This is a genomic window from Streptomyces fumanus (assembly GCF_014655295.1).
GTDB classification, from domain to species: Bacteria; Actinomycetota; Actinomycetes; order Streptomycetales; family Streptomycetaceae; genus Streptomyces; species Streptomyces fumanus.
In genome coordinates this window covers 1-57671 of record NZ_BNBI01000010.1, presented here as the reverse complement: position 1 = coordinate 57671, position 57671 = coordinate 1, and the positions used below count along the sequence as shown (strand labels likewise).

51 protein-coding genes, 1 rRNA gene and 1 pseudogene (1 of these 53 running past the window's edge) are annotated in these 57671 nt (G+C 74.0%); 15 read left to right on the top strand and 38 right to left on the bottom strand.

Annotated features, from left to right (window positions below; all coding sequences use genetic code 11):
- Positions 1-82: the end of a DUF72 domain-containing protein gene (locus tag IE316_RS22375; protein ID WP_190206229.1), read on the top strand. Its footprint begins 674 nt before the window's first position; 82 of the gene's 756 nt are visible here — the last part of the coding sequence; its start codon lies off the left edge, out of view; the stop codon is at positions 80-82.
- Positions 83-133: 51 nt separating this feature from the next.
- Here the strand turns inward: IE316_RS22375 and IE316_RS22370 are convergent, their stop codons facing one another.
- Positions 134-502, bottom strand: coding sequence for a GntR family transcriptional regulator (locus IE316_RS22370; protein WP_190206228.1), 369 nt, complete (start codon positions 500-502; stop codon positions 134-136).
- A gap of 267 nt (positions 503-769) precedes the next feature.
- Between IE316_RS22370 and IE316_RS35990 the strand changes: the two genes are divergently transcribed.
- Both IE316_RS35990 and IE316_RS22365 read left to right on the top strand, forming a co-directional pair.
- Entirely contained in the window at positions 770-904 is a 135-nt protein-coding gene (locus IE316_RS35990) for a hypothetical protein (protein ID WP_268257649.1), read from the top strand.
- Between the two features lie 197 nt (positions 905-1101).
- The gene (locus IE316_RS22365; protein WP_190206227.1) at positions 1102-2139 is read left to right on the top strand and encodes a lytic polysaccharide monooxygenase auxiliary activity family 9 protein; all 1038 of its coding nucleotides are present in this window, start codon (positions 1102-1104) and stop codon (positions 2137-2139) included.
- Positions 2140-2204: 65 nt separating this feature from the next.
- On the opposite strand, the gene IE316_RS22360 is transcribed toward IE316_RS22365, so the two are convergent.
- A complete protein-coding gene (locus tag IE316_RS22360; RefSeq protein ID WP_190206226.1) occupies positions 2205-3173 on the bottom strand; it encodes a DNA polymerase Y family protein in 969 nt (322 codons plus the stop codon).
- Positions 3170-6682: a DNA polymerase III subunit alpha gene (locus IE316_RS22355; RefSeq protein ID WP_190206225.1), complete on the bottom strand. Its 3513-nt coding sequence runs from the start codon at positions 6680-6682 to the stop codon at positions 3170-3172. The genes IE316_RS22360 and IE316_RS22355 overlap by 4 nt, the downstream gene beginning before the upstream one ends.
- 151 nt (positions 6683-6833) lie before the next feature.
- On the opposite strand from IE316_RS22355, the gene IE316_RS22350 reads away from it, so the two are divergent.
- Positions 6834-7892 carry an ABC-2 transporter permease gene (locus tag IE316_RS22350; protein WP_190206224.1) on the top strand — a complete coding sequence of 353 codons (1059 nt, stop codon included), beginning with the start codon at positions 6834-6836 and terminating at the stop codon, positions 7890-7892.
- Positions 7893-7911: 19 nt separating this feature from the next.
- Here IE316_RS22350 and IE316_RS22345 read toward each other — a convergent pair whose 3' ends face one another.
- The 4 genes from IE316_RS22345 to IE316_RS22330 all read right to left on the bottom strand — a co-directional run bounded on the left by IE316_RS22345 (position 7912) and on the right by IE316_RS22330 (position 12588).
- Positions 7912-8985, bottom strand: coding sequence for a S1 family peptidase (locus IE316_RS22345; RefSeq protein WP_229910518.1), 1074 nt, complete (start codon positions 8983-8985; stop codon positions 7912-7914).
- Between the two features lie 404 nt (positions 8986-9389).
- Positions 9390-10295: a S1 family peptidase gene (locus IE316_RS22340; RefSeq protein ID WP_190206222.1), complete on the bottom strand. Its 906-nt coding sequence runs from the start codon at positions 10293-10295 to the stop codon at positions 9390-9392.
- A gap of 198 nt (positions 10296-10493) precedes the next feature.
- Complete coding sequence (locus tag IE316_RS22335; protein ID WP_190206221.1) at positions 10494-11288, bottom strand: DUF1684 domain-containing protein; 795 nt, start codon at positions 11286-11288, stop codon at positions 10494-10496.
- Positions 11289-11391: 103 nt separating this feature from the next.
- On the bottom strand, positions 11392-12588 hold the full coding sequence (locus IE316_RS22330) for a DUF5685 family protein (protein WP_190206220.1): 1197 nt from the start codon (positions 12586-12588) through the stop codon (positions 11392-11394).
- 290 nt (positions 12589-12878) lie between these two features.
- Between IE316_RS22330 and IE316_RS22325 the strand changes: the two genes are divergently transcribed.
- Positions 12879-13316 carry a cell division protein SepF gene (locus IE316_RS22325; protein WP_190206219.1) on the top strand — a complete coding sequence of 146 codons (438 nt, stop codon included), beginning with the start codon at positions 12879-12881 and terminating at the stop codon, positions 13314-13316.
- A 53-nt stretch (positions 13317-13369) separates the two neighbouring features.
- Here IE316_RS22325 and IE316_RS22320 read toward each other — a convergent pair whose 3' ends face one another.
- A complete protein-coding gene (locus IE316_RS22320) occupies positions 13370-14545 on the bottom strand; it encodes an acyl-CoA dehydrogenase family protein (RefSeq protein ID WP_190206218.1) in 1176 nt (391 codons plus the stop codon).
- Between the two features lie 223 nt (positions 14546-14768).
- On the opposite strand from IE316_RS22320, the gene IE316_RS22315 reads away from it, so the two are divergent.
- Both IE316_RS22315 and IE316_RS22310 read left to right on the top strand, forming a co-directional pair.
- Complete coding sequence (locus IE316_RS22315; RefSeq protein ID WP_190206217.1) at positions 14769-15908, top strand: hypothetical protein; 1140 nt, start codon at positions 14769-14771, stop codon at positions 15906-15908.
- Between the two features lie 239 nt (positions 15909-16147).
- The gene (locus IE316_RS22310) at positions 16148-17149 is read left to right on the top strand and encodes a phosphatase PAP2 family protein (protein ID WP_190206216.1); all 1002 of its coding nucleotides are present in this window, start codon (positions 16148-16150) and stop codon (positions 17147-17149) included.
- Between the two features lie 69 nt (positions 17150-17218).
- Here the strand turns inward: IE316_RS22310 and IE316_RS22305 are convergent, their stop codons facing one another.
- Positions 17219-17434, bottom strand: a complete 216-nt coding sequence (locus IE316_RS22305) for an I78 family peptidase inhibitor (protein ID WP_190206215.1) — start codon at positions 17432-17434, stop codon at positions 17219-17221.
- A 445-nt stretch (positions 17435-17879) separates the two neighbouring features.
- Between IE316_RS22305 and ctaD the strand changes: the two are divergent.
- A pseudogene (gene ctaD, locus IE316_RS22300) lies at positions 17880-19562 on the top strand (aa3-type cytochrome oxidase subunit I); the annotation flags it as partial.
- Here the strand turns inward: ctaD and IE316_RS22295 are convergent.
- Positions 19450-20490, bottom strand: a complete 1041-nt coding sequence (locus IE316_RS22295) for a helix-turn-helix transcriptional regulator (protein ID WP_190206214.1) — start codon at positions 20488-20490, stop codon at positions 19450-19452. The pseudogene ctaD and the gene IE316_RS22295 sit on opposite strands and share 113 nt — an antisense overlap.
- A 321-nt stretch (positions 20491-20811) precedes the next feature.
- Here IE316_RS22295 and IE316_RS22290 point away from each other — a divergent pair, with 321 nt between their 5' ends.
- Positions 20812-21594, top strand: coding sequence for a DUF8842 C-terminal domain-containing protein (locus tag IE316_RS22290; protein WP_190206213.1), 783 nt, complete (start codon positions 20812-20814; stop codon positions 21592-21594).
- Between the two features lie 67 nt (positions 21595-21661).
- A complete protein-coding gene (locus IE316_RS22285) occupies positions 21662-21922 on the top strand; it encodes a hypothetical protein (protein ID WP_190206212.1) in 261 nt (86 codons plus the stop codon).
- Positions 21923-21993: 71 nt separating this feature from the next.
- Here IE316_RS22285 and der read toward each other — a convergent pair whose 3' ends face one another.
- The 4 genes from der to IE316_RS22265 form a co-directional block, all read right to left on the bottom strand.
- Entirely contained in the window at positions 21994-23472 is a 1479-nt protein-coding gene (gene der / locus IE316_RS22280) for a ribosome biogenesis GTPase Der (RefSeq protein ID WP_190206211.1), read from the bottom strand.
- Between the two features lie 74 nt (positions 23473-23546).
- The gene (locus IE316_RS22275) at positions 23547-24230 is read right to left on the bottom strand and encodes a lysophospholipid acyltransferase family protein (RefSeq protein ID WP_190206210.1); all 684 of its coding nucleotides are present in this window, start codon (positions 24228-24230) and stop codon (positions 23547-23549) included.
- Positions 24188-24883, bottom strand: coding sequence for a (d)CMP kinase (cmk, locus tag IE316_RS22270; RefSeq protein ID WP_190206209.1), 696 nt, complete (start codon positions 24881-24883; stop codon positions 24188-24190). The genes IE316_RS22275 and cmk overlap by 43 nt, the downstream gene beginning before the upstream one ends.
- 134 nt (positions 24884-25017) lie before the next feature.
- A complete protein-coding gene (locus IE316_RS22265; protein ID WP_190206208.1) occupies positions 25018-26103 on the bottom strand; it encodes a prephenate dehydrogenase in 1086 nt (361 codons plus the stop codon).
- Between the two features lie 368 nt (positions 26104-26471).
- Here IE316_RS22265 and IE316_RS22260 point away from each other — a divergent pair, with 368 nt between their 5' ends.
- Positions 26472-26891 (top strand): Rieske (2Fe-2S) protein, encoded by a 420-nt coding sequence (locus tag IE316_RS22260; protein ID WP_190206207.1) that lies wholly within the window; start codon positions 26472-26474, stop codon positions 26889-26891.
- Between the two features lie 37 nt (positions 26892-26928).
- Here the strand turns inward: IE316_RS22260 and IE316_RS22255 are convergent, their stop codons facing one another.
- From IE316_RS22255 to pyrG, 11 genes are all read right to left on the bottom strand, one after another.
- Positions 26929-27951 carry an ADP-ribosylglycohydrolase family protein gene (locus IE316_RS22255; protein WP_190206206.1) on the bottom strand — a complete coding sequence of 341 codons (1023 nt, stop codon included), beginning with the start codon at positions 27949-27951 and terminating at the stop codon, positions 26929-26931.
- A complete protein-coding gene (locus tag IE316_RS22250; protein WP_190206205.1) occupies positions 27948-28667 on the bottom strand; it encodes an NUDIX hydrolase in 720 nt (239 codons plus the stop codon). The genes IE316_RS22255 and IE316_RS22250 overlap by 4 nt, the downstream gene beginning before the upstream one ends.
- A gap of 79 nt (positions 28668-28746) precedes the next feature.
- Positions 28747-29862, bottom strand: coding sequence for a pseudouridine synthase (locus IE316_RS22245; protein ID WP_190206204.1), 1116 nt, complete (start codon positions 29860-29862; stop codon positions 28747-28749).
- A complete protein-coding gene (gene scpB / locus IE316_RS22240; protein WP_190206203.1) occupies positions 29862-30476 on the bottom strand; it encodes an SMC-Scp complex subunit ScpB in 615 nt (204 codons plus the stop codon). Before scpB ends, IE316_RS22245 begins: the two co-directional genes overlap by 1 nt.
- Entirely contained in the window at positions 30473-31672 is a 1200-nt protein-coding gene (locus IE316_RS22235; protein WP_190206202.1) for a segregation/condensation protein A, read from the bottom strand. The genes scpB and IE316_RS22235 overlap by 4 nt, the downstream gene beginning before the upstream one ends.
- A gap of 18 nt (positions 31673-31690) precedes the next feature.
- Positions 31691-32233, bottom strand: coding sequence for a hypothetical protein (locus tag IE316_RS22230; RefSeq protein ID WP_190206201.1), 543 nt, complete (start codon positions 32231-32233; stop codon positions 31691-31693).
- Positions 32218-33345, bottom strand: a complete 1128-nt coding sequence (locus IE316_RS22225; RefSeq protein WP_190206200.1) for a ParA family protein — start codon at positions 33343-33345, stop codon at positions 32218-32220. The genes IE316_RS22230 and IE316_RS22225 overlap by 16 nt, the downstream gene beginning before the upstream one ends.
- A 389-nt stretch (positions 33346-33734) precedes the next feature.
- Positions 33735-34850, bottom strand: coding sequence for an alanine dehydrogenase (gene ald, locus IE316_RS22220; protein WP_190206520.1), 1116 nt, complete (start codon positions 34848-34850; stop codon positions 33735-33737).
- Positions 34851-34992: 142 nt separating this feature from the next.
- Positions 34993-37062, bottom strand: coding sequence for a tetratricopeptide repeat protein (locus IE316_RS22215; protein WP_190206199.1), 2070 nt, complete (start codon positions 37060-37062; stop codon positions 34993-34995).
- 181 nt (positions 37063-37243) lie between these two features.
- Complete coding sequence (locus IE316_RS22210) at positions 37244-37870, bottom strand: NUDIX domain-containing protein (protein ID WP_190206198.1); 627 nt, start codon at positions 37868-37870, stop codon at positions 37244-37246.
- Between the two features lie 98 nt (positions 37871-37968).
- Entirely contained in the window at positions 37969-39618 is a 1650-nt protein-coding gene (gene pyrG, locus IE316_RS22205) for a CTP synthase (RefSeq protein WP_190206197.1), read from the bottom strand.
- A gap of 542 nt (positions 39619-40160) precedes the next feature.
- On the opposite strand from pyrG, the gene IE316_RS22200 reads away from it, so the two are divergent.
- Both IE316_RS22200 and IE316_RS22195 read left to right on the top strand, forming a co-directional pair.
- The gene (locus IE316_RS22200) at positions 40161-41963 is read left to right on the top strand and encodes a glycoside hydrolase family 15 protein (RefSeq protein WP_190206519.1); all 1803 of its coding nucleotides are present in this window, start codon (positions 40161-40163) and stop codon (positions 41961-41963) included.
- Positions 41964-41987: 24 nt separating this feature from the next.
- Positions 41988-43646, top strand: a complete 1659-nt coding sequence (locus IE316_RS22195) for a PucR family transcriptional regulator (RefSeq protein ID WP_190206196.1) — start codon at positions 41988-41990, stop codon at positions 43644-43646.
- Between the two features lie 22 nt (positions 43647-43668).
- Here the strand turns inward: IE316_RS22195 and IE316_RS22190 are convergent, their stop codons facing one another.
- From IE316_RS22190 to IE316_RS22165, 6 genes are all read right to left on the bottom strand, one after another.
- A complete protein-coding gene (locus IE316_RS22190; protein WP_190206195.1) occupies positions 43669-44808 on the bottom strand; it encodes a glycosyltransferase family 4 protein in 1140 nt (379 codons plus the stop codon).
- 186 nt (positions 44809-44994) lie between these two features.
- Positions 44995-45750: a hypothetical protein gene (locus IE316_RS22185; protein WP_190206194.1), complete on the bottom strand. Its 756-nt coding sequence runs from the start codon at positions 45748-45750 to the stop codon at positions 44995-44997.
- A 28-nt stretch (positions 45751-45778) separates the two neighbouring features.
- Positions 45779-47497 carry a DNA repair protein RecN gene (gene recN / locus IE316_RS22180; protein WP_190206518.1) on the bottom strand — a complete coding sequence of 573 codons (1719 nt, stop codon included), beginning with the start codon at positions 47495-47497 and terminating at the stop codon, positions 45779-45781.
- Between the two features lie 171 nt (positions 47498-47668).
- The gene (locus IE316_RS22175) at positions 47669-48574 is read right to left on the bottom strand and encodes an NAD kinase (protein WP_190206193.1); all 906 of its coding nucleotides are present in this window, start codon (positions 48572-48574) and stop codon (positions 47669-47671) included.
- Complete coding sequence (locus IE316_RS22170) at positions 48571-49386, bottom strand: TlyA family RNA methyltransferase (RefSeq protein ID WP_190206192.1); 816 nt, start codon at positions 49384-49386, stop codon at positions 48571-48573. Before IE316_RS22170 ends, IE316_RS22175 begins: the two co-directional genes overlap by 4 nt.
- Positions 49387-49393: 7 nt before the next feature.
- The gene (locus IE316_RS22165; protein ID WP_190206191.1) at positions 49394-49735 is read right to left on the bottom strand and encodes an uL10 family ribosomal protein; all 342 of its coding nucleotides are present in this window, start codon (positions 49733-49735) and stop codon (positions 49394-49396) included.
- A 42-nt stretch (positions 49736-49777) separates the two neighbouring features.
- On the opposite strand from IE316_RS22165, the gene IE316_RS22160 reads away from it, so the two are divergent.
- A complete protein-coding gene (locus tag IE316_RS22160) occupies positions 49778-50125 on the top strand; it encodes an SCP2 sterol-binding domain-containing protein (RefSeq protein ID WP_190206190.1) in 348 nt (115 codons plus the stop codon).
- A gap of 13 nt (positions 50126-50138) precedes the next feature.
- Here IE316_RS22160 and IE316_RS22155 read toward each other — a convergent pair whose 3' ends face one another.
- The 4 genes from IE316_RS22155 to IE316_RS22140 all read right to left on the bottom strand — a co-directional run bounded on the left by IE316_RS22155 (position 50139) and on the right by IE316_RS22140 (position 54321).
- Positions 50139-50999: an ABC transporter ATP-binding protein gene (locus IE316_RS22155; protein WP_190206189.1), complete on the bottom strand. Its 861-nt coding sequence runs from the start codon at positions 50997-50999 to the stop codon at positions 50139-50141.
- A complete protein-coding gene (locus tag IE316_RS22150; RefSeq protein ID WP_190206188.1) occupies positions 50996-52033 on the bottom strand; it encodes a FecCD family ABC transporter permease in 1038 nt (345 codons plus the stop codon). Before IE316_RS22150 ends, IE316_RS22155 begins: the two co-directional genes overlap by 4 nt.
- Positions 52030-53073: a FecCD family ABC transporter permease gene (locus IE316_RS22145; RefSeq protein WP_190206187.1), complete on the bottom strand. Its 1044-nt coding sequence runs from the start codon at positions 53071-53073 to the stop codon at positions 52030-52032. The genes IE316_RS22150 and IE316_RS22145 overlap by 4 nt, the downstream gene beginning before the upstream one ends.
- Positions 53074-53289: 216 nt before the next feature.
- On the bottom strand, positions 53290-54321 hold the full coding sequence (locus IE316_RS22140) for an HAD hydrolase-like protein (protein ID WP_190206186.1): 1032 nt from the start codon (positions 54319-54321) through the stop codon (positions 53290-53292).
- A 71-nt stretch (positions 54322-54392) separates the two neighbouring features.
- On the opposite strand from IE316_RS22140, the gene IE316_RS22135 reads away from it, so the two are divergent.
- Positions 54393-55685 carry a DUF1015 domain-containing protein gene (locus IE316_RS22135; protein ID WP_190206185.1) on the top strand — a complete coding sequence of 431 codons (1293 nt, stop codon included), beginning with the start codon at positions 54393-54395 and terminating at the stop codon, positions 55683-55685.
- Between the two features lie 64 nt (positions 55686-55749).
- On the opposite strand, the gene IE316_RS35230 is transcribed toward IE316_RS22135, so the two are convergent.
- From IE316_RS35230 to rrf, 3 genes are all read right to left on the bottom strand, one after another.
- The gene (locus tag IE316_RS35230; protein ID WP_229910533.1) at positions 55750-56514 is read right to left on the bottom strand and encodes a tetratricopeptide repeat protein; all 765 of its coding nucleotides are present in this window, start codon (positions 56512-56514) and stop codon (positions 55750-55752) included.
- A complete protein-coding gene (locus tag IE316_RS35225; RefSeq protein ID WP_229910532.1) occupies positions 56406-57380 on the bottom strand; it encodes a hypothetical protein in 975 nt (324 codons plus the stop codon). The genes IE316_RS35230 and IE316_RS35225 overlap by 109 nt, the downstream gene beginning before the upstream one ends.
- 197 nt (positions 57381-57577) lie before the next feature.
- Positions 57578-57671, bottom strand: a 5S ribosomal RNA gene (gene rrf, locus IE316_RS22125); the annotation flags it as partial.

Genomic DNA, 57671 nt, shown 5'->3' with positions numbered 1-57671 from the left:
CGCCGCGGCGGTCCACGACGCCATCGCCTTCGCCGGCCTGGCCCGGACCGCGGGTCTGACGGTCACCCGCACGCCCTCGTAGGGGCGCGGGGAACCGCGCGACCAGCCCCCCCCACACACCCGCACCCGGCCCTCACCCCCCATAAGCCGCGCGCAGCGCGTCCCGTACGGCGGCCAGCGCCGCCTCCTCCGACACCCCCAGCCGCCGGGCCCGCACCGCGAACCCCTCCGCGTCGGACGCCACCTCCCGCTCGGCCGCCGAGCCCGCCGCGGCGACGAACGTGCCGTTGCGCCCCCGCGTCTCGATCACCCCGTCCGCCTCCAGCGCCCGGTACGCCTTGGCGACCGTGTTCGCGGCCAGCCCCAGCGACTCGGCCAGGCCCCGCACGGTCGGCAGCCGGTACCCGACCGGCAGCGCTCCGGACCGCGCCTGCTCGGAGATCTGGGCGCGCACCTGCTCGTAGGGCGGTGCGCCGTCATGGATACGGATCTTCAGGGTCACGGACCGATTCTCCCGTACCCGCGGCGGATTACCGGGAGGCGATCACGGGCAACGACACCTGCAACGGCCGACGATCGTTCGCGACGGAGGCCCGTGAGCGCCCGATTGTGACCACGCGGTGACGTACCGCCATGAAGAGTGACAGGCACCACTGACAGCCGCATCGTGACCGCCGCCACTGACAGGGCTGTGACGATGAGGAACTCTCGCGAAAAGGGTCTACCTCCGTGAGAACACGGAACCCGGTGGGCTCGTAAGGAGGCAGCCATGCGCCGTGTGACCGTGCAGAAGCCCCTGAAGTCGACGGACTCCCGCCGGGTCCGCGAGGAGTCCGACGAGCGCCCGGCCGGCCGGCCCGAGGTCCGCAAGGACATCGCCCGCACCTGGTGGCCGGACGGCTGACCCGCCCCGCCCCGCCCCGCGCGGTTACCTGAGCGCAGCCTGAGCACTCCCTTAACGCGGCCATAAGGATCTCCGTCGCCCGCCCCGAGCGGGCGTTTTCCCGGTCTCCTCGGTCTAGCTTGCTGATCACCCCCACGGGTTCCGGCCTCCGCCGCCCCCGCGGCAAGCGACCGTTCGACCGTTTCCGAGGAGTTCCCATGCCCGCACCCCGCAGGGCCGCCGCCGTCGCCGTGCTCGGCGCCGTCCCCCTCGCCCTGAGTGCCGCGCCGGCCTTCGCGCACGGCTCGCTGGGCGACCCGGTCAGCCGGGTCGCCCAGTGCTACGCCGAGGGGCCGGAGAGCCCGGACTCGGCGGCGTGCCGGGCGGCGGTCGCGGCGGGCGGCACCCAGGCGCTCTACGACTGGAACGGCATCCGCATCGGCGACGCGGCCGGCCGGCACCAGGAGCGCATCCCGGACGGCGAGCTGTGCAGCGCCGGCGACCCGGAGTTCAAGGGCCTGGACCTGGCCCGCGCCGACTGGCCGGCGACGCCGGTGGACAGCGGCGCGTACGTGTTCAAGTACCGGGTGACCGCCCCGCACAAGGGCACCTTCAAGGTGTACATCACCAAGCCCGGCTACGACCCGGCCCGGCCGCCGGCCTGGAGCGACCTCGACCTGTCCGCGCCGGTGGCGACGGTCACCGACCCGGTCGCCTCGGGCGGCTTCTACACCTTCCCGGGCACCCTGCCCGAGCGCACCGGCAGGCACCTGCTGTACACGGTCTGGCAGCGCTCGGACAGCCCGGAGGCGTTCTACTCCTGCTCGGACATCGCCTTCGCCGGCACGGGCACCGCCGCCGGGAGCGGCACCGGCACGGCGACCGGCGCACCCGACGCGACCGACGCACCCGGCGGGACCCCCGCGAGCGCCGCCCCGGCGGCCTCCGCCCCCTCCGACGCACAGATCGCGGCCGGTGCCGGCCAGTCGACGGTCGAGCACCACGGCCACGGCGACCAGGACGCCACCACGACGACCGACCCGACCACCGACCCGACGACCGCCCCGGGGACCCCGGCCGACGAGACGGCCGCCGCGCCCGACCGGCCGAGGGCCGCGGGTGCCGGGGCGGCCCTCGCCGAGACCGGCGGGGACGGCGGCACCCCGTACCTCGCCGTCGGCGGCGCCGCCGCCCTGGCCCTCGGCGCCGCCGCCCTCTTCGCCTCGGTCCGCCGCCGCGCCACCCGCGCCCGCTGACCGGTGAGCCGGGTCCGTCCGCCGGCTCAGGGCGGACAGACCCGGCTCACCCGCTGGGACAGGCCCTAGGCCGCCAGCGACCCCGGCATCACCGCCCGGGGGCCGAACCGTGCGCGGGCCCGGTCCGCGACCTGTTCGATGCGGCGGACCTTTTCGTCCACGGGGTCGAAGGTGAGCTGGTGGGTGGCCTGTTCGGCGGGGGTGAGGTCCTCGGCGCGCAGGGCGAGGGCGCGGACCCGGGCGCGCTGGAGGCCGAGCGCCTCGTACATCGCGTGGGCCGCGTCCGTCAGGGCGGCCGAGTGCGCGGTCGGCTCCCGCAGGGTGCGGGTGCGGACGGTCGCCGACCGGTCGGCGTAGCGCACGGTGAGGGTGAGGACGCGGCAGACCTTGTCCAGGGCGCGGAGCCGGGAGCCGAGTTCCTCGGTGGCCGAGAGCAGGGCGCGGCGGTGCCGCTCGGGGTCCAGCTCGTCGCGGGTGAAGGGGCGTTCGGTGGCCAGAGATCGGGAGATTCCGTTGGGGACGACCCGGCCGCGGTCGACGCCGTTGGCCTTCTCGTGCAGTTCGCGGCCGGTCCGCGCGCCGACCAGGCGCTGGAGGGTGGACAGGGGCGCGGCGGCGACCCGGCCGAGGGTGTCGAGGCCGTACTCGCACAGGGTGCGGGCGGTCGCGGTGCCGACGCCGGGCAGCGCGGCGACGGGCTTGCCCGCGAGGAAGCCGGCCACGTCCCCCTCGGGCACCGCGCGGGTCGCGCCGGGCCGGGCCTCCCGCAGCGCCATGCGGGCCAGCATCGGGCCCGGCCCGGCGCCGATCGCGCAGTCGACGCCGTGCAGGGCGAGGGCGCGGACCCGGATCACCGACGCCAGTTCCACCGCGTCGCGCCCGAAGTACCGTTCGGCGCCCCGCAGATCGGCCAGCGCGCCGTCCGGCGGCAGCGCCTCGACGACCGGCGTGAACTCCTCCAGCAGGCCGAGCAGCCCCGGCAGGGCCGCCTCGTACAGGGGCGGCAACTGGAAACGTACGCAGAGAATGGTCATCCCGCACTCCCCGGACTCTGGTGCCACAACTTCCTTCCCACCGCGGGCCCTTCGCCCGCGGGGCGCAGATCGGCCCAGGGGTGCATCTCGTACCCCGTGGGCATACGGAGGGTCCGCCGGCGCTCCATCTCGTCCGGCGCCGCGGAGCCGGCCGGCGCGGGCCGCCCGTCGGAGCCGGCCAGCCGGCGCCGGGCGGGGCCGTCCTCGGTGCCGTCGCCCCTGGTGCTGCCCCCGGCCAGGAGGGTCGCGACTCCGTCGAGGCCCTCCCGGCGCCGCACCTCCACCAGCTCGGCCAGGTTCCAGACCGCGGCGCCCACCACGCTGAGGCTGCGCGGGCCGCGGCGCTGCACCACCCCGCGCACCAGCAGCAGCCAGGAGTGGAAGACGGTGTGGGCGCAGGCGTCGTGGGAGTCGTCGAAGAAGGCGAGGTCGACCAGGCCGGTGCCGTCGTCCAGGGTGGTGAAGACGACCCGCCGGCCGGACCGGACCGGGGGCGTCTGCGTGGCCGCCTTCGCCCCCGCGACCAGCACCGTCTCCCCGTGCCGGGCGTCGCGCAGCCGTCGCGCGGACAGCACGCCCAGCTCGTCGAGGAAGGCGCGGTGGTCGTCCATCAGGTTGCGCGAGGCGTCCATGGACAGCACGCCCAGTTCGGCGCTGAGCCGCTCCTCCGAGGTCAGGTCGGGCAGCCCGGCCTTCGCCGTCCGCCGGCCGCCGGACAGGGGGAGCTGGTCGCCGCGTCCGCCGCGGGCGCCCCGGTGCAGTTCGGTCAGGTGCAGTTGCAGGTCGCGGCGGTTGGCGCCGAACGCGTCGAGCGCGCCGACCTGGGCGAGGCGGCCGGCCAGCGGGCGGCTGGGCCGGGCCCGCTCCCAGAAGTCGAGCAGGGAGGCGTACGGCTGTCCGGCGGCGATCCGGTCCGCCTCGGCCTCGCTGATGCCGTGCACGTCGGAGAGGGCCAGCCGCAGTCCCCACACCCCTGATTCAGACACCAGTTCGATCCGGTGGGCGACCCCCGACTTGTTCACGTCCAGCGGCAGGATCGGCACCCCGCGCCGCCGCGCGTCCGCCAGCAGCAGCCGCTTGGGGTACATACCGGGGTCGTGGGTGAGCAGCCCGGCGTAGAAGGCGGCCGGGTGGTGGGCCTTCAGCCACGCCGACTGGTACGTCGGCACCGCGAAGGCGACCGCGTGCGCCTTGCAGAAGCCGTACGACCCGAACGCCTCGACGATCTCCCAGGTCCGCCCGATCGTCTCGGCGTCGTACCCGTTCGCCGCGGCGTGCTGCGCGAACCACACCTTGATCCGCCCCTGCGACTCCGGGTCGGACAGCCCGCGCCGCACCCGGTCCGCCTCGCCGCGCCCGCAGCCGGTCATGATGGCCACGATGTCGATGACCTGCTCGTGGAAGACGACGACCCCGCAGGTGCTCGCCAGCGGCTGGGCCAGGTCCGGGTGCGGGTAGCGCACCGGCGCCCGCCCGTGCCGCGCCTCGATGAAGGGGCGCACCATGTCGGCGGCGACCGGGCCGGGGCGGAAGAGGGAGATGTCCACCACGAGGTCGTGGAAGGTCGAGGGCTGGAGCCGGCCGACCAGGTCCCGCTGGCCCGGCGACTCGATCTGGAAGCAGCCCAGCGTCTCCGTGGACCGGATCAGCGCGTACGTCGCCGGGTCGCCGTCCGGTACGGCGTCCAGGTCCACCTCGGTGCCCGTCGCCCGCTTCACCTCGGCGACCGCGTGCGCCATCGCCGACTGCATCCGCACGCCCAGCACGTCCAGCTTGAGCAGCCCGAGGTCCTCCACGTCGTCCTTGTCGAACTGGGCCATGGGGAACCCCTCGCCGCTGGTCGGCATGACCGGCGTACGGGAGAGCAGGGAGGCGTCGGAGAGCAGCACGCCGCAGGGGTGCATGGCGATGCCGCGCGGGAGGGCGTCGAGGGCCTCGACCAGCTCCCAGAGCCTGCCGTACTTCTCCTGCTCGCCCGCCAGCTTCCGCAGTTCGGGCAGTTCCGCCAGGGCCGCGCGGGCGTCGCGGGCCCGGATGTGCGGGAAGGACTTGGCGACCCGGTCGATCTCGGCCGGGTCCATGGACAGCGCGGCGCCCACGTCCCGGATGGCGTGCCGGACCCGGTACGTCTCCGGCATCGCGACGGTCGCCACCCGCTCGGCGCCGAACCGGCCGATGATCGCGCGGTAGACCTCCAGGCGGCGGGCGGACTCCACGTCGATGTCGATGTCGGGCAGGACCACCCGCTCCTTGGAGAGGAACCGTTCCATCAGCAGCCCGTGCTCGACCGGGTCGGCGTGCGCGATGCCCAGGAGGTGGTTGACGAGCGAACCGGCGCCGGAGCCGCGCGCGGCGACCCGGATGCCCATGTCCCGTACGTCGTCCACCACCTGGGCGACGGTGAGGAAGTAGGAGGCGAAGCCGTGGTGGGCGATGATGTCCAGCTCGTGGTGCATCCGCTCCCAGTAGCCGCGCCGCCGGTCGTACCCCTTGCGGATCATCCCCGCCGCCGCCCGGGAGGCCAGCGCCCGCTGGGCGGTGCGGTGCCCGGCGCCGACAAGGTGCGGTTCGGGGAAGTGGACGGTGCCCATGCCGAGGTCGTCCTCGGGGTCGACCAGGCACGCGGCGGCCGTCGCCCGGGTCTGCTCCAGGAGGCGGTGGGCGGTGTCGCGCCGGAAGCCGGCCGCCTCGACGATCCGCTCGGCGGCCCCGGTCATGGCGGCGGTGTCCTTCAGCCACGCCTCGCCGGAGTCCCGTTCCCCGGTGACGCCGAGCGGGACCAGGCGGCGGGCGGCGTCCAGCACGTCGGCGACCGGGCCCTGGCCGGGGTCGGCGTACCGGACGGCGTTGGTCAGCACCGGCCGGACGCCCTGCTCGGCGGCGAAGCCCACGGTACGGGCGGCCAGCCGCAGGGAGCCGGGGCCGGTGCCGGTCCGGCCGTGCCAGACGGCCTCCAGCCGCAGGGCGTCGCCGTACACCTCCCGCCAGGGCGCGAGGAGCCGCGCCGCGCGGTCGGGGCGGCCGGCGGCGAGGGCGCGGCCGACCTCGGAGTCGGGGCCGAGCAGCACGGTCAGGCCGTCGGCGTGGTTGTCGGGCCAGGCCAGCAGGGGGGTGCCGGGGTTGCGGTGGGCGGCGGAGACCAGCCGGCACAGGTCGGCCCAGCCCCGGGCGCCGTCCCGGGCGAGGAAGGTGACGCGCTGGGCCGACTCGTCGATGAAGGCGCCGCCGCGCACGGGGGTGCGGCGCCGGTCCCGGCGTACGGAGGTGTCGGTGCGGCCGGGGCCGGTCTCGGGGGCGGCCACCGCCAGGTCCGCGCCGAACAGCGGGCGGACGCCCTCCTTCGCGCACGCCTTGGCGAAGCGGACCGTGCCCGCGAGGGTGTCGCGGTCGGTGAGGGCGAGGGCGTCCAGGCCCCGCTCGGCGGCGCGCTCGGCCAGCCTCTCCGGGTGCGAGGCGCCGTGGCGCAGGGAGAACCCGGAGACGGTGTGCAGATGCGGGAATCCCGGCACACGCACCTCCCGCACTGATGAGCTTCCACGTCCTATCGAACGCCTGTTCCAACTAGCTCTTCCACCATACCCCCATCTTCGAATACCTGTACGACATCCGTTCGGCCCCGCCCCACCTGCGCGAACACCCCCCGACCAGGACCGTGGGGACATGTCACACACCACCGGCGCCGCGTCCCGGAAGGGCTCCTTCCTGGACGAGGTGAGGGACGCCGTCACCCCGCGGGCCACGCTGCTCGTGCTCGGCGTGCTCGCGCTCCAGTTGCTGTTCATCGCCTCCTACGTCGGCGCGCTGCACGACCCGAAGCCGAGGGACGTGCCCTTCGGGGTGGTCGCCCCCGGGGCCGCCGCCGGGCGCACGGTGGCCCAACTGGAAGGGCTGCCCGGTACGCCGCTGGACCCGCGCGCGGTACGGGACGAGGCGGGCGCCCGGAAGAAGATCATGGACCGGGAGATCGACGGCGCCCTGGTCGTGGACCCGCGCGGCACCCGGGACACCCTGCTGGTCGCCTCCGGCGGCGGCACCGCCCTCGCCACCACCCTGAAGGGCCTCGTCACCGAGGCGGAGCGGGCCGAGCGGCGGACCGTGCGGACCGTCGACGTGGCCCCGGCCTCGCCCCGCGACTTCGACGGGCTGTCCTCGTTCTACCTGGTCGTCGGCTGGTGCGTCGGCGGCTATCTGTGCGCCTCGATCCTCGCCATCAGCACCGGCGCCCGGCCCGCCAACCCGCGCCGGGCCGCGATCCGGCTGATCGTGATGGCGCTGGTCGCGATCGTCGGCGGGCTCGGCGGCGCGGTGATCGTCGGGCCGGTCCTGGGCGCGCTGCCCGGCGGCGTGGCCGACCTGTGGGGGCTGGGCGCGCTGGTCACCTTCGCGGTGGGCGCCGCCACCCTCGCCCTCCAGGGCGTCTTCGGGATCGTCGGCATCGGGCTGGCGATCCTGCTGGTGGTGATCGCGGGCAACCCGAGCGCGGGCGGCGCCTTCCCGCTGCCGATGCTGCCGCCGTTCTGGAAGGCGATCGGCCCGGCGCTGCCGCCGGGCGCGGGCACCTGGGCGGCCCGCTCGGTCGCGTACTTCCGGAGCAACGACCTGACCCTGTCCCTGCTGGTGCTGTGGGCGTGGGCGGTGGCGGGGACGGCGCTCACGATGCTGGCGTCGGCCCTGCGCCGGCGACGCGACGAGGCGGAACTGCCGACCCAGGCGGGCTGACCCGGGAGACCGGCGGGTCTCAGCCGATCCGCGTCCCGGTCGCCGCCAGGGCCTCGGTCACCGGCTGGAAGAAGGTCTCCCCGCCCGAGACGCAGTCGCCGCTGCCGCCGGAGGTGAGGCCGATCGCGCTGCTGCCGGAGAACAGCGGGCCGCCGCTGTCGCCGGGCTCGGCGCAGACGTCGGTCCGGATCAGGCCGTCGACGACATCGCCGTTGCCGTAGTTCACGGTGGCGTCGAGGCCGGTGACGGTGCCGGAGTGCACCTGGGTGGTGGAGCCGCTGCGGGTCACCGCCAGGCCGACGGTGGCCTCGGCGGCGCCGGTGATCGGCTGCGCGGTGCCGTCGTAGAGGTCGACCTCGCTGGGGTGGGCCACGTCGGCGGTGTACTCGACCAGGCCGTAGTCGTCGCCGGGGAAGCTGGAGGCCGCGGTGCGGCCGACGACGGTGCCGGAGGAGTCCGACCAGGTGGAGGCGGACTCGGTGCAGTGGCCGGCGGTGAGGAAGTACGGTGCGCCGCCCCGGGTCACGTTGAAGCCGAGCGAGCAGCGGCCGCCGTTGCCGGTGATGGCGTCGCCGCCCGCGAGGAAGGGCTCGTACTTTCCTTCCGTACGGCGGAGTTCGGCCCGGTCGCCGAGCCCACCAACCACCTTCGCCAGCGCGGCCCGCTCGGCCCCGGAGACGGTGCGGTCGGCGGTGACCACGACCTTGCCGGCGATGGGGTCGGTCACCCAGGAGGTGCCCGGGACGGTGGCGTCCCGCTTCAGGACGGCGCGCGCGTCGCCGAGGTCGGCGAGGGAGTGCGCGACGACCCTCGCCCTCGCGCCCGCCTCCTCGACGGTCCGCGCGGCGTCGTCGTCGAGCACGTTGACGACCAGGTTCCGGGCCTCGGCGTCGTAGTACGTGCCGGCCGCGTCGCCGCCGAGCTCCGTCAGCAGGGCCGAGGCGAGCTTTCCGGCCGCCGCGGCGGACAGGGGTTCGGGCGCGGGGGCCGCGCCGGCGTTCGCGGTCTGGAACGTGACGGCCACGGCGACCAGGGCGGCGATACCCGCTCCGGCCACGGCGGTACGCCGCCCGGAAGTGCGTCGGTGCTTCAACTCGGGTCCTCCTGTGGGGGGGGGCCGGCCCGGCGGGCGTGGGGGTCTCGGGGGCCGGAAGGACGGCTGACCTGGAATCCACTGTTCCGAAACGCCCAGGTCGCACACAAGGTCGCCCCGGACACGTGCGCACGACAACTCCAGCGCGGGCACACGCCCTTCACCGTTCGCCCCCGCCACCGGCCGGTCCGCTTCCGCAAACATCACGGACGGGTGATCCCCCGGCCGGCGGGACGGTCCGGTCCTGTCCGGATCCGCTCCCCGCCGGGGGTTCCGGGGAGGGGCCGCCCCACCCGGACGGCGCGGCCCGGCGGCCCCGGCCGCGGACAAGGGAGAGCCCCCGCACGACTGGCGTGCGGGGGCTCCCCGGAACCACTAGTTCCGATCCGTCCGGTGACGTCCGCTCAGTAGACGTTGACGCCGTAGGCGCTCAGCGCCTCGGTGACCGGCTGGAAGAAGGTCGTACCGCCGGAGGTGCAGTTGCCGCTGCCGCCGGAGGTCAGACCGTACGCGATGCCGCTGTTGCTGTAGAGCGGGCCGCCGGAGTCGCCGGGCTCGGCGCAGACCGTGGTCTGGATCAGGCCCGAGACGATGTCGCCGCCGCCGTAGTTGACGGTGGTGTTCAGGGCGGTGACCCGGCCGCTGTGCGTACCGGTGGTCGAGCCGTCCCGGATGACGGTGGTGCCCACCGCCGGGGTGGCCGCGCTGGTGATGTCCACGCCGTTGGCGGTGCCGGGCCGGCTGACGGACCCGGTGTACCGCACGATGCCGTAGTCGTTGCCCGGGAAGCTGGAACCGGCGGTCGTACCGATGACCGTGGTACGCGCGGAGTTGGAGTACCAGTTGCCGGCGCCGTCGGTGCAGTGGCCGGCGGTCAGGAAGTACTGGGTGCCGCTGCTGTTCTGCACGTTGAAGCCGAGCGAGCAGCGCCAACTGTCCGCGTAGATGGCGTCGCCACCCTGGATCAGCTTGCTGAACGTGCCCGGAGTGCGCTTGATCGTCAGCGCGCCGGCGTTCTCGCCGGCCTGCTTCTTGATCTTGGCTATCTCGGCCTGGGACACCGTGCTGTCGACGGTGAGCAGGACCTTGCCGGTCTTGCTGTCGACGGCCCAGGCGGTGCCCGGGACGTCGGCCTTCAGCACCGAGTTGCTCACGCTCTTGAGCTCGGCGGAGCTGAAGGTGCTGGGCGTCTCCGACGCGTTCGCGCTCGGTACCGCGATCGCTGCGGCGGCCACGAGACCGGTCGATACGGCGAGCAACCGGGTTCGTCTCGTGATACCGCTGCGGGGGGTGGTGCGCTTGATCCTCACTTTTCGTTCCTCCACGGGGGAAGTCGGGGGCCTACTCGTGGGGTCGTGGGCCCGTGAGGCGCAGCCAGAGGCCCGGACGTCCGGATTCCGGAACACAGCGTGCCCCTGACAAGCGCTGAGGGGGAGTATTCGGCCGAACGGCCGGTCGGCGCAAGGGTGCCTTTCGGCCGTCGGCCGCCGCGCGGGCGTCCGCCCGGCTCACGCCGGCGCGCGCTCCCCCGCCTCGACGGCGATGTCCAGGGTGTTGCCCGGGGGCGGGAACGGGCAGATGAAGTGGTCGGCGAACGCGCACGGCGGCAGCAGCGCGCGGTTGAGGTCGACCGTCGTACGGCCCTGCCCGTCCGGCGCCGGCGGCCGCAGGAACCGGAAGCGGTAACTGCTCACCCCGCTGGTGGCGTCGGCGAACACCGCCCACAGCGAGCCGTCCTCCTCGACCGCCACCTGGAGCGTCAGCTCCCGCCCGGCCAGCGTGAAGGCCAGTTCCCCGGAGAGCCCGAGCCCGCGCTCGCGCCCGTCGGCGTTCGGCACCCGCACCCTACGGTCCCCGTCGCCGTACGGCGTGAACCGCCCGGGCACCGACCAGCGCGGATCGTACGGGGTGGCCTCGATGCCCCGGAACGCCCGCCGCGCCTCGGCGTCCGGGTCGAAGTCCCGTACCCCCCAGGCGCCCTCGCGGACCATAACCACCAGCTTCCGCTCACCGTGCGCCACCCGGGCCGCGCCGGCCGGGCCGTGGTCGGCGGTGAGCAGCGTCCGGCCGGTGAAGGGCCGCCCGTCCAGGGTCAACCCGTCGCCCTCCCCGGCGGTCAGCACCACCGTGTCCCGGCCGGACGTCCAGTTCCCGGGGATGCCGGGGAGCCGGCCGTCCGGGTGGTCCTCCAGCCAGTACGTGCCGGTCAGCGCGAGCGGTCCGTAGGGCGCCGTCACCGCCGCCACCCGCTGCTCGTGCCACCGCTGCCATGCGTCTGAAACATCCGGTACGTCCGTCGTCATGCCCCCAGCCTCCCACGCACCCGGCACACCGCACCGACCACTACCCGCCCCCACCTGCACCTGCCCCCCGGCCCCCGCCCGACGCACCCCCCTCAGCACCTCCTCAGCACCCGCAATCGCACCCGCAGTCGCACCCGTCGCAGCAGCCCTCCTCGCCGCAGCACTGGCAGCACTGGCAGCAGTCGCCGCACCCGCCGCAGTCGCAGTTGCCGCACGGGCTCTGCTTGCGCTCGCCGGTCCAGGGGTCGGAGTAGGTGCCGCAGCACAACTGGCAGGTGCAGGCCAGCCCCAGCCACACCGCGCACCCGGCGAGCAGCCCCCGCCGGTTCCCGCGCGGCGGCTCCGGCGGCGGGGCGGCCGGGCCCCCGGGGGTGCCGGGCGGGGCGTAGGGCCCGGCGGCGCGGGGAGCGGAGGCGGTCGGGGCGGCGGGCGGGTGCGCGCAGGACGCGGTGCCGAAGGCGCGGTCGACGGAGGCGCGCAGTTCGTGCACGAGCAGCCGGTGGACCAGCCGTCCGTCGGTGAACTCGGCGTCGCGCAGCGCCAGTCGGATCCCGTGCACGGCGTCGTCGGCGAGCCGCCGGGCCTCGGCCAGCGATGTCCCGGTGGCGGTGAGCGGGTTCCAGGCGCCCGACGCGGCGTCCGCGTCCCGGTCCGTCACGGCGTCCAGGAGGTGGGCGAGCCGGCCGAAGAGGCGCCCGGCCTCGGCGAGCGGTGCGGCGTTGCCCGGCCGGCCGGCGAGGTGGGCGGTGTGCGCGAAGGCGGCGGCGGTGGCCGTCTCGGTCGGCTCGGTGACCGTGAGGACCGGCGTCCCCGGCCCGGCCAGGGCCTCGATCCCGGCCTGCCGGTCCACCGCGTCGAGCAGCACGGCGGTGTCGAAGCCGACGGCGGTGCCGGTGCGCGCCCCGGCCGCGTCCCAGCGCGCGGCGACCCGGCGGGCGGCGCGCGCCACCGGCCGGCGGGCCAGCAGTCCGTCACCGTCGGTGACGTGGTCGCGCACCTTGGCCGAGGCCAGCACCAGGGAGACGGCCGCCGCCAGCCGCGCCCCCTCGCCCCGCGCGACGGACGCGGTGCGCATCCCGCGCAGCGGGCAGGGCCCCGCCGTCCGGCGCGTCCCCGCGTCCCGTGCGGCCTGAGCCTCCGTCAACACCGATATCAGCAGGCCGTCGTAATTGGTGACGATGCGGGCGAACTGACCATGGTCCCCGCGCAGCGCGAGGCACAATCCACACAAATGCGCCATCCACTGGCTGGTGAGGTCCTCCCCCAGCCGGTGCCGGCACGGCCTGACGATTCCGAACACGACGCTTCCCCCGTGGTGACGACGACGCTGAGCTGCGGCATCGTACCGATCGCGGACTTCACCCGGACGCCCTGTCCGTCACCCGTCCGCCGAGAAGAGTCATATTTCACTCACAGTCAGCACCCGTTTGGGAAACGACCCTTGGGACACATGGACTCTCGACGGATCCGCTGTGCACCAGTACCGTCACAAACCCCCCGCGCGGCGTCTATCCACTTGGCGCGACGTCCGCATCATGGATGACCATAGGGATGCGGAAAGCAAGGAAGACCGCTTGAGAGGAGGCGTCCATGGGATCGGTACGCAAGGCGAGTGCGTGGCTCGGCCTCGTCGACGACAACGATGACGAGCGCTATTACGACGACGACTACTCCGAGGGCTCCGAGTCCCAGGACGCCTGGGTGACGGACCCGCGGGTGAAGGTGGCCGCGGACACCGCCGAGGAGCGGGGCCGCCGCATCGGCACCGTGACGCCGGACAGCTTCCGGGACGCGCGGGCCATCGGCGAGCTGTTCCGGGAGGGGGTCCCGGTCATCATCAACCTCACGGCCATGGACGCCGGGGACGCCAAGCGGGTGGTCGACTTCGCGGCCGGGCTGATCTTCGGGCTGCGCGGGTCGATCGAGCGGGTCTCCAACCGGGTCTTCCTGCTGAGCCCGGCCGACACCCAGGTGATCAGCGGCGAGCCCGCCGCCCACCGCTCGGACGGCTTCTTCAACCAGAGCTGAGGCGGGGCCGCGCAGCACGGCCCCGCCCGCACGTCTTCCGCTTTCCCGCCGGCCTACCGGAACGCGTCCAGTCCGGTGAGCGCCTTGCCCAGCACGAGCTGGTGCATCTCGACGGTGCCCTCGTAGGTGAGCACCGACTCCAGGTTCGTCGCGTGCCGCATCACGGGGTACTCCAGGGAGATCCCGTTGGCCCCGAGGACCGTCCGCGCGGTCCGGCAGATCTCGATCGCCTCCCGTACGTTGTTGAGCTTCCCGAAGCTGACCTGCTCGGGCCGGAGGCTCCCCGCGTCCATGCGCCGCCCGAGGTGGTGGGCGAGCAGGATGCCCTTGTGCAGTTCGACCGCCATGTCGGCGAGCTTGGCCTGGGTGAGCTGGAACCCGCCGATCGGCCGCCCGAACTGCTCCCGCGTCCGCGCGTACTCCACCGCCGCCTCGAAGCAGCTCCGGGCCGCGCCCATGGCGCCCCAGACGATCCCGTACCGGGCGTGCGACAGGCAACTGAGCGGTCCGCGCAGCCCGGTGACCTCCGGCAGCACCGCGTCGGCGGGCAGCCGTACGTCGTCCAGGACGAGTTCGCTGGTGACGGAGGCGCGCAGGGACCACTTGTGCTTGATCTCCGGCGCGGAGAAGCCGGGAGCGTCGGTCGGGACCACGAAGCCCCGGATGCCGTCGTCGGTCCGCGCCCACACCACCGCGACACCGGCCACCGACCCGTTGGTGATCCACATCTTGCGGCCGCTGAGCACCCAGTCCGATCCGTCGCGCTTGGCGTAGGTGCGCAGGGAGGCGGGGTCGGAGCCGTGGTCGGGCTCGGTCAGGCCGAAGCAGCCGATGACCTCGCCGGCCGCCATGCGCGGCAGCCAGGTCCGCTTCTGCTCCTCGCTGCCGAAGCGGTGGATGGCGTACATGGCGAGGGAGCCCTGGACGGAGACCAGGGAGCGGATGCCGGAGTCGGCGGCCTCCAGCTCCAGGCAGGCCAGTCCGTACTGGACCGCGCTGGCGCCGGCGCAGCCGTAGCCGGTGAGCGACATGCCGAGGGCGCCGATCGCGCCGAGTTCGCGGGCGAGGTCGCGCAGGACGGGCAGCTCGCCCTGCTCGTACCAGTCGGCGATGTGCGGCAGGACCCGGTCGGCGGCCCAGGTGCGCACGGTGTCACGGACGGCGAGGTCCTCGGGGGACAGCAGGTCGTCGAGGCCGAGGGGGTCGGCCGGATTGAAGGACGCGGACATGGGACACCCTCCGGGACAGTGAAACTAGCACTGCTAGTTACGGCTCGGCCCCGACGTTACGACGCACGGTGCCGCGCGTCCAGCCACTCTCCCCCGCCCGCCGGCCGCCGCCCCCCACGGGCGACGTTCACCTCTTGTCGAGACAGTAAACGCGCGGTGCGCGGGCGGGAGGACGAACCCCCGCGCGACGGAGCGCCCCGGCGCCCGGTCGATAATCGAGCCCGTGACCGATCTTGTGACGCGCTCCGCGCCGGCCCTCCGCCGGGCCGCCCCCGCCCTGCTGGGCTACGCGGCCGTCCGCGCCCTGGGCCTGCTCGTCCTGGCCCTGTGGAGCGCCGCCCGCGACAAGAGCGCGTACACGCTGCTCACCGCCCGCTGGGACTCCCTCTGGTACACCCGGGTGGCCACCGGGGGCTACGGCCACGAGGTGAAGCTGCCGAACGGCGACGTCCACTCCGACCTGGCGTTCTTCCCGCTGCTGCCCTGGCTGGAGCGGCTCGGCGCGGCGGTGACGCCGCTGCCGGCCGCCGACGCGGGCTTCGCCGTGAGCCTGCTCGCCTCGCTCGCCGCGGCCTGGGGGATCTTCGCGGTCGGGGAGCGGGTGGCCGGGTGGCGCGCCGGGGTCTGCCTGGTGCTGCTGTGGGCCGTGCTGCCGGTCGGGATCGTGCAGTCGATGGCGTACAGCGAGTCGCTGTTCACGGCGCTGGCGGCCTGGTCGCTGTACGCGGTGCTGACCGGCCGCTGGGTGACGGCCGGGAGCCTCGCCCTGCTGGCCGGGCTGACCCGTCCGGTGGGGCTGGCCGTCGCGGCGGCGGTGTGGGCGGGCGCCGTCGCGGCCCTCGCCCGCGGCCCGGTCCCCGGCGGGCGGGCGCGACCGGTCCTCGGCATGGCGCTCGCGCCCCTGGGCGCCGCCGGGTACGTGCTGTGGGTCGGCCACCGCACCGGCACCGGCCCGCTCGGCTACCTCGACGTCCAGGCCGGCTGGCGCAACGGGTTCGACGGCGGCCTGGCCTTCGCCCGCTTCGCCGCCGAACGGTTCACGTCGTTCCCGGCCGCCCTCGCGGGCCTCGGCCTGACCGCCGGGGTGGCCCTGGTGGTGTGGCTGTACGCGGCCGGCGTACGGCAACGGCTGCCGCTGCCGCTGCTGGTGTACGGGGGGATCGTCACCGCGCTCGCCCTGGGCGCGTCGGGCTACTTCGGCTCCAAGCCGCGGCTGCTGCTGCCCGCCTTCCCGCTGCTGCTGCCGCTCGCCGCGGCCCTCGCCCGGCCGCGCACCGCACGGTCCGCGCTGGTCGTGACGGGTGTGGCGGTGGGGTCGGCGGTGTACGGGGCGTTCTGGCTGAACGGCTCCGGTCCGCCCTGACCGCCCCGGACACGCTCGGTGAGCGGCGGGAGAATTCGGCGCCAGCATTCGGTGAACGAATTCATAAGCACGATAAAACCGCCACCCGGAATGATCAAAAGAAATGCAGGCCACGGAAGGCATGATGCCCGGAATCCCGGGAATTAGGGTTCGTTCTGAGAGGAATCCCACATCACATCGTCATCACAAAGCCGTTGATTCGGCGGGGATCGCTCCTCACTCGCTGTAACGTCGATTGGGTGCGTACCGAACGGAACCTCACCCGTCTGGACCGGGTGTTCGCGAGACTGGACCGTGAGCCCGAACGGCCGGTCCACCTCGATGTGCCGAAGATGAGCCGGCACCGGATTGCCTTGTTCTCCGGGTCCCTCGCCTTCTATGTGGCGATCGTGTGGGCGGTGGTGATCACCTCCTGGCTGGTCCGGCTCGACTGGCAGGTCATGTTCTTCCGGCCGTACCAGCAGTGGCCGGAGATCCACGCCTTCGTCGACTACTACGTGGTGCTGGGCCAGCGCGGCCCCACCGCCGTGATGGTCGCCGCGTGGCTGGGCTGGCGCTCCTGGCGGCAGCACACGCTGCGTCCGCTGCTGGCGCTCGGCGCCTCCCTGCTGCTGCTGAACATCACCGTGGGCGCCGCCAAGTACGGGATGGGGCGCCTGGGACCGCACTACGCGACCACCGTCGGCTCGAACGAGATGTGGGCCGGCGGCGATATATTTCCGAGCGGTCACACCGCCAACGCCGTGGTGACCTGGGGCATCCTGGCCTATCTGGCCTCCACGCCCCGGGCCCGCCGCTGGCTGTCCGCCGTCTCCGCGGTGACCTCGCTCGGGGTCGGGATGTCCACCGTGTACCTCGGTACGCACTGGCTGAGCGACGTGGTCCTCGGCTGGGTCGCGGGGCTGCTGATCCTGCTGGCGCTGCCGTGGTGCGAGCCGCTGATCGCCCGCTGCGAGGCGTGGCTGCTCGGGCTGCGCGACCGCTGGTCCGCCCGGTCCGGGCGCCCGGCGCCCGCGGCGGCCACGCCCGTGGTGCTCGCCCCGGCCGTCGCCGACCCCGACGCCCCGGCGCGCGAGCCGGTCGCGGCGGCCCGCTCCCGGGGGGTCCACCTGGCGCCGGGCCCGCACACCAGCCGCTCCGAGCGCACCCCGGTCACCCCGGTCGGCAGCCGCCGCCCGCCGCACCCCGAGCGGCATCCGCGGGGCACGGCCTCGACCGCCCGGCCCACCTCGGGGAGCTGACCGGCGGCCGGCCGGCGCGGGGGGCCGGTACGCACGCCCCTTCCCCCCGTGCCGTCGCCGCCGTCGCCGTCAGCCCTTCCAGGCCCGGGTCACCCGGCCGTCCCGTACCTCGAAGTTGAGCCGCCCCGCGCGGTACTCCATGGTGATGATCGCGCCGGGCGGCAGGGACCGCACCGTCGACCAGCCGCGCTCCCGCGCGCGCCGCTCGGCCGCGCCGGAGTCGAGGCCCACGTAGGCGTCCGGGCTGTCCTGGGGTTCGGCCGGGGGTGTCGGATTCGGTGCCATGGCGCCACGCTAAGCCCTGCCCGGCGGCCAGGGAAGCCCGGCCCGGCGGACCGGGGCGCCGGGTCCGGGGCCCTCGGGCCGGGGTGCGCATCCGGTGACGGTCACACTTCTGTCACAAGATCACGACACATGTTTCGGCGGAACTCCGTCACCCGGACGAGCGGTTCGGCGGTTCCGTCCGGAGCAATGGCGGGACATTATCGCGGGCCCTCCCGGCCCTTCGAAAGACCGGGCGAAAAGGGCCGCGTGAAAAGCGGCTCCCGAACCTTCATTCCCGTTCCGTTCGCCCCTTCGCACGGCGCGGCCGAAAAGCGCCGGAAAGCCCGCGGATTCACAGCGGCGGCACACCGGGCGCACATCGTCTCCGTACGCCCTCTGTCGGGCGGGCCGGGTCGCGAGCATCATGGCGGGCCCGGGAGACGTTCGGCGAAGGGGCGGGCGAGCGATGGGAACGCAGACCGTACGGCCGGTGACCGGTCCGGCGCGGACGCGGCGGCCGGGGCGGCTGGTGATCGACTGGCTGACCACCACGGACCACAAGAAGATCGGCCATCTCTACCTGATCACGTCGTTCGTGTTCTTCCTGATCGCCGGGGTCATGGCGCTGCTGATGCGCGCCGAACTGGCCCGGCCGGGACTGCAACTCGTCGACAACCAGCAGTTCAACCAGTTGTTCACGATGCACGGCACGATCATGCTGCTGCTCTTCGCGACGCCGAGCTTCGCGGGCTTCGCCAATGAGCTGATGCCGCTCCAGATCGGCGCCCCGGACGTGGCCTTCCCCCGGCTGAACATGCTGTCGTACTGGCTGTTCCTGTTCGGCGGGCTGATCGTGCTGGCGTCGCTGCTGGTGCCCTCGGGGCCGGCCGCGTTCGGCTGGTTCGCCTACGCGCCGCTCAACAGCCAGACGCACTCCCCCGGCATCGGCGCCGACCTGTGGATCATGGGGCTGGCGCTGTCCGGGTTCGGGACGATCCTCGGCGCGGTCAACTTCCTCACCACGATCGTGGGGATGCGCGCGCCCGGCATGACCATGTTCCGGATGCCGATCTTCGTGTGGAACACGCTGTTCACCTCGATCCTGATCCTGGTCGCCTTCCCGGTGCTGGCGGCGGCCCTGCTGGTGCTGGAGGCGGACCGGCGGTTCGGCTCGCAGGTGTTCGCCTCGGCCAACGGCGGGGCGCTGCTGTGGCAGCACCTGTTCTGGTTCTTCGGGCACCCGGAGGTCTACATCATCGCGCTGCCGTTCTTCGGCATCGTCAGCGAGATCATCCCGGTCTTCAGCCGCAAGCCGCTGTTCGGCTATCTGACGCTGGTGGCGGCCACCATGGCGATCACCGGTCTGTCGCTGGTGGTGTGGGCGCACCACATGTTCGCCACGGGTGCGGTGCTGCTGCCGTTCTTCTCCTTCCTGAGCTTCCTGATCGCGGTGCCGACCGGGGTGAAGTTCTTCAACTGGACCGGCACCATGCTCAAGGGCTCGCTCTCCTTCGAGACGCCGATGCTGTGGGCGACCGGCTTCCTGGTGTCGTTCCTGTTCGGCGGTCTGACCGGGGTGATCCTGGCGTCGCCGCCGCTGGACTTCCACGTCACCGACAGCTACTTCGTCGTCGCCCACTTCCACTACGTCGTCTTCGGCACCGTGGTCTTCGCGACCTTCGCCGGCTTCTTCTTCTGGTGGCCCAAGTTCACCGGCAAGCTGCTCGACGAGCGGCTCGGCAAGATCCAGTTCTGGACGCTGTTCACCGGCTTCCACACCACCTTCCTGGTGCAGCACTGGCTGGGCGCGGAGGGGATGCCGCGCCGGTACGCGGACTACCTCGCCGCCGACGGCTTCACCGCGCTGAACACCCTGTCGACCATCGGCGCGTTCCTGCTCGGCTTCTCCACCCTGCCGTTCCTCTACAACGTCTGGAAGACCGCGAAGTACGGCGCGAAGGTCGGCGTCGACGACCCCTGGGGCTTCGGCCGCTCCCTGGAGTGGGCGACCTCCTGCCCGCCGCCCCGGCACAACTTCACCGCGCTGCCCCGGATCCGCTCGGAGTCCCCGGCGTTCGACCTGCACCATCCCCGGTACGCGGCCGAGGCCCCGCAGCCCGAGCCACCGCGGCATCAAGCCGATCCCGAGCGGTCCTGACCGCCTCGACCAGCTCCACCGGCTCCAGCACCTCGAAGCCGAAGCCCAGCATCATCACGTGCACCACCAGGGCGTCCAGGCTCGCGGCGCCGGTGCGCAGCAGGCAGCTTCCCGGGCCCTCCGCCGTCAGCACCCCGTCCGACGGCGACACCCGCGCCGCCGCCTCGGCCGGCGGCACCAGCAGCCGGACCACGGCACGGGCGGCGTACGCGTGGGTGGACACGCCCCGGGAGACATAGGCGGCGAGGTCCTCGGCGGGCGGCTCGCGCGGGGTGAAGCGCGGCCCGTGCGGCGGCCTCGGGGTGAGCCGGTCCACGCGGAAGGTCCGCCAGCCGGCCCGCTCCGGGTCGTAGGCGACCAGGTACCAGCGGCGCTCGGTGCACACCAGGCGGTACGGCTCCACCGTGCGGCGGGTGACGGTGCCGTCGTGGCCCACGTACTCCAGGCGCAGCCGCTGGGCGTCCCGGCACAGGTGGGCCAGTTCGGTCAGGACGGCGGGGTCGACGGCGGCGGGGCCCGGGCCGCGCAGCATCGGCACGGTGAACTCGGTGAGCGCGCCGACCCGGCGGCGCAGCTTGTGCGGCAGCACCTGCTCCAGCTTGGCCAGCGCCCGCACCGAGCTCTCGCCGATGCCCTCGATGCCCTGTCCGGCGGCGGTGCGCAGGCCCACGGCGACGGCGACGGCCTCGTCGTCGTCCAGCAGCAGCGGCGGGAGTTCGGCGCCCGCGCCGAGCCGGTAGCCGCCGCCGGTGCCGGAGCTGGCGTCCACCGGGTAGCCCAGTTCGCGCAGCTTGTCCACGTCCCGGCGGACGGTGCGCGGGGTGACGCCGAGGCGCTCGGCGAGGTCGGCGCCGGACCACTCGCGGTGGGCCTGGAGGAGGGAGAGCAGACGCAGCAGACGTGCCGAGGTCTCGAGCATGGGGGCGAGTCTGGCAGCCCTCGCGGTCAGGTGCTGTCCTCGGTGCCCGGTGACGGGCCCGGACCGGTGGTGACCGCCGGTGCGGTACGGGCCGGCCGCGACGGCACCGGCGACGACCACCGAACCCCCGTAAATGCCGCGCGGAGTAGCGGAGTTGACCGTAGGAGACCGGTTCCGGCCGGGCGGTTCGATTCCGTTCGCCGCGGGGCGTGACCCCCGCCGCGGATCGGCCGTTGTCTTCTTCATGAGCCGGGGACCCGCCCCGACCACGGACCGGGAGCCGCCCGGTCCCGCCGTGTACCGCATCCGAGGGAGTCACCCGTGCCGCGCATGCTCGACGTCAGCGACGAGGTACGCGCCGAGATCGGCGACGAAGAAGCCGAGCGCCTGCTCGCCGGAGCGACCGCCCCGGGCAGTTACGACTGCACGTCCTGCCGCACCCCCGGCGACTGCGAGCAGGAGCGCACCAGCACCGTGCTGTTCGTCGGGGAGGAGACCGCCGTCCTCGCCTTCGCCCACGCGAGCTGTCTGCCCTCGCAGGTCGTCAAGGTGACCGAGGAGCAGCTCCGCGGAGCGGTGCGGTCCATCAGCGGGGACACCGTGGACCACGAACCGGAGAAGGCCGTGCCCGAGCAGGCGGTCCTCGGCGTGACCAGCGGACTGGTCCTGATCGCCGGGGAGCTGCACCCCGCGCTGGTCGTGGAGCCGACCGCGCCCGTGGTGCGGCCCGGCGGCAGCGGGCCCGGCGACGAGTTCCTGCCGCTCCTCGTCGAGCAGGGCTTCCTGCCCGTGGCCGACCTGGCCGCCGTCCCGCCCGTGCTGCACGGCTGGTCGGTGCTGCTCGCCGCCGGCCAGTTGCACGCGGTGCTCCAGCCGGGCGGCGAGAGCGGCCGGCCGGTCGCCTGGTGGCAGGCGCACCAGCCGCTCCAGGTCACCGAGGGCTGGCGGACGGCGGCCGGCAAGCACCAGCAGGTGCTGCTGTTCGCCGCGCCGGTCGGTGCGATCGGCCGGCAGCCCCGCGAGGATCTGCTGCGCGACGCCCTGGACAAGGCCGCGGCCGGCGGCCGGCTGGTCGCCGCGGCGCTGCCGCTCGCGGGCACCTGACCGCCTCCGCCGCCGGGCCCGCGCCGCCCGGCCGCATCCCTTCGGCCCCGGGGTCGTTTGCACAGATGTGCACGCATACGACGCCTTTCACCGCCAGGGCGGCCCCTCGGCCACGCCGATCTACGACGCGCTCTACGCCGAGTACCTCCGGTCCTTCCGCTCGCTGCCGGGCGACCGCAGCGGCGAGGAGCAGTTCGGGTTCACCTCGTTCCGCCTCATTCCGCGCAGCCGGGGCGCGTACAGCGCCTACAGCGCCGGGGCGCACACCGCCCGGCTGGGCGTGCACCACGTCCCCGCGCTGCCACCGGCCCCGCGCCGGGGCGCCTGACCCGCGGGCGCCTGACCCGTGGAACACGGCGAGGGCGGCCCCACCGGGACCGCCCTCGCGCCGTCGTCCGCCTACTTCTTCTTGGCGCCGCGCTTCTCGCGCACCCGCACCGAGATGTGGATCGGCGTGCCCTCGAAGCCGAACTCCTCGCGCAGCCGGCGCTCGATGAACCGGCGGTAACCGGCCTCGATGAACCCGGTCGCGAACAGCACGAACCGCGGCGGCTTGGTGCCCGCCTGGGTGCCGAACAGGATGCGCGGCTGCTTGCCGCCCCGGATCGGGTGCGGGTGGGCGGCGACCAGCTCGCCCAGGAACGCGTTGAGCCGGCCGGTCGGGATCCGGGTCTCCCAGCCCGCCAGGGCCGTCTCGATCGCCGGGACCAGCTTCTCCATGTGACGGCCGGTACGCGCCGAGACATTGACCCGGGGCGCCCACGCCACCTGGCCCAGCTCGGTCTCGATCTCCCGCTCCAGGTAGTAGCGGCGCTCCTCGTCCAGGGTGTCCCACTTGTTGAAGGCCAGGACGATCGCCCGGCCGGCCTCCACCGCCATGGTGACGATCCGCTGGTCCTGCACCGAGATCGACTCCGAGGCGTCGATCAGGATGACGGCGACCTCGGCCTTCTCCACCGCCGCGGCGGTGCGCAGCGAGGCGTAGTAGTCGGCGCCCTGCTGGAGGTGGACGCGCTTGCGGATGCCCGCCGTGTCGACGAACTTCCAGGTGACGCCGCCCAGTTCGATCAGCTCGTCGACCGGGTCGCGGGTGGTGCCGGCCAGTTCGTTGACGACGACCCGCTCCTCGCCCGCCACCTTGTTCAGCAGCGAGGACTTGCCGACGTTCGGGCGGCCGATCAGGGCGATGCGGCGCGGTCCGCCGACCCCGCCGCCGAAGGTCTGCTCCGGGGCCTCGGGCAGCGCCTCCAGCACCTGGTCCAGCATGTCGCCGGTGCCCCGGCCGTGCAGCGCGGAGACCGGGTACGGCTCGCCGAGGCCCAGCGACCACAGGGCGGCCGCGTCGGCCTCGCCGCTGGGGCCGTCGACCTTGTTGGCGCAGAGCACGACCGGCTTGCCGGCCTTGCGCAGCAGCCGGACCACGGCCTCGTCGGTGTCGGTGGCGCCGACCTTGGCGTCCACCACGAAGACCACCGCGTCGGCGGCCTCGATGGCGTACTCGGCCTGCGCGGCGACCGAGGCGTCGATGCCGAGGACGTCCTGCTCCCAGCCGCCGGTGTCGACGACCTTGAAGCGGCGGCCCGCCCACTCGGCCTCGTAGGTGACGCGGTCGCGGGTGACGCCCGGCTTGTCCTCGACGACCGCCTCGCGGCGGCCGATGATCCGGTTCACCAGGGTCGACTTGCCGACATTGGGGCGGCCGACGACGGCGAGGACGGGCAGCGGGCCGTGCCCGGCCGCCTCGATCGCGCCCTCGACCTCCTCGATGTCGAAGCCCTCTTCCGCGGCCAGCTCCATGAACTGCGCGTACTCGGCGTCGCCAAGCGCCCCGTGGTCGTGCTCCGCGCCCGAGCCCTCGGGGTGGATGTCGTCGTTCATGAAGTCCGTACCTCGTTCATCGTGGTGATCGGTGGAGCACCCCTGTACCGGGTGATCCACTACTCAAGTGTTACCTAGCGCCCGGTGAGGCGCCTGGCGTGCTCCAGGTGCGCGCTGAGCTGCTTCTGGATGCGCTCGGTCGCCTCGTCCAGCGCCTTGCGGGTGCGCCGCCCGCTGCCGTCGCCCGCCTCGAAGGGATCGCCGAAGACGACGTCCACCCGGGAGCGCAGCGGGGGCAGCGCCTTTATCAACCGTCCGGGCCGCTCCGCGCTTCCCAGGACGGCGATCGGCACGATCGGGGCGCCGCTGCGGACCGCGAAGTAGGCCAGGCCCGCGCGGAGCGAGGCGAAGTCGCCCTCGCCCCGGGTGCCCTCGGGGAATATGCCGAGGACCCCGCCGGCGGACAGCACGTCCAGCGCCCGGCCGATCGCGGTGCGGTCGGTGGTGGTGCGGTCGACCTCGACCTGGCCGATGGCGGTCAGGAACGGGTCGAGCGGGCCGACGAACGCCTCCTTCTTGATCAGGAAGTGCGTCGGCCGGGGCGCCACGCCCATGACCATGGGCCCGTCGATGTTGTGCGAGTGGTTGACGGCGAAGATCACCGGGCCGGTCGCGGGCACCTTCCAGGCGCCGAGCACGCGCGGCCGCCACAGGCCGTACATCAGGCCGACGCCGATGCGCCGCCCGATCTCGGCGCCCCGCTCGGACGGTGCTGTCACTTGGCCGCCCGCTTCTCCTCGACGAGGGTGACGACGCACTCGACGACCTGCGGCAGGGTGAGGTCGGTGGTGTCCACCTCGACGGCGTCGTCGGCCTTGGCCAGCGGGGAGGTCTTGCGGCTGGAGTCGGCCGCGTCCCGCTTGATCAGGGCCTCCCGGGTGGCCCGCACGTCGGCGCCGGGCAGCTCGCCGCTGCGGCGGGCGGCGCGGGCCTCGGCGGAGGCGGTGAGGAAGATCTTCAGGTCGGCGTCCGGCAGGACCGTGGTGCCGATGTCCCGGCCCTCGACGACGATGCCGAGCGGCGCCGAGGCGGCGATGGACCGCTGCAGCTCGGTGATCCGGGCCCGCACCTCGGGGACCGCGCTGACCGCGCTGACCTTGGCGGTGACCTCCGGGGTGCGGATCGGGCCGGAGACGTCCACGCCGTCGACGGTGATGGTCGGCTCGTGCGGGTCGGTGCCGGAGAGGATCTCGGGCTTGCCGGCCGCGGCGGCGACCGCGTGCGGGTCGTCGGTGTCGATGCCGTTGGTGACCATCCACCAGGTGATCGCCCGGTACTGGGCGCCGGTGTCCAGGTAGCTCAGGCCGAGCTGCGCGGCGACGGCCTTCGACGTGCTCGACTTGCCCGTGCCGGAGGGGCCGTCGATGGCGACAATCACTGCCGGGGCGGTCGGGGCGGCGCCGTTTTCCACGGGGGGACACCTTCCTGGTGCGGTGTGGTGAGTGCGGTGCGGGGCACGAGCGCGCCCCGCACCAGGTTACTGGCTCCCCGCGCCCCTTCGGACCGGTGTGCGGTCCGGCCGCCGGGACCGTACGGGCCCGGCCGTCACTGCCGGATCGCCCAGCCCCGTTCCCGCAGGGCCGCCGTGAGGCCGGCGGCGGCCTGCGGCTCCACCGTGAGCTGCACCAGCCCGGCCTGCTGCCCGGTGGCGTGCTCGATGCGTACGTCCTCGATGTTGACGCCCGCCAGCCCCGCGTCGGCGAAGATCCGCGCCAACTGGCCGGGCTGGTCGTCGATGAGCACGGCGACGGTCTCGTAGGCCCGGGGCGCGGTGCCGTGCTTGCCCGGCACCCGGACCTGCCCGGCGTTGCCCCGCCGCAGGACGGCCTCGATGCCCTCGGTCCCCCGCCGGCGCTTCTCCCCGTCGGCGGACTCCAGGGCGCGCAGCGCCCGTACCGTCTCCTCCAGGTCGGCGGCGACCTCGGTGAGCAGGTCGGCGACCGGGCCGGGGTTGGCGGAGAGGATGTCGATCCACATCCGGGGGTCGGAGGCGGCGATCCGGGTCACGTCGCGGATGCCCTGCCCGCACAGCCGTACGGCGCTCTCCTCGGCGTGCTCCAGGCGGGCGGCGACCAGGCTGGAGACCAGGTGGGGCATGTGGGAGACGAGGGCGACGGCCCGGTCGTGGGCGTCGGCGTCCATCACCACGGGCACCGCGGCGCAGTGCGAGACCAGCTCCAGGGCGAGGTTCAGCACCTCGGTGTCGGTGTCCCCGGTCGGCGTCAGCACCCAGGGCCGGCCCTCGAACAGGTCGGCGGTGGCGGCCAGCGGACCGGACTTCTCCCGGCCGGACATCGGGTGGGTGCCGAGGTACGACGTGAGGTCCAGGCCCCGCGCCTGGAGCTGGCGCCGGGGGCCGCCCTTGACGCTGGCCACGTCGAGGTAGCCGCGGGCGGCGCCGCGCCGCATGGCGTCCGCGAGCACGTCGGCGACCAGGGCGGGCGGGGCGGCGACGATCGCCAGGTCGACGGGACCGTCCGGGGCGTCCTCGGTGCCGGCGCCGAGGGCGGCGGCGGTCCGGGCCTGCTCGGGGTCGTGGTCGGCGAGGTGGACGGTGACACCGCGCCGGGTCAGGGCGAGGGCGGCGGAGGTGCCGATCAGTCCGGTGCCGATGACGAGTGCGGTTCTCACTGGGCGATGTCCTTGCGCGGGTCGGCGGCACCGAGGGAGACGGGGTCGGGGCCGGCGCGCGGCCCGTCGGACCCGGTGCGGGCGAGGCGCCGGACGACGCGGGGCGCGGCACCCCGGCGCCGGGTTCCCGGTACCGCCGCGGCCGCGCTCCTCGCCGACCCGTCCTTCGGCTGGATGACCCGTCCAGCCTAGTCAGCTCCGGGACGGCCGGTGCGCGGCGCCCGGTCCCTGAGACGGCCGTGCGCCCGTGCGCGGGGGGCGCGTTTCGCCCCGCTCCTCCGGGTTGCTTCCGCTTCGCCCGCTTCGATGCCAAGATGCTCAACCGGCCGGACCCTCCCCCCTTTCCCGATTCCTCCCGGAGTGACGACATGACCCACAGTGCGACGCGCCGCACGGTTCTGCTGGCGACGGGCGCGACGGCGCTCACCGCGGGCTGCGGCGGCGGTGACGGAGACGGCGACGACGGCGACCGGAAGTCGGCGTCCCCCACCGCCACCGGCGGCGGCGAACTGGCGCGGACCGACGAGATCCCGGTGGGCGGCGGCAAGGTCTTCAAGGACCGCAAGGTCGTGGTGACCCAGCCCGAGAAGGGAGACTTCAAGGCGTTCTCCGCGATCTGCACCCATCAGGGCTGCACGGTGGCGGAGGTGGCCGGCGGCACCATCAACTGCGCCTGCCACGGCAGCAGGTTCGCCCTCGCGGACGGCGCGGTGCGGAAGGGCCCCGCCACCGAGCCGCTGCCCGTGGAACGGATCACGGTGGAGGACGGCTCCGTCCGGCTGACCTGACGGGCCCTGACCGGCCGGGTCCCCCGCACCCGGCCGGTCAGGCGTCCCAGAGCGCCCCGAAGACCAGCAGCTCGCCGCGGTGCTCGATCCGGTCGGCCCAGGCGTCCGGCCAGGCGTCGGCGCCCAGGTACGCGCCCGCGAAGGCGCCGGCGAGGCAGGCGATCGAGTCGGAGTCGCCGGAGGTGCAGGCGGCCCGGCGCAGCGCGGTCAGCGGCTCCTCGGGGAAGAGCAGGAAGCACAGCAGCCCGGTCGCCAGGGCCTCCTCGGCGATCCAGCCCGCGCCGGTGGCCAGGCACGGGTCGGTCTCCGGCGAGACGGTGCGCACGGCGTCCGCGAGCCGGTCGAGGATCGCCAGGCACTCGTCCCAGCCGCGGGCGATGAAGCGCTCCGGGTCCGGGTCCTGGGCGCGGGTCCACAGGTCGCCGAGCCAGCGCTCGTGGTAGCGGGTGCGGTTGTCCCGGGCGTACCCGCGCAGCGACCCGATCAGCTCGCCGGGCCCGGTGCCGGTGGCGAGCAGCCGTACCGCGTGCGCGGTGAGGTCGGAGGCGGCGAGCGCGGTGGGGTGCCCGTGGGTGAACGCGGACTGCGCCTGCGCGGCGCCCGCCCGCTGTTCGTCGCTCAGCCCGGGGGCGAGGCCGACCGGCGCGACCCGCATGTTGGCGCCGCAGCCCTTGGAGTGGAGCTGGCTGGCGTCCCGCCAGGGGCGGTGTTCGTCCTCGAGCAGGCCGCATGCCGTCAGGCAGGTGTTGCCCGGCGCCCGGTTGTTCTCCGGGGAGCGGTACCAGGCGACGAACTCCTCGCGCAGCGGCCGCTCCAGCCCCTCGGGCCCCAGCACGCCCCGGTCCATGGCCGTCCGCAGCGCCCGGGCCAGCGCCAGGGTCATCTGGGTGTCGTCGGTGATCAGCGCGGGCTCGGGCAGCTCCAGGGCGCGCCACGGCCCGTACCGGGCGAGGATCGCGGGCACGTCGCTGAACTCGGTGGGGTAGCCGAGGGCGTCGCCCAGGGCGAGGCCGGTGAGCGCGCCGGTGGCGGCGCGCTTGGCGACGGTGGTCGTGGTCATGCGGGGTGTCCTTCCCGGGGCGTGCGGAGCAGGGGCGGGCGCAGGGCGGCGGCGGGGCCGGCCCGGTAGAGGGCGGCGGGTTTGCCCCGGCCGCCGGTCAGCCGGGCGGCGCCGGGGACGGGTTCGACGAAGCCGGGGGTGGCCAGGACCTTGCGCCGGAAGTTGGGCCGGTCGAGGGTGGTGCCCCAGACGGCCTCGTAGACCCGCTGGAGCTCCCCGAGGGTGAACTCGGCCGGGCAGAAGGCGGTGGCCAGGCAGGTGTGCTCCAGCTCGGCGCCCACCCGGTCCCGGGCGTCGGCCAGGATCCGGTCGTGGTCGAAGGCGAGGCCGCGGGCCTCGTCGCAGGGCACCCAGCGGGCCTGGGCGGCGTCGCTGCCGCCGCGCGGCTCGGGCGGGCCGGGCAGCAGCGCGGCGAAGGCGACGGAGACCACCCGCATCCGGGGGTCACGGCCGGGTTCGCTGTAGGTGCGCAGTTGCTCCAGGTACGGCCCGGTGACGTCGGTGAGGCCGGTCTCCTCGGCCAGCTCGCGCCGGGCCGCCGTCTCCGCCGACTCCTCGGGCCGTACGAAGCCGCCGGGCAGCGCCCAGCGTCCGGCGTACGGCTCCTGGCCGCGCTCCACGAGCAGGACGTGCAGGGCGTCCGCGCGCAGGGTGAACACCGCGAGGTCGACGGTGACGGCGAAGGGCTCGTAGGCGTGCTTGTCGTAACCGCGCACGACCGGCCACCCCCTTAATAGTCAGTGCGACTATAAAGAGGGCGGCCGGCCGGGACAACCCCTGAATCCGCGCGGGCTCCTAGAGGTCGACCTCCTTCATCAGCATGCCGACCTCGGTGTTCGACAGGCGGCGCAGCCAGCCGGACTTCTGGTCGCCCAGGGTGATCGGCCCGAACGCCACCCGCACCAGCTTGTCGACCGGGAAGCCGGCCTCGGCCAGCATCCGGCGGACGATGTGCTTGCGGCCCTCGTGCAGGGTGACCTCGACCAGGTAGTTCTTGCCGGTCTGCTCCACGACCCGGAAGTGGTCCGCGCGCGCGTAGCCGTCCTCCAACTGGATGCCGTCCTTGAGCCGCTTGCCCAGGTCGCGCGGGATCGGGCCGACGATGTGCGCGAGGTAGGTCTTGCGCACGCCGTACCGGGGGTGGGTCAGCCGGTGCGCCAGCTCACCGTGGTTGGTGAGCAGGATGACGCCCTCGGTCTCGGTGTCCAGGCGCCCCACGTGGAACAGCCGGGTCTCCCGGTTGGTGACGTAGTCGCCGAGGCACTGCCGCCCCTCCGGGTCCTCCATGGTGGAGACCACACCGGCGGGCTTGTTCAGCGAGAAGAACTGGTACGACTGGGTCGCCACGGTCAGGCCGTCGACCTTGACCTCGTCCTTCTCCGGGTCGACCCGCTTGCCCTGCTCCAGCACGATCTCGCCGTTGACCTCGACGCGCGCCTGCTCGATCAGCTCCTCGCAGGCCCGCCGGGAGCCGTAGCCCGCGCGGGCGAGGACCTTCTGCAGGCGCTCGCCCTCCTGCTCGGCGCCCGGGAAGGTCTTGGGCAGCTTGATGTCCTTCTTGCCCGCGTAACGGTCGCGGTTGCGCTCCTCGATCTGCGTCTCGTACTCACGCGGGCGCGCCGGGGCCGTGCGTCCCCGCTGCTGGGGCTTCTTCGGGCCGCCCTTGCTGCCGCCGCGGGCCGCGGGGCCGCGGCCCGACTTCGGGCCCTCGTGAGTGGCGCCGGGGCCGACGTCGTAGCGCCGCTCCTCCGGGCGCGGCCGCTTGGGCCGGCCGCCCTGCTTGTCGTCGCGGTTGCCGCCCGCGCCGCGGGGGGTGCCGCGGCCCGAGCTGCTCCCGCCGCGGCCGCCGCTGGTGCCACCACGGCTCCCGCCGTTGTTTCCGCTGCTGTTCCTGCCGCTGCTGCTTCGCATCAAAGTTCCGTCTTGTCGTCTGCGTCCTCGGAATCCGGAGCGTCCGGATCGAACGACGGGACCCCTTCCAGTGTCTCGGCCTCGATCGCCTCCGCCTCCGGGAGGAAGGGCGCCAGCTCCGGAAGCTCGTCCAGGCCCCGCAGGCCCATCCGCTCCAGGAAGTAGTTCGTCGTCACATACAGGATCGCACCTGTTTCGGGTTCCGTGCCCGCTTCCTCGACCAGACCCCGCTGGAGCAGGGTGCGCATCACGCCGTCGCAGTTCACTCCGCGCACCGCGGAGACCCGGCTGCGGCTGACCGGCTGGCGGTAGGCGACCACCGCGAGGGTCTCCAGCGCGGCCTGGGTGAGCCGGGCGTGCTGGCCGTCCAGGACGAAGCCCTCGACGGCGGCGGCGTACTCGGGGCGGCTGTAGAACCGCCAGCCACCCGCGACCAGCCGCAGCTCGAAGCCGCGGCCCTGGGCGGTGTACTCGTCGGCCAGTTCGCGCAGGGCGTCCGCGATCCGCCGCCGGGGCCGGCCCAGGATCTTCGCCAGCCGTTCCTCGGTGGCGGGCTCGTCCACGACCATGAGCACGGCCTCCAGGGCGGGCTTGAGGTCGAGATCGGCGCTCATGGCGTGCGCTCCTCCTTCGGCCGCTCGGCCGGCCGGTCGAACTCGTCGGTCACCGCGGGGCCGGTCTCCCCGTCCCCGCCGGTCCAGCGCACCAGCAGCTCGCCGAGGGCCGTCTCCTGCTCCAGGGCGACGGCCTTCTCCCGGTACAGCTCCAGCAGCGCCAGGAAGCGGGCGACGACGGTCAGGGTGTCGTCGGTGTCCCGCACCAGCTCCCGGAAGCTGGCCTCGCCCAGCTCCCGCAGCCGGGCGACCACGATCCCGGCCTGCTCCCGCACGCTGACCAGCGGCGCGTGGATGTGGTCGACGTACACCTGCGGCCTGGGCCTGGGCTGCATCGCCTTCACGGCGAGCCGGGCGAAGCCCTCCGCCCCGATGCTGATCACGACCTCGGGCAGCAGCTCGGCGTGGTGCGGCTCCAGGCCGACGGTACGGGGGTAGCGGCGGGCCTCGGCGGCGAGCCGCTCGTCGAGGATCTCGGCGATCCGCTTGTACGCCCGGTACTGCAGGAGCCGCGCGAACAGCAGGTCGCGGGCCTCCAGCAGCGCCAGGTCGGCCTCGTCCTCCACCTCGGCGGCGGGCAGCAGCCGGGCCGCCTTCAGGTCGAGCAGGGTGGCGGCGACCACCAGGAACTCGGTCGTCTGGTCGAGGTCCCAGTCCGGGCCCATCGCCCTGATGTGCGCCATGAACTCGTCGGTCACCTTGGACAGCGCCACCTCGGTGACGTCCATCTTGTGCCGCGCGATCAACTGGAGCAGCAGGTCGAAGGGCCCCTCGAAGTTCGCCAGCCGCACGGTGAAGACACCGTCACCGGCCTCGTCCCGCTCGGCACCGCCGGCCTCCGGCTCCGGTTCCGGTGCGGGCGCGGGCCCGGTCTCCGGCTCCCGTACGGGCTCGGGCCCGGCCTCCGGCTCCCGTACGGGCTCGGGACCGGTCTCCGGCTCCCGTACGGCCTCGGGACCGGTCTCCGGCTCCCGTACGGGCTCGGGACCGGCCTCCGGCTCCCGTACGGGCTCGGGACCGGTCTCCGGCTCCCGTACGGGCGAGGGCTCGGGACCGGTGTCCGGCCCCGGCTCCCGTACGGGCGAAGGCTCGGGACCGGTGTCCGGCTCCCGCTCCGGTGGGGCCAGCGGCCCCCTGCCCAGCGCGCGGCGGCGGCTGCCGGAGGGGCCGGGGCGGGGGGCGTCGTTCGAGGTCATGGCCTCCGCAGGCTATCGCTACCGTCCGCGCAGCCGGCGTACGAGGATGCTGGCGTCCCCCCGGGTCTCCAGGTCGGCGAGGACCACGGCGACCGCCTCGCGGACGATCCGGCCGCGGTCGACGGCCAGTCCGTGCTCGCCCCGGAGCACCAGCCGGGCGTGCTCCAGGTCCATCAGCTCCTCGGCGGAGACGTACACGGTGATCTTCTCGTCGTGCCGCTCGCGTCCGCTGGGGCGGCGGGCGGCGGCCCGGCCGCGCTTGCGGGGCGCCCCGGCGGCAGAACCTTCCTGCGCCTCCCCGCGCCGCCCGGCACCCCGGCTGCGCGGTTCGCCGTCCGCTCCCGGCTCGGCCTCCGCGGCCATGTGCTCCGTGCCCTCGCCGCCCTGCGCGGGCACCGACTGCGGGGCGTCCTCGGCGGCGGCCGGGTCGCTCTCCCCCGCCGGCGCCGGCACCCGGGCCTCGCCGTTGGCCTGGCGCCGCGGGGTGGACGCCTGGAGCGCCGTGCCCCCTGTGGTTCGGAAGAGTTCGTCGGCCCCCGGCAGACTCACTCGGCGTGACACCGGGCGAGCACCTCCCTGGCGAGCTGGCGGTAGGCGGCGGCACCGACGGAGTTGGAGGCGTACGTGGTGATCGGCTCGCCGGCGACCGTGGTCTCCGGGAAGCGGACCGTGCGGCCGATGACCGTGTGGTACACGTGGTCGTCGAACGCCTCGACGACCCGCGCCAGCACCTCACGGCTGTGCACCGTGCGCGAGTCGTACATGGTGGCGAGGATGCCGTCCAGCTCCAGGTCGGGGTTGAGCCGCTCCTGCACCTTCTCGATCGTCTCGGTCAGCAGCGCCACACCGCGCAGCGCGAAGAACTCGCACTCCAGCGGCACGATCACCTTGTGCGCGGCGGTCAGCGCGTTGACCGTGAGCAGGCCCAGCGAGGGCTGGCAGTCGATCACGATGTAGTCGTAGTCGTCCATCAGCGGCTTCAGCGCCCGCTGGAGGGTCGACTCGCGGGCGACCTCGCTGACCAACTGCACCTCGGCCGCCGACAGGTCGATGTTGCTGGGCAGCAGGTCCATGTTGGGGACCGCCGTCTTCAGCAGCACCTCGTCGGCCGCCATGCCCCGCTCCATGAGCAGGTTGTAGACGGTGAGGTCCAGCTCCATCGGGTTGACGCCGAGGCCGACCGAGAGGGCGCCCTGCGGGTCGAAGTCGACGAGCAGCACCCGGCGGCCGTACTCGGCGAGCGCGGCGCCCAGGTTGATGGTCGACGTGGTCTTGCCGACGCCGCCCTTCTGGTTGCACATCGCGATGATCTTCGCGGGGCCGTGGTCGGTCAGCGGGCCCGGGATCGGGAAGTACGGCAGCGGCCGTCCGGTCGGGCCGATGCGCTCGCGGCGCTGGCGGGCCGCGTCGGGCGCGAGCGTGGCCGCGTACTCCGGGTCGGGCTCGTACTCGGCGTCGGGGTCGTAGAAGTGCCCCTCGGGCAGTTCCTCGTAGTCGGCGAAGTGGTTGCGGGACGCGCCACTTCCGTCACCGGCCATGGCGTTCACGTGTTGGCCATCCATGCTCATGTGTGCTGTCGGAGTTGCCTGCGGACTCTGGTGGGCTGCGAAGGTGCGTACAGCGACGGAGCCGACAGCCTCGAACCGCCCGGGGCCTGCGGCCTGTGCGGGCATTCCTGGTTGACCACCCCCGGGAGTAAATGTCGACTCATTCACAAGTCGTCTTACCTCCTTGGTGACCAGGAAACTTCTAGACAGGTCAGCGTGGCACCATGCCGACGGTTGGCGACTCTATGGCGTGTCGGCCGTCCGCAGCAACACAATCCGCCGGACCCGGCCCGATGTGTCGGCAATGAAACATCCCTCTGTCAAGGGCGTACGGCCGTCGCACAGCAGGTTTCACCGGTGCGCGAATCGGTTGAAGCGTTACGTTCGAGGCGAGTTGACCGAGAATCGCAAAGTGACCATACACACACTTGGCCGGGCCTTGTCGACAAGGCCCGGCCAAGGGGGCGGCATTGACGGCACGCGTTGACGTGTCGCCTTCGCCGGACGGCGAGTTGTCAGCCGAGCAGCGAGGCCAGCTCGGTGTGGTCCAGGCCGTGCGCCTCGGCGACCTCCTTGTAAACGACCTTGCCGTCATGGGTGTTGAGACCCTTGGCGAGCGCGGGGTCGCGGCGCAGCGCCTCGGCCCAGCCGCGGTTGGCCAGCTCCACGATGTAGGGCAGCGTGGCGTTGGTGAGCGCGTAGGTGGAGGTGTTGGGGACCGCGCCGGGCATGTTGGCGACGCAGTAGAAGACCGAGTCGTGCACCTTGAAGGTCGGCTCGGCGTGGGTGGTCGGGTGGGAGTCCTCGAAGCAGCCGCCCTGGTCGATCGCGATGTCGACAAGGACACTTCCCGGCTTCATCCGGGAGACCAGCTCGTTGGTGACCAGCTTCGGGGCCTTGGCGCCCGGGATGAGGACGGCGCCGATCACCAGGTCGGCCTCCAGGCACGCCTTCTCCAGCTCGAAGGCGTTGGAGACCACGGTCTGGATCTTCGTACCGAAGATCTTGTCGGCTTCCTTGAGCTTGTTGATGTCCTTGTCGAGCAGGGTGACGTGGAAGCCCATGCCGATGGCGATCTGCGCGGCGTTCCAGCCGGAGACGCCGCCGCCGATGACCACGGCCCGGCCGGCCAGCACGCCGGGGACACCGCCGGGCAGCACACCGCGACCGCCGTTGGCGGCCAGCAGGTGGTAGGCGCCGACCTGCGGGGCGAGCCGGCCGGCCACCTCGGACATCGGGGCGAGCAGCGGCAGCGCGCGGCCCGGCAGCTCGACGGTCTCGTAGGCGATCGCGGTGGTGCCGGACTCGATCAGCGCGTCCGTGCACTCCTTGGACGCGGCCAGGTGCAGGTAGGTGAAGAGGGTCTGGTCCTTGCGCAGGCGGTGGTACTCCTCCGCGACCGGCTCCTTGACCTTCAGCAGCAGGTCGGCGGCGGCCCAGACCTCGTCGGCGGTGTCGAGTATCGACGCGCCGGCCGAGACGTACTCGTCGTCCGTGATCGAGGAGCCGACGCCGGCGCCGCGCTCGATGACGACCTGGTGACCGTGGCGCACCAGCTCGTGGACGCCGGCGGGGGTGATGGCCACCCGGAACTCGTTGTTCTTGACCTCGCGGGGAATGCCGACCTTCACGTCGATCACGGTCCTTGGCTCAGGGATGTGGCTATGACAAGACATACCCGGGCACGCAGAGGCATACCGGGGTAGACCGCAGGAGAAAGTGCGGCAGAGCCAGTCTAATGAAGGTGTTCCCGCTGTCTAGCCTTTCAAAGCATCAACCTTCAGCGGATGCACTACGGATTTCGCAGGCGTTAGCTCCGTGTTCCGGGTCGGAGTCCTGCGCCGGCCGGTCCCCGGCGGCCTCCGGGTCCAGCATCCGCCCGGCGGCTCCGCGGTGCAGCGCGGCCGCCGTGGGGTCGCCGAGGCGCTCCAGGGTGTCGGCCAGCCGCAGGTGCAGGGCCGCCTGGAGGCGGAGGTCCTCCGCCCGGCGGGCCCACTCCACCGCCTCCTGGCAGGTGTGCAGCGACTCCTCGGGCCGCCCGGCGTACTCCTGGACCCGGGCCAGCTCGCTCAGGGCCCGCGCCTGCGCGGCCACGTCGCCGGTCCTGCGGTGCCCGGCCACCGCCGCGCGCCAGTTGCGCAGCGCCTCGCCGTAGCGGCCGGCGTAGGTGTGGGCGGTGGCGATCCGGCCGTACAGCCGGGCGGCGTCGGGCCGCTCGTCCCGGGCCAGCCGCTGGGCCAGGGCGCGGCCGAACCAGTCGGCGGCCCGGTCGTAGTCGCCCAGCTCCAGATGGGCGCCGCCTACGGATTCCATCGCGCGGCCGGTCGCGTACGGGTCGTTCGCCTCGCGTCCGGCGTCCAGCGCGGCCCGGTAGCGCACCAGCGCCTCGGCGGTGCGGCCGGTGCGGGCGTCCAGGTCGGCCAGGTTCAGCAGGGCCGCCGCCTTCTCCCGGGGCAGATCGCGCCGCTCGGCCACGTCCAGGACCAGCCGGTGCACGCCGTACAGGTCGGGGGCGGCGGCCTGGGTGCCTTCGTGGGCGACCAGGGCGCGGACCAACTGGGACATCAGCCGCCGGGCGAGGGTGTCCAGCTCCCCGTCGGCGACCGCGAGGCGGGCCGCGGCCAGCAGGGCGGGGCGGCGCACCCGCAGCCACTCGGCGGCGTCCCGGGGGGTGGCGAAGCGCAGGGCGCGCGGCATCCCGAGGAGCTTCTCGCGGGCCTGGGGGCTGTCGGTCTCGGTGATCGCCCGGCAGGACTGCAGCAGCCGCACGGTCCGCTCCAGCATCCGGGCGCGGGCCAGTTGCAGTTCGGCGGGCCGGTCGTGCTTGTCGGCGAGGGCGCGCAGCAGCGGGTGCAGACAGCCCGGGACCTCGTACTCGGGCAGCGGGGAGCGGGCCGGGCGGAGCAGGCCGAGGGCGACGAAGTCGTCCAGGGTGGTGCGGGCGCCGTTCACCGAGCAGCCGGCGAGCGCGGAGGCGGTGTGCGGGTCGACCAGGCCGGCCGGGGCGAGGGAGAGCAGGCGCAGTATCCGGGCGGCGGGGCTCGGCAGGGCGGCGTGGGCCAGTCGCAGGGCGCGGGCGACCGGGCCGGTCTCCTCGGTCTCGGCGTGCAGGTGCTTGGCGAGGTCGGCGACGGCCGCCTTGGGGCGGGCGGCCAGCCAGCCGCCCGCGAGGGCGAGCGCGGCGGGCTGGCCCTGGCACTCCTCGGCCAGCAACTCGGCGGCGCGCGGGTCGACGGTGATCCGGACCGAGCCGATGCGCCGGGACAGCAGCTCCACGGCGGACTTGGTGTCCAGGCCGCCGAGCGTGCAGGGGCGGACGTCGGCGATGCCGGTGAGCGGGCCGCCGGAGACGACGACGGCCAGGCAGCCGGGGGTGTCCGGCAGCAGGGCGTCGACCTGCTCGGCGTCGGCGGCGTCGTCGAGCAGCAGCAGGACCCGGCGGTCGGCCAGCGCGGTGCGCAGCGCCCCGGTCAGGTCGTCCTCCGCGGCGCCGGGCGGGCTGCTCTCGCCGAGCGCGGCGAGCAGCTCCCGGGCGAGGCGGCCGACCGGCACGCGAGTGCCGTCCGGTTCGCTCAGCCGGGCCCGCAGCACGCCGTCGGGGTAGGCGTCCGCGACCCGGGCGGCCAGTTCCTCGGCGAGGGCGGTGCGGCCGGAGCCGGGCCGGCCGGCGATGAGCAGCACACGGGCGCGGGGGGCCTTGCGGCCGGACAGGGTGTCGAGTCCGGCGCGCTCGATGTCGGCCCGCAGCTCCTTCAGCTCCCGGGTGCGGCCGAGGAACCAGGGCTCCCCGGACGCCTCGCCCGACAGCTTCACGCCGTCCGTGTCCACCGCCTGATCCGTCACGGGCCACACTCCCGATCCCACCGCGCACCGGCGCCCGCCGGAACTCCGGTTCGGGCGTTTCCCGAGCCTAGTTCAGCCTCCGGCGCGTTCCCGGCGGAGCACGACGGCAGGGTCCCCCGATCGGATCAGCAGATCGTCACACCACAGGCGATCGTCACGCCGGACGTGTCCGCGGTGCCGCTCACGCCTCGAACGGCCGGGCCGGCCAAGGTGCCTGCGCCGGGCGCAGCGCGTCCAGGCCGTCGCCACCGCGGGCGGCGACCAGCGAGAGCACGCCCACGACGAGGCAGTTGTTGTGCAGCTCCCCCGCGAGCACCCCGCGCACCAGCTCCGCCACCGGCACCCGGGCCAGCTCCATGTCGGCCTCCTCGTGCTCGACCTCGAACCGCTCGCCCTCGGCCTCGGACAGCTCCCGGGCGAGGAAGATCCGTACCGCCTCGTCGCAGCCGCCGGGGGTGGTGTAGACGTCGGTGAGCACCCGCCAGTCCTCGGCCTTGACGTGCGCCTCCTCGTACAGCTCGCGCTGGGCGGCGTGCAGCGGGTTCTCGCCGGGCACGTCCAGCAGCCCGGCCGGGATCTCCCAGAGCTTGTGGCGCACCGGGTGGCGGTACTGGCGCAGCACCAGCACCCGGTCCTCCTCGTCGAGGGCGAGGACGGCGACGGAACCGGGGTGCACCTGGTAGTCGCGGCCGACCACGGTGCCGTCGGGCATGACCACCTCGTCCGTGCGGACGGAGGTCTTGTTGCCCCGGAAGGGGGTCTCGGTCGCCCGGATCTCCCATTCCTCGGGGGTGTCCTTGATGCTCATGCCCTGTCCTTCCAGACGTGCGCGAGAAGCCGACGTGCGAGAAGCCGGGGTGCGCCCTGCTCTCCCGGGCGCGCCCCGGCCACCGTACAACCGTCGGGTTACTTGGCGGTCTTCCGCTCGACCGCGGCCTTCACCAGGCCCGCGAAGAGCGGGTGCGGGCGGGTGGGCCGCGAGCGCAGCTCGGGGTGGGCCTGCGTGGCGACCAGGTACGGGTGGACCTCGCGCGGGTACTCGACGTACTCCACGAGCTTGCCGTCCGGGGAGGTGCCGGAGAACACGATGCCCGCCTTCTTCTCCAGCTCCGCGCGGTAGGCGTTGTTCACCTCGTAGCGGTGGCGGTGCCGCTCCTCGACGTACTCCTTGCCGTCGTACACCTCGCGGACGATGGAGCCCTCGGCCAGCTTCGCCGGGTACATGCCGAGCCGCATGGTGCCGCCCATGTCGCCCTCGCCGGCCACGATGTCGAGCTGCTCGGCCATGGTGGAGATGACCGGGTGGGCGGTGGCGGGGTCGAACTCGGTGGAGTTGGCGTCGGAGATCCCGGCCAGGTTGCGCGCGGCCTCGATCACGATGCACTGCAGGCCCAGGCAGAGGCCGAGCAGCGGGATCCGGTTCTCGCGGGCGTACTTGATCGCGCCGACCTTGCCGAGCACGCCGCGGTCGCCGAAGCCGCCCGGGATGCAGATGGCGTCGACGTCACCGAGCTGCGCCTGGGCGCCGGCCGGGGTCTTGCAGTCGTCCGAGGTGACCCACTTGATCTTGACGCGGGCCCGGTTGGCGAAGCCGCCGGCCCGCAGCGCCTCGGTCACCGACAGATAGGCGTCGGGCAGGTCGATGTACTTGCCGACCAGCGCCATGGTGATCTCGTGCTCGGGCTTGTGGACCCGGTCCAGCAGGTCGTCCCAGGTCGTCCAGTCCACGTCGCGGAACGGCAGGTCCAGCTTGCGGACCACGTAGGCGTCCAGGCCCTCGGCGTGCACGACCTTCGGGATGTCGTAGATCGAGCGGGCGTCGGGGCAGGCCACCACGGCGGCCTCGTCCACGTCGCACATCAGCGAGATCTTCCGCTTGATCGCGGTGGGGACCTCGCGGTCGCAGCGCAGCACGATCGCGTCCGGCTGGATACCGATGTTGCGCAGCGCCGCCACCGAGTGCTGGGTCGGCTTGGTCTTCAGCTCGCCCGACGGGCCGATGTAGGGCAGCAGCGAGATGTGGACGACGAACACGTTGTCCCGGCCGACCTCGTGCCGCACCTGGCGGACGGTCTCCAGGAACGGCAGCGACTCGATGTCGCCGACCGTGCCGCCGACCTCGGTGATCACCACGTCCACCTCGTCCGTCGCCATGCGGCGGATGCGGTGCTTGATCTCGTTGGTGATGTGCGGGATGACCTGCACGGTGTCGCCGAGGTACTCGCCGCGGCGCTCCTTGGCGATCACCGTGGAGTACACCTGGCCGGTGGTGACGTTGGCCGAGCCGTCCAGGTCGCGGTCGAGGAACCGCTCGTAGTGGCCGATGTCCAGGTCGGTCTCGGCGCCGTCGTTGGTGACGAACACCTCACCGTGCTGGAAGGGGTTCATCGTGCCAGGGTCGACATTGAGGTAGGGGTCGAGCTTCTGCATCACGACGCGCAGGCCCCGGGCCTTGAGCAGCATGCCGAGGCTGGAGGCGGTCAGCCCCTTGCCGAGAGAGGAGGCGACACCCCCCGTGACGAAGATGTGCTTGGTCGTCGAGGATGTGGGCGGCATGGCCAAGAGGGGGCTCCCGTGGTCGCGGTCTGGGGGTGCGCTGCGGCTGCCTGCCGGAGGTCTCCGGACGGGGTGCCGACGCTGCGGTTCGGGGGTGCCTCGTCGGGGTTCGCCTCCGGGGAGGGCACCCACCGGTCCACGGGCTACCAGCGTAACAGCGCCGGAAGGGGTCGGCTCCCGGCCACGCTCCGCACCCGGACGGACACGCGCGGGAGCGCTCCCCCGCCGGTCACCCGGCGCTCACTCGTTCGGCGCAGCCAGGTTGTCCCGAGCGGCACACAGATCATCTACGTGCGTCGTATCCTGCTCGGACGTTCGCTGCCGAGCCCGTCCCGCGACACGGCACCACCCCCGCCGGTCAGCACCGGAACAGGGGCTCGTCAGCTCGTTGAGCAACAATTGTCCTTCGGCGTCACAGAGATTGGCTTCACCCCCGGGCGACTGCGGTGCTTCGTCGCCCGACGACGCAGGACAACCACCCCTTGACCGCACTAGCGACAACCCCCACGCGGGGTGACGTGGCCGTTCGACTGGAGTTGCACGTGGCCGGGCGCATCGAAGACTACGCACTCATCGGAGACATGCAGACCGCCGCGCTGGTCTGCCGGGACGGCACAGTCGACTGGCTGTGCCTGCCCCGCTTCGACTCGCACGCCATCTTCGCCGGTCTGCTGGGCACGGAGGAACACGGGTTCTGGCGGCTCGGACCGGCCCACGCGGCCGGCGCCCAGCCCCCGGCGGCGGCCCGGCGGAGCTACCGGGGCGACTCGCTGATCCTGGAGTCGGAGTGGGACACCCCGCGCGGCACCGTCCGTGTGACCGATTTCATGCCGCCCCGGGACGGCGCCCCGCAGCTCATCCGCATCGTGGAGGGCGTCACCGGCCGGGTGCCGATGCGCTCGGAGCTGCGGATGCGGTTCAGCTACGGCCGGGTGGTGCCCTGGGTGCACAAGCACGAGGGCCGCACGGTGGCCGTCGCCGGCCCCGACTCGGTCTGGTTCGACACCGCCGCCGAGACCTACGGCAAGGCGCTGACCACGTACGCGGACTTCACCGTCGCGCCGGGCGAGCGGGTGGCGTTCACCATCTCCTGGGAGCCCTCGCACAAGCAGCCGCCGCCGCTGCCCGAGCCGGAGCAGTCGCTGGAGGCGACCGAGGACTTCTGGCGCGAGTGGGTCGAGCACTGTACGTACCACGGCCCCTACCGCGAGGCCGTGATCCGCTCCCTGATCACGCTGAAGGCCCTGACGTACGCCCCGACCGGCGGGATCGTCGCCGCCCCCACCACCTCCCTGCCGGAGGAGATCGGCGGCGTCCGCAACTGGGACTACCGCTACACCTGGCTGCGCGACGCCGCGATCACCCTCTCCTCGCTGCTGCGCACCGGCTACCGCGAGGAGGCCCGCGCCTGGCGCGAGTGGCTGCTGCGCGCGGTGGCCGGCGACCCGGAGAACCTCCAGATCATGTACGGCATCGCCGGCGAGCGCGAGCTGGGCGAGGCCGAGCTGGACTGGCTGCCGGGCTACGAGAACTCCGGCCCGGTCCGGGTCGGCAACGGCGCCGCGCACCAGTTGCAACTGGACGTGTACGGCGAGGTCACCGAGGCCCTGCACCTGGCCCACATGACCGGCCTGGCCCGCAACGACTACGCCTCGCTGCTCCAGCTCAAGCTGATCCGCTACCTGGAGGACCACTGGCAGGAGCCGGACGAGGGCATCTGGGAGGTGCGCGGCCCGCGCCGCCACTTCGTGCACTCCAAGGTGATGGCCTGGGTCGCGGTGGACCGCACCATCAAGCTCATCGAGTCCGGCGACGCCGACGGCCCGCTGGAGCGCTGGAAGGAGCTGCGGGACGACATCCACCGGGACGTGTGCGAGAAGGGCTACGACAAGGAACGCAACACCTTCACGCAGTCCTACGGCTCCAAGGAGCTGGACGCGTCCTTGCTGCTCATCCCGCAGATGGGCTTCCTGCCGCCGGACGACAAGCGGGTCATCGGCACCATCGAGGCGATCCAGCGGGAGCTGTCCACGCCGGACGGCTTCATCCTGCGCTACCCCACCGAGGGCGAGGACGAGGGCGTGGACGGCCTCCCCGGCGACGAGGGCGCCTTCCTGGCCTGCTCGTTCTGGATGGCCGACGACCTGGCGATGATCGGCCGGGTCGACGAGGCCCGCAAGCTGTTCGAACGGCTGCTCGCGCTGCGCAACGACCTCGGGCTGCTGGCGGAGGAGTGGGACCCCCGGCTGAAGCGCCAGGTCGGCAACTTCCCGCAGGCGTTCAGCCACGTCCCCCTCATCGACACGGCCCTGCGCCTGACCGCCTCGGGGGCGTACGGCGGCTGAGCGGGGCCGGGTAGCGTCCCGCGCATGAACAGCGGCATCGCAAGCGGGTACGACGGTCAGGGCGCCGGGATCACCGTGCGGCGCGCGCTGGAGCTGCCCGGCCTGCGCGGCGGGCTGCCCGAGGTGGTGTCGGGCGCCGAGAAGCTGGGGCGCCCGGTGCGCTGGGTGCACGCCGGCGAGGTGCCGAACATCGCCTCGCTGCTCAAGGGCGGCGAGCTGCTGCTGACCACCGGCGTCGGCCTCGGCACCCGGCCCGCCGACCAGCGGGCGTTCGTCCGGACGCTCGCCGAGCGCGGCATCGCGGCGCTGGTGGTGGAGCTGGGCCCGCGTTTCACCACCCTGCCGGCCGCGCTGGTCGACACCGCGCGGGCGGCCGGGCTGCCGCTGGTCCAGTTGCACCGCGAGGTGCCGTTCGTGACGGTCACCGAGGAGATCCACACCGAGATCGTCAACGGGCACTACGCGCTGCTCCAGCGCGCCGAGGAGGTGCACCGGCGCTGCACCGAGGCCCTGCTCGGCGGCGGCGGAGTGCCGCAGGTGCTGGACATCCTGGCCGGTTTCGGCGGCAACCCGGTCTTCCTGGAGACCCCCGACGGGCACCTGCTGTACGCCGCCGGGGCCGGGCCGGAGGGCGCCGGTCCGCTCCAGGTCTGGGAGGGGCTGCGCGGCCCGCGCAAGGACACCCCGCCCCCGGCGGGCTCGGTGCTGGTGGACGTGCCCGGCGGCGGGCCGGGCGGCGGAGCGGTGCGGGCCCGCCTGGTGCTGCTGCCGGTGCGGTCGCCGCTGGCGCCGGTGCACCGGATGGCGGCGGAGCGGGCGGCCGGTGTGCTGGCCGTGGTGCTGATGCAGGCGCGGCAGGAGGAGGAGCTGGCGGCGCGGGGGCGCGGGGACTTCCTCACCGACCTCGCCGAGGGCCGGATCACGGCCGGGGACGCCCCGGCGCAGGCCCGCGTCCTGGGGTTCCGGCCGGGCGACGGTCCGCTGCTGCCGGTGGTGATGAGGCTGGGCGACGGGCTGTCCCCGGCGGGCGGCGACTGGGCGGTGCTGGCCCGCGCGGTCGGCGAGGAGCTGGCGGCGGTCGGGGTGCCGGTGCTGCTGGGCGTGCGGCCGGTGGAGGGCCGGGTGCCGCTGCTGCTGGGGCTGCGGTCCCGGTCGGAGCGGCCGGCGGTCGCGGACCGGGTCGCGGCGGCGCTGCGGGCGGGTGTGGAACGCGCCGGGATGCGCCACCCCGGGGCCTGGCCGCCGGTGGTGGTGGTCGGCGTGGCCGGTGACTGGGCGGCGGCGTCGGCGGGCCTGCGGCACGCGGCGGAGACGGCCACCGCCGCCCAGGGCCTGACCGACCGCCCCTGGTACGACGCCCGCCGCCTCGACATCGACCTGCTGCTGTGGCGGCTGCGCGGCCATCCCGACCTGGCGGCCTTCGTGGACCGGGCGATCGGCCCGCTCAGGGACCACGACAGCCGCTCCCGGCCGCCGCTGCTGCCGACCCTGGAGACGTACCTGGCGCACGCGGGCCGCAAGGCGGAGACCGCCCGCGAGCTGCACCTGAACCGGCAGACCCTCTACAACCGGCTGGCCCGCATCGGCGAACTGCTCGGCACCGACCTCGACGACCCCCAGACGGTGCTGTCCCTGAGCCTGGCCCTGCGCGCCCGCCGCCACCTCGGCACCACTACGCCGTGACCGGCCCGGCGGCCCCGCGCCCTCACGCCAGCAGGCTCGGCCGGGTCAACTCGTCGTAGACGCTCAGGACTTGGGCGACCGTCTCGTCCTCGGTCGGCCAGGTGGCCGCCTGGGCCTGGCCCGCGTCCCGCAGCCACTGGCGCCGTGCGGGGTCGTCCAGGAGCCGGACCACGGCCTCGGCGAAGGCCACGGGGTCGCCGGGCGGGACCAGTTCGGCGGCGTCGCCGACGAGTTCGGCCATGCTGCCGGTCCGGCCCGCGACCAGCGGCACGCCCGCGTGCAGGGCCTCCTGCGCGAAGACCGAGCGCGCCTCCGTCCGGCCCGGCAGCAGCGCCAGGTCGGCCGCGGCGAGCAGTTCGGGGATGTCGTCGCGCCGCCCGATCAGCACCACCGGCAGTCCCTCGTCCTCGATCCGCCGCTGCAGCGCCGCCCGCTGCGACCCCTCCCCCGCCACCACGACCATCGGCAGCGGGTCGAGCCGGCGCCACTCCCGGGCCGCGTCGAGCAGCAGGTCGTAGCCCCGGTGGCGTTCGAGGGAGCCGACCGCGATCAGCAACGGCCGCCCGGTGGCGCCGAGTTCGGCCCGCGTCTTGAGGCGCGCCTCGGGGTCCTCCGGGTCGGCGGACCGCGCGGGTGCGGGGGACGCCACCGCGGCGAGCCGGGCGTCGCGGGCGCCGGTCCGCCGGGCCAGGGCGACCAGCTCGGAGGTGGTGCCGAGGACCACGGTGGCGGCCCGCATCACCCGCCGCTCCAGCACCCGCAGCAGATGGGCGCGCGGCCCGTCGGCGGACGCCCGGTCGTGCCAGGTGACGACCAGCGGGGTACGGGCCCGGCGCCCGCCGAGGGCGAGCACGGTACGGAAGGAGGCGTGCAGGCCGTGCGCGTGCACCAGGTCGGCGTGGGCGCAGGCCGCCCGCAGCCCGGCGACGGAGACCGGGTCGCTGCTCCGCGGCACGTGCAGGTGCTCGGCGCCGGCGCCCGTGAAGTCGTAGACGCGCTCGGCCTCGACGGGGGCGCACACCGTGACCTTCACGCCCCGGGCGACCAGTCCCGCGGTCAGCGTGCGCACATGCGCGCTGCTGCACGCGTTGCCTCCGCCCAGTACCTGCACGGTACGCAGCGGGGACTGGCCGTGCGGGGCATGGCTGCTCACGGGGCTCACGGGGCCGGGGCTCCTGGTTCTGCGTCGGCGGTCACGGACGAAAGTACAGAAGGGTGGAGCGGGGGAGGTGCGCCGCGCGGTCGCCCACGCGTACCCCGCCAAGGATGCCAGGACGTACGGGTGTTCCGGGAACGGCCGGGGCCCGCGCGGGCCCGGGCGCCGAGGCAACCCGACACACCCGGTCACTCAGATGAGTGACCGTGCCCAGGCGCTGACCCGTTCCCAGTACACCGCCGCGGCCACCACGGCGACGCCATGGGCGACCAGCCCGGCCCGCTGGTTGCCCGCGGCCATGGCCGCGCCCAGGGTGGCGCCGAGGGCGTGCGCGCCGGTGTCGCCCAGCATCGCGCGCGCCCCGAGGTCGTCGGGCAGCACGGCGGCGGCGACCCCGGCCGCGACGGCCGACAGCTCCGCCCCGGGCCCCCGCCGCAGCAGCCCCGGCACGCCCAGCGCCAGCCCGGCCAGGGCGGCCCGGCCGGGACGTACGTCCACCAGGTTGACGAGGTGCGCGGCCCCGGCGACGACGACGCCGGCCAGGACCTGGTCCAGCGGCCGTTCCTTCATCCGGGCGCCCGCGAGGAGCCCGGCCGCCGAGATCCCGAACAGCTTCACCGCCCCGCTGGTCACCTCGCCGTGCCGGAGCGCCGACAGATGCGCCCGGAAGCCGCGCCGCTCGTCCCCGGCCAGGTCGTCGTAGGCCCCGCAGGCGCCCGCCGCCAGCACCGCCAGCCCGGCGGCGGGCCGCACCAGCCCGGCCGCCACCGCCGCCGCCAGGGCCGACGCGGGCCCGGCGTACAGCTCGACGGCCCGCCCGGCGTGGTTCCGCCGCGTCCAGCGGGCCCGGCCGCCCGGCGCCGCGGTCCGCAGCGCGGCGGTCCCGGCCCGGGTGAGGGCCGCGGCGAGGGCGAGGGAGCGGGTCCGGCCGAAGACGTCGTCGATCATGCGGTCAGCCTACGGAAACCCGCCCCTCCTACAGTTCGCCCCGGGCCGTGGCCAGCAGTTCCTCGGCGTGCGCCCGCGCGGTCTGCGAGTCCTCCTGCCCGGCGAGCATCCGGGACAGCTCACGGACCCGGTCCTCGCCCTCCAGGACCTTCACGCCGGACCGGGTCACCGACCCGTCGTCGGTCTTCTCCACCAGCAACTGCCGGTCGGCGAAGGCGGCCACCTGCGGCAGGTGCGTGACCACGACGACCTGCGCGGTCTTCGCCAGCTTCGCCAGCCGCCGCCCGATCTCGACCGCCGCCTTGCCGCCGACCCCGGCGTCGACCTCGTCGAAGAGGTACGTCGGCACCGGGTCGGTGCCCGCGAAGACGACCTCGACGGCCAGCATCACGCGCGACAGCTCACCGCCGGACGCGCCCTTGGCGATGGGCCGGGCCGGGGCGCCGGGGTGCGGGGCGAGCAGCAGCTCGACCTCGTCGGCGCCGGACGGACCGTAGGCGACCGTCCGCCCGCCGACCTCCACGCCCTCGGGGTCCTCGGTCTGCCGGATGGCGAACGACACGCGCGCGTGGGGCATCGCCAGCGACGCCAGCTCGGCGGTCACGGCGGCGGCGAACCGCTCCGCCGCCTCCGTCCGGGCGTCCGTCAACGCCTGCGCCAGCCCGCCCAGTTCGGCCCGGAGCGCGTCCCGCTCGGCGGTCAGCTCGGCGATCCGCTCGTCGTCGCCGTCGAGTTCGGTCAGCCGCGCCGCGCTCCGCTCGGCCCAGGCCAGCACCTCGGTGACGTTCTCGCCGTACTTGCGGGTGAGCCCGTTGATCGCGGCCCGCCGCTCCTCCACGGCGGCCAGCCGCAGCGGATCGGCGTCCAGGTCGTCGGCGTACCCGGCCAGCTCGCCGGCCACGTCCCGCAGCAGGATGCCGACCTCGGCGATGCGGTCGGCCAGCGGCGCCAGCGCCGGGTCGTGCGAGCGCACCGCGTCCAGGGCTCGCTGGGCGCCCGCGACGAGCGTCGCCGCGTCCAGGCCCTCGGGGTCCTCCGGGTTGCCCGCGAGCGCGGCGTGCGCGGCCGTCGCGGCGGACGCCAGCGCCTCGGCGTGCCCGAGCCGCTCCGCCTCCTCGGCCAGCTCCACGTCCTCGCCGGCCCTGGGCTCCACGGCCGCGATCTCGTCCAGGCCGAAGCGCAGCAGGTCGGCCTCCTGGGCGCGCTCACGCGCCCGCGTGGTGATCTCCGCCAGCTCCGCCGAGACCGCGCGCAGCCTGCGGTACGCCTCGGTGTACTTGGCGAGCGGCACGGCGACCGCGTCCCCGGCGTACCGGTCCAGCGCCTGCCGCTGCCGGGCCTGTTTGAGCAGTCCCTGCTGGTCGGTCTGCCCGTGCACGGCCACCAGCTCGTCGGCGAGTTCGGCGAGCACCCCGACGGGCACCGACCGCCCGCCCAGGTGCGCCCGCGAGCGCCCCTCGGCGGACACGGTGCGGCTGATCAGCAGCGCCCCGTCGTCCAGCTCGGCCCCGGCCTCCTCGGCCCGCACGGCGACCCTGGCGCCGGGCGGGACGGTGACCCGGCCCTCCACCACCGCGTTCTTCGCCCCGATCCGAACCAGCGCCGCGTCCGCCCGCCCGCCCAGCAGCAGGCCCAGGCTGGTGACCACCATGGTCTTGCCCGCGCCCGTCTCGCCGGTGACGGCGGTGAACCCGGGCGACAGCTCGACGACGGCGTCGTCGATCACGCCGAGCGACCGTATCCGCATCTCCTCCAACACGCACACGACCTTACGAGGTCCGGGCAGCAAAGCGCACACAGGCCATGGATGTCACCCACAGGAGTGGAAGCGCCCCGACCGGGGCGCGGGGAACGGCGCGGCAAGCCGCACACCACCCGCACCCGCTCAGGTCCGCCGCGCCCGCACGGCGGACCCGCGTCAATGAGGAGCCCCCCGCCAGCCGGAGACCGGCAGCGCGAACTTGGCGACCAGCCGATCGGTGAACGAGGCGTGGTGCAGCCGGGCCAGCCGCACCGGCACCGCCCCCCGGCGCACCTCCACCCGCGCCCCGGCGGGCAGCTCCACCGTCCGCCGCCCGTCGCACCAGAGCACCCCCGGCGGAATGTGCGGCAGCACCTCCACCGCCAGCACCGAGTCCGGCGAGGTCACCAGCGGCTTGGCGAACAGCGCGTGCGCGCTGATCGGCACCATCAGCAGCGCCTCCACCTCCGGCCACACCACCGGTCCCCCGGCGGAGAACGCGTACGCCGTCGACCCGGTCGGCGTCGCCAGCACCACTCCGTCGCACCCGAACCCGGTCACCGGCCGCCCGTCGACCTCGAGCACGACCTCCAGGAGCTTCTCCGCGCCGGCCTTCTGCACGGCCGCCTCGTTCAGCGCCCAGTCGGTGTGCACGATGTCGCCGTTGCGGTGCACGACGACGTCGACGGTCATCCGCTCCTCGACCTCGTAGGCCCGGTCGACCACCCGGTCGACGACCTTGTCCAGGTCGTCCCGCTCGGCCTCGGCGAGGAAGCCGACCCGCCCGAGGTTGACGCCGAGCATCGGCACCCCGGAGGCCCGCGCGAACTCGGCGCCGCGCAGCAGCGTGCCGTCCCCGCCGAGCACGATGAGCAGCTCGCACCCGTCGAGGCACTGCGGGGTGGCCTCCTTGACCAGCCCGACCTCGCCGGGCAGCGGCAGGTCCCGCGCCTCGGCCTCCAGCACCCGTACCCCGATGCCGGAGTCCAGCAGCCCCCGTACCACCAGCTCGGCACTGCGCACGGCCGCGGGCCGTCCGGTGTGGGCCAGCAGGAAGACCGTACGAGCCGGGTTCTGTGTCACTGGGGCCCCTCCGCCACTGCGCGATCGACGTCGGCCGGGTCCAGCGCGTCGGCTCCGGCCCGCAGCCACAGAAAGTACTCGACGTTGCCGGAGGGTCCCGGCAGCGGACTCGCCGTGACGCCCCGTACCCCGAGGCCCAGGTCCCACGCCGTGCGGGCCACGCCCCGCACCGCCTCGGCCCGCAGCTCCGGGCTGCGGACGACGCCTCCGCTGCCCAGCCGTTCCCTGCCCACCTCGAACTGCGGCTTGACCATCATCACCAGGTCGGCGTCCGGTGTCACGCACCGGACCAGGGCGGGCAGGACCAGTCCGAGCGGGATGAACGACAGATCCCCGACGACCAGGTCCACCGGTGTCCCGTCGATCGCTTCGAGCGTCAATTCGCGGACGTTGGTACGGTCCTTGACGGTGACGCGTTCATCGCTCTGCAGCGACCAGGCGAGCTGCCCGTAGCCCACGTCCACGGCGACCACGTGGGCCGCGCCCGCCCGGAGCAGGACGTCGGTGAAGCCGCCGGTGGAGGCGCCGGCGTCCAGCGCCCGCCGCCCTTGCACCACGAGCCCGCGCGGCACGAAGGCCGCGAGCGCGCCGGCGAGCTTGTGCCCGCCGCGCGAGACGTACTCGGGATCGCTGTCGTCGGCCGCGACGACGATGGCCGCCGCGGTCTCCACCTGGGTGGCGGGTTTGGTCGCGACGGTCCGGCCGACGGTGACCCGGCCGGCGGCGATCAACTGGCTGGCGTGCTCGCGGGAGCGCGCGAGCTTGCGGCGGACCAGTTCCGCGTCGAGACGGCGGCGTGCGACTCCTGCCACGTTCGGTTCAGCTCCTACTGCCATACGTCGAGGGGGGCGCCGGAGGTCCCGGGCGGGCGTCGAGCGCGGTGAGCGCGTCGCGCAGCCCCCGGTGTACATCCTCGTACACCTCGATGTGCCCCTCCGTGGGCAGGTGCCCGGCGTCGCCGAGCCGCTCCAGGAGGGCGTCCACCCGCGCGTCCCCGGTGGGGGTGCGGGGGATGTCCAGCGGGGCGGGCGCGGCGGGACCGTCCTCGGCCGGGGTCCCGGCCGGGACCTCGGCCGGGGTCTCGGCCGACGGGACCTCGGCCGGCGGGGTCTCCGTGCGGATCTCCGGCTCGGTCTCCGTCCGGGGGGCTGCGTCGCTCATGCCCCGACGCTACCCCGAACCCCTGCGGTACGGTCGGTGCCGATGGCGACGATCGAGGAGTGCCGTGCCGCACTCGAGAAGCTCTCGGACAGCATGGGGCACAGCGAGGGGAACGTCCGGGCGGCCGCCGCCCTGGACCGTTCGGTGAGCTGCCACCTCACGGATCTGGACGTCACCTTCGCCGGGCGCATGGCGGACGGCCGGATAGATGTGCGCGAGACGCTGACCGGGCCGCCGCGCGAGAAGGCCGACATCAGGCTCGCGATGACCGGCGACGACCTGATCGCCCTGGTCGACGGCGAGCTGAACTTCGCCAGGGCGTGGGGCTCGGGCCGGGTGAAGCTGGAGGCGGGCCTGCGCGACCTGCTCCGCCTGAGAAAGCTCCTGTAGCCGCCGTCTCTCTTCACGACGCCTTGTCGGCCGCCACGCGCGCGCGTGCCGTGCGCGCGGCCGGCACCACCAGTGGCGTGCCGGTCTCCGGGTCGTCGATGACCTGGCAGCGCAGCCCGAAGACCTCCTCGACCAGCTCGGCGGTGACGATGTCCTTGGGCGCCCCCTCGGCGATCACCCGGCCGTCGCGCAGGGCGATGAGGTGGGTGGCGTACCGGGCGGCGTGATTGAGGTCGTGCAGCACGGCGACGAGGGTGCGGCCCTGCTCCTCGTGGAGGTCGGCGCAGAGGTCCAGGACGTCGATCTGGTGCTGGATGTCGAGGTACGTCGTCGGCTCGTCCAGGAGCAGCAGCGGGGTCTGCTGGGCGAGGGCCATGGCGATCCACACGCGCTGGCGCTGGCCGCCGGAGAGTTCGTCGACGTACCGGTCGGCGAGTTCGGCGACGCCGGTCTGCCGCATCGACTCCCGCACCACCCGCTCGTCCTCCGCCGACCACTGGCGCAGCAGGCCCTGGTGCGGGTAGCGGCCCCGGCCGACGAGGTCGGCGACGGTGATGCCGTCGGGGGCGATGGAGGACTGGGGCAGCAGACCGAGGGTGCGGGCGACCTGCTTGGCGGGCATCGACTGGATGACCTCGCCGTCCAGCAGCACCCGGCCCTGGCTGGGCCTGAGCATCCGGGACAGGGCGCGCAGCAGGGTGGACTTGCCGCAGGCGTTGGGGCCGACGATCACCGTGAAGGAGTGGTCGGGGATCTGCACCGACAGGTGTTCGGCGATGACGCGCTGGTCGTAGGCGAGGGTGACGTCCTCGGCGGACAGGCGGTTCACGATGCTCCTCTGGTTGTCCATCCCGTTGCCGGTGGCGGCGCTCATATCCGGCCCGCCTTGCGCTCGGTGACCAGCAGCCACAGCAGGTAGACGCCGCCGAGCACGCCGGTGACCACGCCCACGGGCAGTTGGTCGGCGCCGAAGGTGCGCTGCGAGATCCAGTCGGCGGTGACCAGCAGGGCGGCGCCCATGCACAGGGACGGCAGCAGGTTGGGGCCGGGCGCGCGGGTCAGCCGGCGGGCCAACTGCGGCGCGGTGAGCGCCACGAAGGCGACCGGCCCGGCGGCGGCGGTGGCGGAGGCGGTGAGCAGCACGGCGGCGACCAGCAGCAGCATCCGTACCCGCTCCACGCGCACCCCCAGGGCGTACGAGATGTCGTCGCCCATCTCCAGCATCCGCAGGCCCCGCCCGTTGGCGAGGCAGAGCGGCACCAGGACCGCGCACAGGATCAGCAGCGGCCAGACCTGCGCCCAGTCGCGGCCGTTGAGGCTGCCGGTCATCCAGACGACGGCCCGGGAGGCGTCCACGATGTCGGCCCGGGTCATCAGATAGCCGTTGACCGCGGTGACGATCGCGGAGACGCCGATGCCGACCAGGACCAGCCGGTAGCCGTGCACCCCGCGCTTCCAGGCGAGGACGTAGATGCCGAGGCCGGTCACCAGGCCGCCGACCAGGGCGCCGAAGGTGACCTGGGCGGTGCTCCCGGAGAACAGCACGATCATGATCAGCGCGCCGGCGGTGGCGCCCTGTCCGAGGCCGAGGACGTCCGGGCTGCCCAACGGGTTGCGGGAGATCGCCTGGAACAGCGCGCCGCCCAGCCCGAGCGAGGCGCCGACCAGCAGTCCGACCAGGACCCGGGGCAGCCGCAGCTCGCGGACGATGAATCCCTGGCCCGGGTCGCCGCCGCCGAACAGCGTCTTCAGCACGTCCCCGGCCGGGATCGGGAAGTCGCCGGTGCCGATCAGCACGACGCTCGCGGCGAGCGCGACGAGCAGCAGCAGGACGACGACGATGAGGGTGCGCACATCGACCCGGACCGAGAGGCCGCCCGGGGTGCGCACGGCACGGTTGCTCTTCACAGTTGGGCCGTCCTCCGCCGTCGTACCAGGTAGATGAAGACCGGGCCGCCGAGGATCGCGGTGACGATGCCGACCTGGAGTTCGGCGGGCCGGGCGGCGATCCGGCCCAGCACATCGGCGCCGAGCAGCAGCACGGGCGACAGGATCGTGGCGTACGGCAGGATCCAGCGCAGGTCGGGGCCGGTGAAGGAGCGCACGACGTGCGGGACCATCAGGCCGACGAACAGGATCGGCCCGCACGCGGCGGTCGCCGCCCCGCACAGCACGGTGGCGGCCAGCATCGACAGCGCCCGGGTCCGGTTGAGGTTGGCGCCCAGGGCCCGGGCGGTGTCGTCGCCCATCTCCATCGCGTTCAGCGGCCGGGCGAGCAGCAGGGCGAGCACCGAACCGGCCAGCAGGAACGGCAGGACCTGGGTGATGGTGTCGTCGTTCGCCGAGGACAGCGAGCCCACCGTCCAGAACCGCATGGTGCCCAGCGCGGCCTCGTCCATGATCATTACGGCTTGGAGGTAGCCGTAGAGGGCGGCGCTGATCGCGGTGCCGGCCAGGGCCAGCCGGACCGGGGTGGCGCCCCGGCTGCCGCCCAGGAACCACACCAGCGCCCCGACCGCCGCCGCGCCGACGAAGGCGAACCAGACGTAGCCGGTGAGCGAGGTGACGCCGAAGTAGGTGATGGCGGTGACGACGGCGGCGGAGGCGCCCGCGTTGATGCCGAGCAGGCCGGGGTCGGCCAGCGGGTTGCGGGTGAGGGCCTGGAGGACGGCTCCGGCCAGGCCGAGCGCGGCACCGGCGAGCAGACCGAGCACGGTCCGCGACAGCCGCTCGCCCACCACCACGTCGCCGTAGGAACCGGAGTCCTCGAACAGCCCGTGCCACACCTGGCTCAGGGACAGGTCCTTGGCGCCGATGGCGAGGCTCGCCAGCGCGACACCGACCAGGATCGCGGCGGACACCAGCAGCCCGGCCACGCGGACCGCCCGGCGGTTCGGGGGCGCGGGGGCGGTCTCCGCGCGCTGTTCGGGAGGACTGTCGACCAACACCCGGTTAGGTTAGCCTACCCTCCCATTGGATCACGATCCCCACAGCTCGGCTCGGGCCTTCCGGCCGGGGCGGGCGCGCAGGCCCAGCTCGGCTCGGACCTCCCGGCCACGGCGGGCGCGCAGGCCCAGCTCGGCTCGGACCTCCCGGCCACGGCGGGCGCGCAGACCCAGCTAGGTCGGCAGCTTCCCCGCCGGCACGCGGCTCGCCCCGCCCGCTCACAGCCCCAGCTTGGCCAGCGCCTTCCCCGCGTCCAGCGCGCACCCCTTCTCGCCGCCCGCCGTCCAGGCCGCCGCGCACAGCGCCCGCAGGCCGTCGAGGGCGACGCCGTCGCCCGACAGCTCCAGGCGCTCCGCGCCCGCCGTGGCCGTCCAGCCGCCGCAGCGGAACCCTTCGTCCGCCGTCCCGGAGACCTCCGGCTGCCCGGTGAGCAGCCCGCGCAGATCCGCGTCGACGTACGTCGGCCGGTGCTCCGGCGGCGCGGCCAGCAACTGGGCGCCGTCGGTGACTCCGGTCAGCACCAGCAGCGAGTCCACCTCGCCGTGGAACGCGCCCTCGATGTCCGTGTCCAGCCGGTCCCCCACCACCAGCGGCCGCTCGGCCCCGGTGCGCAGGACGGTCTCCCGGTGCATCGGCGGCAGCGGCTTGCCCGCGACCCGGGGCTCGGCCCCGGTGGCGATCCGGACGACCTCCACCGCCGCCCCGTTGCCCGGCGCGATCCCCCGCGCGCTCGGGATCGTCAGGTCGGTGTTGGACGCGAACCACGGCACCCCGCGCGCGATGGCGTAGCACGCCTCCGCGAACCGCCCCCACGGCAGTTCGGGCCCGCCGTACCCCTGCACCACCGCCACCGGATCGTCGTCGGCCGACTCCACCGGCACCAGGCCCCGCTCGCGCAGCGCCACCCGCAGCCCCTCGCCGCCGACGACCAGCACCCGCGCGCCCGACGGCACCTCGTCGGCGACCAGCCGGGCCACCGCCTGCGCCGAGGTGATGACGTCCTCCGCGCCGGCCGGTATGCCCAGCTCGGTCAGGTGGCCGGCGACCGCGTCCGGTGTCCGCAGCGCGTTGTTCGTGACGTACGCGAGCCGCATCCCGCCGTCGCGCGCGGTGCCGAGGGACTCCACGGCGTGCGCGATCGCGTTCCCCCCGGCGTAGACCACGCCGTCCAGGTCGAGCAGCGCCGTGTCGTACGCCTCGCTCAGGGCCTGCCCACTGCCCTCGGGCCTCGTCCTGACGCTCCGGCTCATCTCGATCGCTCCTCGTTCGACGCCTTTCCCCCGATCATCCCCCATGCCACTGACACACGTACGATGCCGGGATGAATACAGCAGGTCACTCGGAAGCAACGGAGCGCCGGGGCCTGGAACTCACCCCGTTCCGAGGTCTCCGCTACGACCCCGACCGGGTCGGCAGCCTGGCCGCCGTGACATCACCGCCGTACGACGTCGTGGTCCGTCCCGACGGCCTGCTCCACCTGGAATCCGCCGACCCGCACAACATCGTCCGGCTGATCCTCCCCCAGGCCGCCACCCCGGACGCCCGCAACGAGCAGGCCGCCCGCACCCTGCGCCGCTGGCGCGCCGACGGCGTCCTGACCGCCGACCCCGCACCGGGCCTGTACGTGTACGAGCAGCGCGACGGCGCCGGCCTGGTGCAGCGCGGCCTCATCGGCGCCCTGCGCGTCTCGGACCCGGAGGAGCGGATCGTCCTGCCGCACGAGGACGTGATGCCGCACGTGGTCGCCGACCGCGCGGCCCTGATGCGCGCCACGCACGCCAACTTCGAGCCGCTGCTGCTGACCTACCGCGGCGACGGCGGCGCCACCTCCGACCTCATCGAGACCACCGCCGAGCGGCCCCCGCTGCTGGCGACCACCACCGAGGACGGCTTCGGCCACCGCCTGTGGCAGCTCACCGACCCGGGCGACCTCGCCCGCGTCCGCTCCGAACTGGCCCGGCACCAGGCCCTGATCGCCGACGGCCACCACCGCTGGGCGACCTACCGCCGCCTGCGCGCGGAGCACCCCTCCCCCAGCCCCTGGGACTACGGCCTGGTCCTGCTGGTCGACACCGTCCGCTACCCGCTCCGCGTCCGCGCCATCCACCGCCTGCTGCACGACCTCCCGGTGGACGCCGCCGTGACCGCGGTGAAGGACCGTTTCCGCGTGCGCCGCCTGAACTCCGGCACCCCGCTGTCCACGGCTTTGGACGCGCTGGCCGGGGCCGCCCGCGAGGGCAACGCCTTCCTGCTGGCCGGCGACGGCGCCTTCCACCTCGTCGACCGGCCCGACCCCGGCCTGCTGGCCCGTACGGTCCCCGCCGACCGCCCCGAGGCGTGGCGCACCCTCGACGCGACCGTCCTGCACGCCACCCTGCTTCCCCATGTCTGGCATGTCCCGGACGACTCGGCGGCGCATGTCTCGTACATCCATGACACGGCGGCCACGGTGGAGAAGGCGGAGCGCGACGGCGGTACGGCGGTCCTGATGCACCCGGTCCGCGAGGAGGTCGTCCGCGACCTGGCCCGCCAGGGCGTCACGATGCCCCGCAAGTCCACGTCGTTCGGCCCGAAACCGGCCTCGGGCTTGGTCCTGCGAGCCCTCGACCTCTGAGCCACGCAGACGAAAGGGGCGGAACCGCTTCCGGTTCCGCCCCTCTTCATCCGTCGCCCGGAGGTCAGCCCTCGCCCCGCTCAGCGGAGGCGGCGCCCCCGTCCTCGCCCTGGTCGTCGCCGATCTCGTCCCCGTGTTCGTCCTCGTCCTCGTCGAGGGCGTCCACGAACTCCACGCCGTCCAGCGCGGCGAGCCGGTCGGAGGCGTCCGTGCTGCCGTCCCGGTCGGACTCCACGGCCTTGGCGAACCACTCCCGCGCCTCGCCCGTCCGACCGGCCGCCAGCAGCGCGTCGGCATAGGCGTACCGCAGCCGGGCGGTCCACGGCTGTACGGAGTGGGAGGCCAGCTCGGGGCTCTGCAGGGTCACGATCGCCGCGTCGAGCTGCCCCATGTCCCGCCGGGCCCCGGCCGCGACGAGTCGCATCTCGACCTGCCCGGCCTTGTCCAGCTTGTGCACCTCGGGGGCGCCGGCCATGTCCAGCGCCTTCTCGGGCCGGCCGAGGCCGCGCTCGCAGTCGGCCATGACGGGCCACAGGTCCACGTTCCCGGTCATCCGCCGCGCGGCCCGGAACTCGGCGAGCGCCTCACCGTACTTCTGGTTCGCGTACGCCGCGAACCCACCGGCCTCCCGTACGGCCGCCACGCGCGACGCCAGCCGCAGCGCGACCTTGGAGTACGCGTACGCCGCCTCGGGGTCCTCGTCGATGAGCCGCGCGACCATCACCAGGTTCCTGGCGACATCGTCCGCGAGCGTCTTGGGCAGGCTCTGCAGCTCCTGCCGTACGTCCTTGTCGATCTCCTCGCCGGTGACGTCGTCCGGGATCGGCAGCCGCTTGATCGGCTCCCGGTCGCGGTCCCGCTCGTCCCGGCCGCGCCCGGGACCGCCCCGCCGGTCGTCCCGGCCCCGGAACCCGCCCGGACGGCCACCGCGGTCGTCCCTACGGGGCCCGCGCCCGCCTCGATCGTCACGGCGGTAACCACCGGGGCGGTCGTCCCGCCGGTCATCCCGCCGGTCATCCCGGCGGTCGTCGCGCCGGAAGGCCGGACGGTCCCCGCGATCCCCGCGGTCGTCACGCCGGTCGTCCCGGCCGCCTCGGTAGCCGCCGCCCCGGTCGTCCCGACGGAACCCACGGTCCCGGTCATCCCGACGGTCGTCGCGCCGGTCATCACGCCGTCCGGCGTAACCACCCCGGTCCCCGACACGGCGGTCATCCCGCCTGTCGTCCCGCCGATCGTCGCGCCTGTCGTCACGGCGGTAACCGCCGGGGCGGTCATCACGCCGGTCGTCGCGCCGGTCATCCCGGCGGTCGTCGCGGCGGAACCCGCCGGGCCGGTCGTCCCGCCGGCCGCCGTATCCACCACCGCGGCTGTCGTCACGGCGGCTGTCATCGCGCCGGAACCCGCCTCGGTCGTCACGGCGGTAACCACCAGGACGATCGTCGCGGCGGTCATCCCGCCGGTCATCCCGGCGGTCGTCGCGACGGAAGGCCGGACGGTCCCCGCGGTCCCCGCGATCGTCACGCCGGAAACCGCGGTCGCGGTCGTCCCGGCGCGGTCCCCGATCGCCCCGGTCATCGCGACGGTCGTCACGGCGATCGTCCCGCCGCGCATAGCCTCCGCCCCGGTTGTCGCGGCTGTCGTCCCGGCGGAAGCCACCCCGGTCTCCGCGGTCCCCGCGTCGGGCACCGCGGTCACCACTGTCCCGTCGCCGCTGGTCGCGCTCCGGTCGGTCGTCGGGAGAGTTGGTGGACATCGGTGACTCCTGTCTTCGGTACTGCAAGTCATTCTCGCGCAGCCGGGTACCCGACGCGCTCCGGGCTGTGCCTGCCACAAAACAAAAAAGGACCCCTGGTCCAGCTCAACGCTGGAGACCAGGGGTCCTTCCAAAGATTGTTCGGCGGCGTCCTACTCTCCCACAGGGTCCCCCCTGCAGTACCATCGGCGCTGTAAGGCTTAGCTTCCGGGTTCGGAATGTAACCGGGCGTT

Bases quoted from the DNA above. Each gene is read 5' to 3' on its own strand.
- IE316_RS22295 (WP_190206214.1), bottom strand. From the start codon at position 20,490: ATGCTCGAGACCTCGGCACGTCTGCTGCGTCTGCTCTCCCTCCTCCAG.
- recN (WP_190206518.1), bottom strand. From the start codon at position 47,497: ATGCGGATACGGTCGCTCGGCGTGATCGACGACGCCGTCGTCGAGCTG.
- IE316_RS35990 (WP_268257649.1), top strand. From the start codon at position 770: ATGCGCCGTGTGACCGTGCAGAAGCCCCTGAAGTCGACGGACTCCCGC.
- IE316_RS22155 (WP_190206189.1), bottom strand. From the start codon at position 50,999: ATGAGCGCCGCCACCGGCAACGGGATGGACAACCAGAGGAGCATCGTG.
- IE316_RS22160 (WP_190206190.1), top strand. From the start codon at position 49,778: ATGGCGACGATCGAGGAGTGCCGTGCCGCACTCGAGAAGCTCTCGGAC.
- IE316_RS22210 (WP_190206198.1), bottom strand. From the start codon at position 37,870: ATGAGCATCAAGGACACCCCCGAGGAATGGGAGATCCGGGCGACCGAG.
- IE316_RS22195 (WP_190206196.1), top strand. From the start codon at position 41,988: ATGAACAGCGGCATCGCAAGCGGGTACGACGGTCAGGGCGCCGGGATC.
- IE316_RS22365 (WP_190206227.1), top strand. From the start codon at position 1,102: ATGCCCGCACCCCGCAGGGCCGCCGCCGTCGCCGTGCTCGGCGCCGTC.
- IE316_RS22245 (WP_190206204.1), bottom strand. From the start codon at position 29,862: ATGCGAAGCAGCAGCGGCAGGAACAGCAGCGGAAACAACGGCGGGAGC.
- IE316_RS22165 (WP_190206191.1), bottom strand. From the start codon at position 49,735: ATGAGCGACGCAGCCCCCCGGACGGAGACCGAGCCGGAGATCCGCACG.
- IE316_RS22350 (WP_190206224.1), top strand. From the start codon at position 6,834: ATGTCACACACCACCGGCGCCGCGTCCCGGAAGGGCTCCTTCCTGGAC.
- IE316_RS22255 (WP_190206206.1), bottom strand. From the start codon at position 27,951: ATGACCACGACCACCGTCGCCAAGCGCGCCGCCACCGGCGCGCTCACC.
- scpB (WP_190206203.1), bottom strand. From the start codon at position 30,476: ATGAGCGCCGATCTCGACCTCAAGCCCGCCCTGGAGGCCGTGCTCATG.
- IE316_RS22360 (WP_190206226.1), bottom strand. From the start codon at position 3,173: ATGACCATTCTCTGCGTACGTTTCCAGTTGCCGCCCCTGTACGAGGCG.
- IE316_RS22135 (WP_190206185.1), top strand. From the start codon at position 54,393: ATGAATACAGCAGGTCACTCGGAAGCAACGGAGCGCCGGGGCCTGGAA.
- IE316_RS22325 (WP_190206219.1), top strand. From the start codon at position 12,879: ATGGGATCGGTACGCAAGGCGAGTGCGTGGCTCGGCCTCGTCGACGAC.
- IE316_RS22260 (WP_190206207.1), top strand. From the start codon at position 26,472: ATGACCCACAGTGCGACGCGCCGCACGGTTCTGCTGGCGACGGGCGCG.
- IE316_RS22185 (WP_190206194.1), bottom strand. From the start codon at position 45,750: ATGATCGACGACGTCTTCGGCCGGACCCGCTCCCTCGCCCTCGCCGCG.
- IE316_RS22305 (WP_190206215.1), bottom strand. From the start codon at position 17,434: ATGGCACCGAATCCGACACCCCCGGCCGAACCCCAGGACAGCCCGGAC.
- IE316_RS22320 (WP_190206218.1), bottom strand. From the start codon at position 14,545: ATGTCCGCGTCCTTCAATCCGGCCGACCCCCTCGGCCTCGACGACCTG.
- pyrG (WP_190206197.1), bottom strand. From the start codon at position 39,618: ATGCCGCCCACATCCTCGACGACCAAGCACATCTTCGTCACGGGGGGT.
- IE316_RS22335 (WP_190206221.1), bottom strand. From the start codon at position 11,288: ATGACGACGGACGTACCGGATGTTTCAGACGCATGGCAGCGGTGGCAC.
- IE316_RS22235 (WP_190206202.1), bottom strand. From the start codon at position 31,672: ATGACCTCGAACGACGCCCCCCGCCCCGGCCCCTCCGGCAGCCGCCGC.
- IE316_RS22140 (WP_190206186.1), bottom strand. From the start codon at position 54,321: ATGAGCCGGAGCGTCAGGACGAGGCCCGAGGGCAGTGGGCAGGCCCTG.
- der (WP_190206211.1), bottom strand. From the start codon at position 23,472: ATGAACGACGACATCCACCCCGAGGGCTCGGGCGCGGAGCACGACCAC.
- IE316_RS22225 (WP_190206200.1), bottom strand. From the start codon at position 33,345: ATGCCCGCACAGGCCGCAGGCCCCGGGCGGTTCGAGGCTGTCGGCTCC.